The sequence below is a fragment of the Chryseobacterium sp. FW101-FHT12H09 genome (assembly GCF_058790395.1).
The window spans coordinates 884958-942628 of record NZ_JBYTCP010000001.1 but is presented as its reverse complement, the minus strand read 5'-3'; the positions used below and the strand labels follow the sequence as shown (position 1 = coordinate 942628).

Here is a 57671-nt window from a genome sequence, read left to right as displayed (position 1 = left end):
GGTGGATATCACTTTACCATTAATGAAAATTGGGGACTGGATTTATATGCAGGAATAGGAACGACACAATCATTTTATAAAGGATATTTTAAAGATAATAACACAAGATATGAACATGCCACAAAATTCAATAAAAGTGGAGAATTAATACCTACAAGAGGAGGTCTCATGTTGACCTATAAAATAAAAAAATAAAAAAATATCTTTGTTTTGAACATTATGGATAAAGGAGATGTATATATATAATATCTTTAGTGAAAATAGGATACTATAAAAACAATTCCCCTGCAATCTTTTTAATAATTATTAAAAAGATTATCTAAAATAATAGATATATTTGCACACGTTTTAAATAAAGTGTTGTAATAGAATTTTTCAATTGATAATTTAATCCTTAAAAATGGATAAACTGAACTCTAAAGAAGTCGATGTAAAAGAACTTATAAGTCCATATTTAAAAAATTGGAAATATTTTTTCGGAATGATTTTCCTGATGTTGATATTGGCAATTTATTTTATAAAATCGACTGCTCCTGTTTATAAAGCTCAAACATCTGTACTTATAAAAGATGCTAAAAAAATGTCTGTAGCATCCGGAGATATTGGGGTGTTACAAAGTATTGGTGGTCTTAGTGGTATGGGTACCAATAGCATTGAAAATGAAGTTGGTGTTTTTGAATCCAAAACAATTGTAGAAGATGTCTTGAAAGAAAATAACTTTCAAACTCCTATATATGCTAAGCAAACATTTAATAGTGTAGAACTGTATGGGAATACAAATCCTTACATAATCAATATTATTCAGGAAAAAAAAGATTCCGAATTACCTAAGAAACCAATTTCTATTAAAACTAAAGGTAATGAAATCATATTGTCTTCTAAAGAATGGAAGAATGATATAAAAACTTCTTTTAATAAAACGACGAGCTTACCTTTTGCGGTAATAATGATCAGTAAGAATCCTGATTTTAAAGCACCTAAAAAAGTTGACCTTTCAGATGTTTATTTCAACTATAGTAATTTTGAAAGTACAGTTAATGATTATCAGGAGGCTGTAAAAGTTGATTTGTTGGATAAAGATGGAACTATTATAAATCTTTCTGTAGATTTTGAAAATAAAGATAAGGCAAAAGATTTTCTTAATGGTTTAGTAAGACAGTATAATGTCTACGCCATTAGTGATAAAAATATTGAATCTAAGAGAACGAAGGATTTTATTGATAAAAGAATTCTGCTTATTTCACAAGAATTGGGTGATGTAGAAACTCAAAAGGAAGGATATAAATCAGATAATAATATTGTCGATTTACCGACAGAAGCTAAAATTAATCTTCAATTGAAAGAACAGAGTAAAGCTCAGATTCTGGAAATAGGAACTCAGTTGGAACTTAATCAAATGCTTCAAAATTCTTTAAATAAAAAGGGGACAGGAGATGTTTTACCGCTTAATATAGGATTGGACAGTGAAACTGCTGGGAAAGCAATCCAGGAATATAACACACTTGTACTTCAAAGAAATAAATACTTGGAGGAAGCCACACCAGATAACCCGCTTGTAAAAAGTGCAAACAAACAAATTGAAGAAATGAAATCTTCTTTGACACAATCTTTGCAAAAAAATCAGGCGACATTGGAATTGGCAAAAAGAAAAGTAGAAAGCCAGTTAGGGGGTTCTGAGCAGATGATTGGCAAAATTCCAAGGCAAGAAAAATTATTTAGAAGTATTGAAAGACAGCAGCAAATAAAAGAAAATCTTTATTTATTACTTTTAGAAAAAAGGGAAGAAGCTGCGATCAGTATGGAGATAACTGCTGAAAAGGCAAGAGTAATAGATAAAGCATTTATATTTAAAAAACCCGTTGCACCTAGGAAATTAGTTATATTGGGAATATTTGCTGCCTTAGGTTTACTGATACCATTTGCAATCATTTATTTAAAAGGCCTTCTGCAAAGTACTATTGTTAGAAGAGCAGACCTTACTAAACTTACTGATTTACCGGTGATTGCTGAAATTCCAAAGCTGAAAAACAAAGAAAATGCACTCGTTACTTTTAATGATGTTTCGCCTATGGCTGAGGCCTTCAGGATATTTGTAACCAATTTGAATTTTTTATTACCTCGAAGAGATGTACCACATGTTATAATGGTCACCTCATCGGTAAAAGGAGAAGGAAAGACATTTGTTTCAACCAATTTATCAATCATATTAGCCTCTTCACGTAATAAAGTCTTGGTAATTGGGGCAGATGTTAGAAATCCACAATTACAACGCTACAATCCTTCAATGAAGACGGCAAAAGGTTTGTCAGAATTCTTAAGCGGAGAGGAAATCTCTATTAATGAAATTATTCATCCAAGTAGTTATAACGAGAACTGTGACTTTATTTATTCGGGTTCTATTCCTCCAAATCCGACAGATCTTTTACAGAATGGCAAGTTAGAAGAACTTTTAGACATTGCTAAAGCGCTAAACAAATACAAATATATTGTTTTGGATACGGCTCCTCTTTTATTAGTTACGGATTCTTTCCTTATATCAGATATGAGTGATGCTATCGTATATGTAACGAGGTCTGAGGTCACAGAAAAAAGCTATATAGAGTTTTTAAATAATTCGATAGGGGACAAAAAGCTCAAAAATGTAGGAATTGTATTAAATGAGGTGAAAGAATCTAACTTTGGCTATGGGAACAAGTTTGGATACGGATATCAGGCAGAGGAGAAAAAGTGGTGGAAGAAATATTTTTAGTATCGTCTTATAAAGTAAAGCATAGTAGGAAATGAAAAAAGATATTTTACACAAAATACAATCGAATGTATAAATAATTGACCTTAATGAATTTTTCTTCAAAAAAACTTACAATTAATGCTTTATCGGCAGTTATACAGGTTGTCTTTACAGCGTTGTTGTACTTTTTTTTGTATAAGTATTTATTAGCAGCGGTTGGTGTAAAGCAATTGGGAGTATGGTCTCTTATATTGTCATTTTCTTCTATTGCTAATTTGGCTAATTTGGGTCTGACTTCTGGATTGGTGAAGTTTGTTGCAGAATATCTTTTGGAGGATGACGAAACTAAACTGGGTAAACTAATATTTACTTCAATTTTGTCAATGTTGATCTTGTTTGGCACTCTAAGTTTACTAATTTTATCTTCTGCAAAATTTTTCTTGGGATTCGTAATTGATAAAAGTTTTTTAGATGTCGCATTAGAAATACTTCCTTATTCATTAGCTTCCCTTTGTATTAATGCCGTTGGAGGAGTATTTACATCCGTTTTAGAAGGGCACCAAAAAAATTACATCCGAAATTTTATTTACATCGCATCCGGGATTATTATGTTTGTTGGCACTATATTATTAACGCCTATTTATCACCTTAAAGGTGTTGCAATTGTACAGCTTTTACAATCTGTTTTTATTTTTGTAGTTGCCTTAATATGTACAGTTAGAATAAATCCTAATAATAAAATCCGTTATTGGAAGTGGAGTTTGAAATCATTCAAAGAACTTTTTAATTATGGATACAAATTTCAACTTGTATCCATAAGCCAGCTTTTATATGAGCCTGCTACCAAACTTTTATTGAGTAAATATGGTGGTCTTGCACTTCTTGGGCATTATGAGATGGCAACTAAAGCAGTGAATCAATTTAGAGCTTTATTGACGAATGCCAATCAGGTTGTAGTTCCTGTTGTTGCTGAAAAAGCAAAGGTTGGCGGATCTTCTTTTTTACAAGATTTCTATATTAAGATGAATCGTATTTTACTTTTATTCAATTTGCCATTATCCACGATCTTAATATTAGCAACTCCTTTCATATCTTTAGCATGGCTTGGTGATTTTAATAATGATTTCATTTTTTCTATGCTGGTCTTAACTGCTTCTTCATTTATTAATATTATGTGTGGGCCTGCTTATTTTAGCTCAATGGGAGAAGGACGGTTAAATATATTAGTTATCGTTCACATTGGTATGGCTGTTATTAATATTGTTTTAGGGATGATACTCGGTACATATTTAGGCGGGTATGGAATTATTATAGCCTGGGGAATTGCCCTTTCAGTAGGATCTGTTTTGGTTATTATCAATTACAATAGCTCTCTAAAGATTGGTTTTTGGAAGGTATTTCAAAAAGAAGAAATCAAATTGTTCTTTTTGAGTATATTAATTATAGTTATTAATGTTTCGTGTAATCAATTAATTTCTGCTGAAAAAAATATTTTAAAGATAATTATAGGTATACTTTCACTTTTTTTATATTTACCTGTTGTTTTGAAAAATGAAAACGTAAGGCAATTAATTTCATTAGTAAAAAAGTAAAAAGGTATGTTGGATAAATCTTATTTGCAAAATCCCTTTTCTGAGTATTTGAAATGGCTGATTACAAAAATAAAATACCAATCTAGATATCAGTATCTTAGAGTAGGGTATATGTCTAAATTATTCAATGTTGTTTTCGGTAAATACAACTGGCTTGGAAACAATGTGATTATGATAAACTCGTCAATTGATGATTTTTCTTATATAGCTGAAGGATCTGTCATAAGTGAAACGAAGATGGGGAAATTTTGTTCTATTGGACCCAGTGTTAGAACAGGACCAGGAAAGCACCCAACTCATACATTTGTTAGTACTCATCCTTCAATTTATTCAAATCCGACCAACCTTTTAAGGAATTTTTCTAAAGAAGATAATTATAAATATAGAAAAGATATTGTCATTGGGAATGATGTCTGGATTGGGGCAAACGCAATTATATTGAATGGTATTAAGATTGGTGATGGGGCAATAATTGGAGCCAATTCTGTTATTACTGCGGATGTAGAACCATATGCAATCGTTGTTGGTACACCAGGTAAATTAATAAAATACAGATTCTCACAAGAAGAAATTGATTTTCTATTAAAATTAAAATGGTGGGATAAAAGTAATGAATGGATAGAATTGAATTCTGAAAACCTGCTTGATATAAAAAAACTAATTAATCTAAATGCAATTTCATAATGATTTACTATAATTTAATATTGTATCCATTAAACAAATTGAAATTTGGAGCTTTCGGCTATAGATCTTCTATAAAAAATGTTATCCGAATCGAAAAACCAAAAAATATATTTATCGGTGAAAAAGTTTCTATTGGAAAAAATGCATGGTTAGCAGCAAATCCTCTAACAGGACATAAGGAGTGTAAATTGAAAATAGGAAGTAACACATACATAGGAAATTCAGCTCATATTTATTGTACAAAAAGTATTGTGATTGAAAACTCTGTGCTTATAGCAGATCGGGTTTATATTTCGGATAATCAACATGGTTATAAAGATATTAGTCGACCAATAATTGATCAACCGATAGTCCAACTTTCTGATGTTGTTATAAAAGAAGGCTCTTGGATTGGAGAGAACGTCTGCATCTCCGGTGCGAGTGTGGGTAAAAATAGTATTATTGGTGCAAATTCTGTAGTTACCAAAGATGTTCCTGATTATTGTATTGCTGTTGGTGCACCTGCAAAAATTATAAAACGCTACTCATTTGAAAAACAAGCTTGGCTGAAAACAGATGCTAAAGGGAATTTTACATAAATATGAAAAAAAATATATTAATTACTGGAGGCGCCGGTTTTATAGGCTCTAACATTGCTCTCAAACTTTTGGATAGAGGATTAAATGTAACGGTTTTAGATAATCTGTCACCTCAGATCCATGGGGATAATCCAGACCTTACTTCACCACTTTACAGAAGTATCAATAATAAAGTCAATTTTATTAAGGGTTCAGTGACGTCAAAAGAGGATTGGATTAATGCGATCAAAGGACAAAATGCAATTATTCACCTGGCAGCAGAAACCGGAACAGGGCAATCAATGTATGAAATCCAAAAATATATTGAAGTTAACATCGGAGGCACAGCAATTATGCTTGATCTACTTGCGAACAGCTCTCATAATGTGAAGAAAGTTGTTGTTGCTGCCTCACGTGCTATTTATGGAGAAGGAAAGTATGAATGCAGAAACCACGGAACTGTATATCCGACAGAAAGATTAGATGAAGATATGTCTAAGGGGGATTTTTTGTGCAAATGTCCTGTATGTCATGAAGCGGTTGAGATACTTCCAACTACAGAAGACAGCAAAATACACCCTACGTCTGTGTATGGTATCACAAAGCAAAATCAGGAACAGATGGTTTTAACAGTTTGTAAATCTTTGGGAATTGCCGCAGTAGGATATAGATACCAAAATGTATATGGTCCTGGACAATCCTTATCAAATCCTTATACTGGAATATTATCTATTTTTTCTACCCGCATTAAAAATGGAAATGGCATCAATATTTTTGAAGATGGTAAAGAGACACGTGATTTCGTGTTTATAGATGATGTTGTAAATGCAACTATATTAGGGCTTGAAAAAGAAGAGGCGAATGGTCAGGTTTACAATGTTGGAACTGGTGTTGCGACAGACGTGATAACAGTAGCTGATACACTGTCAAAATTCTACAAACGTGAGATACCAATAAAAATCTCTGGAAACTATAGATTGGGAGATATAAGGCATAATTTTGCAGATATTTCCAAAATAAAATCTGAATTGGGATTTGAACCCCAATGGACTTTTGACAAAGGAATTGAAGCTTTTACTAGTTGGGTTAATGATCAGGAAATCCCGGAAGATAAATATGAATTATCTATTGAGGAGATGAAAAATAAAGGCTTGTATAAATGAGTAGAAAAATAGGTATAGTAACCGTTTTATATAATAGCGAATCTGTTCTTGAAGAGTTTTTTGAGACATTAGGTAAGCAAACATATAAAAATTTTATATTATATGTGGTCGATAACCTGTCTCCAGATGGTTCTTTAGTATTAAGTAAAAAATTAGCTGATCAATATCAATACGACACAGTAATTATTGAAAATTCTGAAAATTTTGGTGTTGCCAAAGGAAATAATATTGGAATTACCAGAGCTGTTGCGGATGGATGCGATTTACTGTTGCTTTCTAACAATGACATTGCTCTTGAAAGCGAATCCATTGAGAAATTACTATTTGGTCTTGATACGCATGATGCAGATATGGTTGTTCCTAAAATATATTTCTATGGGACTAATAAAATTTGGGCTGCAGGTGGAGGTTTTAATAAACGGAATGGTATTACAGTACAATATGGACAGGAAGAAGATGATAGGGGACAATTCAACACAGACAAGAAAGTAATTTATGCGCCTACCTGTTTTATGTTGATAAAAAAAGAAGTGTTCAGCAGTGTAGGATTAATGGATGAGAATTATTTCGTTTATTATGATGATACTGATTTTGTTTATAGAGCACTTAATAAGAATAAAAAAACATTATGGTATATATCAGACTCTGTAATACACCATAATGAATCTACTTCAACGGGTAAAATGAGTGATTTTTCAATAAGGTTTTTATGGAGAAATTTAGTTTACTTTTCTTTGAAAAATTATAACTCTTTTTACGCATCATATATCGTCATATATAATTTTTTGTATGTTCTTATTATGTTATATTTTAGGTATCCCAAAAATCAATGGCTAATAGCATTGAAAGCTTATAAAGAGGGGTTCAATTTATATTTAAATAAAAGGACTGCGAGATAAGTGATTAATTATAAAAAGAAAGAGACAGCAGCTGTTTTTACTTATCATAGCTATTGTAAATTAATATTTAAAATACAGAGTTTTATATATTTAGTTATAATTGCAGTTAAAAAATTCAAAAAGTAAAGTATAGTATCTTATGGAACCAACTTTTAGCTATATATATTCAATACCATATATTGTTCTTTTTTTGATTTACTTTGCTCTTTTTTTATGGGAAAATAAATTAAGAAAAGACGGAAGCGATATTAAAATTATCAGATACCTAGGTATGTTGGTCTTTTTTGTTTTCTTTGGGTTCAGAGGATATATTGATACAGATTTTGCAGTTTATTATCCTTTATATGAAATGTCTCCAACACTCTCGGATAGTCGGGGAGTAGCACAGTTTTTTTCAAGTGTCAACGAAGATTATCTTCTGAAAGTAGAACCTGGTTTCAAAGTAATTTTGATTCTTCTCAAGAGTATCTCATCTGATTATTTTTTACTTCAGATAGTTTCTTCCCTTATCGATGTTCTACTTCTTAATTATTTTTTCAGGAAATACTCCCCTCAATATATATTGGGGTTTATTATGTTTTTTATTTTCTCAGGATTGGTTATAGAGATTAATCTATTGAGGAATTCCAAAGCGATATTTCTTTTTATATATTCTCTGAAATATATTAAAGAAAGAAATGCAGCTAAATATTTTATATGTAATGGAATTGGACTTCTTTTTCATACATCTGCAATTTTTTATTTTCCACTGTACTTTTTTCTACATAAGAAATTTTTACCGGCTTTTGTTTGGGGAGCTTTTATATTAGGAAATATTCTGTATCTGGGACAAATAAAGTTTGTAACACCTATCGTTTTAGCTCTTGGAAAGTTATTTGGTGGATTCTATTCTATAATGGCAGAAGCTTATTCAAAAAGTAGTTTATATAGTAGCGGATATGGTATTACAATAGGATATTTGGAAAAAGTTTTGACTTTCATTATATTTTATACCTCCTACGATAAAATAGGAAATTATATAAAAGATGAGAAGTTGCTCAATATCTTTTTCAACCTTCTTTTTCTCTTCACAATGACCTACCTGTTTTTGTCGGAATACTCTGTGTTGATTGATAGAATGACTACCCTTTTTGCAGTCTCTTATTGGATATTGTATCCTTATTTCTATGCCACCTTGAGTCGTGTGTTTAAAATGACATTTACGTTTGTACTGTTATTATTTGGGATTCTGAAAATGTATAAATCCAACAACTTCATTATCAGAAACTATGAAAATATATTGTGGGATAAGCCTTCTATCAGTAGAGCATATTATATATTTAATAAACATATGGATAAAATTCTTAATCCGAAAAAATAACATTTAAAAAAACTTATTTCTACCATGAAAGTCGCTTTCTTATCCACATTTGCCCTAGATGCCAACGTTTCTTTGATCAATGCGCTTAAGAAAAAATGTGATGTTTACTTCTTCACAGAGGCTCTGTATGAGATTTATAATTTTTTAGATAAAGAAAAATTAACAAAAACGATTTCTAAAGGTACAGAGGTAGAAGAATTACTAAGATTTGGAGAACTCATTTCATTAGATAAAACATATGTTGTAAAAGGAACTCGTAATGTCAATATTTTCAAGAAACTTTATATTTCATATACAATCAATCGATACATAAAGAAGATAAATCCGGACGTAATTGTTATTGATAATTATATGCTTACGTATTTTTTTTCTACACTATTGTATCGAAAAAAGATGTTGCTCATTGTACATGATCCGTTTTTACATTCCGGAGAAAACTTTATGATTGATAAGTTTTTGAGAAAGCTTCAGTTCAAACTCATTATTAATAAGATATTATTAAACGAAAATCAAAAAGATGATTTTGTAAAACACTATCAACAGCAACCGGAGAATATTCATACTGCTTTTTTAAGCGTATATGATTATCTGAGATATTATCAAACAGATAAGACGGAATCTTCATCTCAATTTAATATATTGTTTTTCGGTAGAATATCACCATATAAAGGAATTAAATTCTTATTAGATGCTTTTGTAGAGATTATCTCCACTCAAAAATATCCTGACATAACTCTTACAGTTGCAGGCGGAGGTAATTTTGATTTCGATATTGAAATTTATAAGCAATATTCCGAAATAAATATTCTTAATGAGTATATTTATCCTGAAAATTTGGCTAATCTTATTTCCAAATCTTCCGCAGTAGTTTGTCCATATACAGATGCCACACAGAGTGGTGTTATTATGTCCGCTTATGCATTTAAGAAACCTGTTATTGCAACTAATGTAGGCGGTTTGCCGGAAATGGTTAAACATGGAAAAACAGGACTTATAATTGAACCAAAGAGTTCCAAGGCAATTGGTGATGCTATATTGGAACTATATTATAATAGGGATCTATTAGAACAGATGTCTCACAATATCGAGGAAATGTATTTTTCGGGAGAAGAAGGATGGGAAAGTTCGGCAAATAAGTTTGTGAGTGCATTTGAAAAAATAAAAAAACAATGAAAGTAAGTATATGTTTGGCTACTTATAATGGCGAAAAATTTATATTCGAACAAATTGATTCGGTTTTGAAACAAATCGGACAAAATGATGAAGTAATTGTTTCTGATGATGGATCTACTGATAATACATTAGAGATCATTAGAAATATAAATGATAGCAGAATAAAAATATTGATCAATAAGGGAGAACGCGGTTACACCCCAAATTTTCAAAATGCACTAAAGGAATCAACGGGAGATATTATTTTCATATCTGATCAGGACGATGTTTGGCTGCCCGGTAAATATACTACGCTGGTAGAAAATCTGAAAACTAACGATTTGGTGGTTACAAATTCCATGGTGACCGATGAATCTTTAAATGTTACTAATCATTCATTTTTTACAATATATAATTCAGGAACAGGTCTATTAAAAAATATAATCTGTAGCACGTATTATGGTTGCTGTATGGCTTTTAACAGAAGAGTTTTAAATTATTCTATGCCGTTTCCTAAAAATAAAGAAGTGGCTATAGATCTTTGGATAGGACTGGTTGCAGAAGTTGTGGGTAAAGTAAAGTTCATAGATAAACCTTTTCTTCTTTACAGAAGATCAGATAATACAGTTACCCAGTTAGGAAGTTTATTATCCAGAAGTGATAGACCTTTTCATATGAAAATTTATAAAAGAATGGTTACCCTATTTGCAGTGTCGAAGTTGGCAGTTGAATATAAACTGTCAAAGAAAAAAGTAAATTAGTATTGTTAATCATTCACAATAAAATATATGAAAATAATTTATGCTTATAAAATAAAGATAATTTCTATAATCATCCTTTTTATTTCTTTAATTCTTGTCAAATGTCAGAGAACTAAGGATTCTGTAATTGTAGAAGTTGATTTCAGTAAAAAAATCAGCAATGTAAAATCAATGTCTGGTTTTCTTCATTATAATAATATTAAAGCACTTCAAAATGATATTATTGCTTTGCAACCTAAGTACTGGAGAATAGGGTGGTCTTATAAATCGGTTGATGATATAGATTATTTAAGAAGTTTTGGGGTTACACCAATTTTAGTAATATCTGATATGTATGGCTATCCCGGTAAAAAAAATAATAAAGAATGGTCACATCCTTTATATACAGGTCGGTTAAAAACAGTAATAAATACGGAGTATCAAAAATTCAATAATAAAGTAATTTATGATATATGGAATGAGCCTTTTCATCAGGGTGGATTTGGAGATTTTGATACGGAAGAATATTATAAAATATTTAAAAAAGCACATGATATTATCAGGTCTTCACCTGGAGGGGATAAAGCTTTGATCACAGGACCTTCTTTTGACCGATACAATGAAAAAGAAATGGAAGGATTCTTGAAATTTTGTAATACGAATAATGTAAGGGTTGATATACTTAGCTGGCACGAGTTAAGGGACGGAGAATATTATAAGGATTTCAATAAAGATATGAAAAGGCTGAGAACTGAGATACTTCCTAGATATCCAAAAGTTGGTGTAAAGAAAATTATTCTAAATGAAATAATCAACCAATACTCACAATTTTCTCCTTCAGAAGTATTACAAGTGTTTAAATATTTGGAAGATAATAATATAGATGGTGCTTGTAAAGCATGTTGGGCAGAAAGCGATGGCGTTTTCAATTGTAATAATTCAATTAATGGATTATTAGACAAAAAAGGCAAACCTAGATCGGTATGGTGGGCTTACAAAATTTATAATCAAAGCACGAAAGGCACTAGAGTAAAAGATATAACCAATTATGATCAAACATCTGTATTTGCCTCTTATGATGATAAGGGAGAATATATTATTTTAAACAATAACAGTGGAAATAGAATTGTAAATGCAAAGGTGAAGTTGAAAAATTTGTTTAGTCTTTATAAGAAAGATAAAAATCTTGACTTAGTAGTATATGAGATTCCTAATACGCTTGAGCTGCCACTGGAAAATATGATATTTAATCAAAAGCAAAAGATTATAGTTAATAAAAATACTACAACAATTAACATCCCAAGTATGAACCCTAAAACGGTATATTATTTATCCATCTCTAAGTAATTAAAAGAATTGAGATGTAAATTATTAAACTACATCTCATCATGTATTAAATCAAAATTATTAGTTTGGAAAAGAAAATTAAGATTGTTCAGTTTGTAGAAGCTTTTGGAGGTGGGGTTTATACCTACGTAAAAGATTTAAGCAATTTTCTGGCAACACATCAGTCTGATATTAATTGTGATATTCATTTAATTTATAGTCCAAATCGTATTGAACTGGATAAGGAATTATTTCATAAGGAAATTCATCCGGATATTTATCTTTACGAACTGGATATGCAGCGTCCCATAAATTTGAAAAAAGATCATCAGGTAATTACAGAGTCGCGAAAAATATTGAAAAAAATAAAACCTGATATAATTCATCTCCATTCTGCAAAAGCAGGTGTTATAGGAAGATTGGCTTGTTTGGGATTAGTATCTAAAAAGAATATTTATTATTCACCCCACGGATTTTCCTTTGTCCAGCAAAATATTTCGAAAACTAAGATTTTCCTTTTTAAAGTTATAGAATATGTAATGCCCTTTTTATTTGGTGGAACTACAATTGCTTCTGGAAATACGGAATATGAAATGGCAAAAAAAATTGGCAAAACGAGCCTTATTAGAAACGGAGTTGATTTTGAATTGCCAGAAAAACTGTACTTTCCTGTAACGAATGAACGTTTTACTGTTGGAACGGTTGGAAGATTGACAGCACAAAAGAATCCAAAGGCTTTTAATGAGATAGCATCGAAGCTGCCAAACGTTAATTTTGTATGGATAGGAAACGGGGAGCTTATCGATGACATTACTTCTGAAAATATTACTGTTACAGGTTGGATAAGAACAAGAGAAGAATTATTGCAAAAATTAAATACACTTGATTTATATTTACAAGTGTCTTTATGGGAAGGACTTCCAATTGCCATTCTCGAAGCAATGGCGATCCGGAAACCTCTTTTAGTGAGTAATGTGATGGGAAATAAAGATACCGTTGACAATGATTATAATGGGTATGTTTATAATACAACAGACGAAGCGATAGAAAAAGTTAAACTTTTTTTTGACGAAAAAAAGAAAACTCAAATGGGAAACAATTCATTTGAAAAAGCTTTTAAAGAATATAATAAAAATAATAATTTTTTGAATTTGATAAATCTTTATAAAAGGGTAATTAAATAAAAACTATTTTTATGTGGCATTAATTTTTATATTTGTGCCTTTTCAATCGGATAGTTATAAAACAAAATGATTAAGCTTTGTAAATAAAGCTAACACAACTTATGAAAATAAAAGAAACACCACTTAGGGACTGCTATATTATAGAGCCAACTGTTTTTGAAGATGAAAGAGGATATTTTTACGAAAAATTCAATGAGAAAAAGTTTGAAGAATTAACAGGTATGAACGGACATTTCGTTCAGGATAATATCTCCAAATCAACTTATGGAGTTCTTAGAGGCTTACATTTGCAGAAAGGAGAAAAAGCTCAGGCGAAACTGGTGTCATGTTTAGATGGAAAGGTTCTCGATGTAGCTGTTGATCTAAGAGAAGATTCACCCACATTTGGAAAGTGGTTTTCAATTGAACTTACAGGCGAAAATAAATTGCAACTATATGTCCCAAGAGGTTTCGGACATGGATTTTCTGTTCTAAGCGAGACTGCTATATTTTCATACAAATGCGATAATCTCTATGACAAAGAATCAGAAGGTGGTGTTCTTTGGAATGATACCGAACTTAATATTGATTGGCAACTCCCCTTAGATGACATTTTACTTTCAGAAAAAGACAAAGTTTTACCGGAATTTTCTTTAAAATTTTTTTAATTCATTTTAAACTTTATGAGAACTAATGACTTAAGTTTCTGAGTTACATAGATATTATAAAGTAAATTTGAAAAATTGAATAACCATTGTCGAATTTATGTTAGTTTATTTTTTTAGATATTTACCCGGAATTTTTCTGATAGGAGATTATATTATTATCAATGTTCTTTTTATTTTAGGAAAACTATATTTTTTTGAATTTGATGAAAGAAGTTTTGCTCAGAATTTTAAAGTTCAATTTATTCTCCTTAATATATCTTGGTTTGTCATTACAATTATAACTAAGCCTTACAAAAGCTTAAAAATTATGGAGTCATCACTGCATTTTAATGCATTGACAAAATCTTTTGTCTTATTGGTAGGCGCTTCATTAATTTACTTAAATCTAATTTTTTCTGTAAAAATTGACTATAGAAATATAATACTTTATTTTCTATTGACTGGTTTCTTTATGACCCTCACAAGGTTTCTTTTGTTCTTATACCGAAAGAAAAACAGAGTGAAATTAGGAAGGAAATTGTACTCTTTTAATACAGTTCTTGTTGGAGAAAATAAATTATCAACATCATTATTATCAAATAAGGATCTGAGGAGATTTATGGGATTGAGAGGTGTTTATGCACCTATTGAGACAGAAACGAAAAATAGATATCTAGGTAGCATTGATAAGTTATTCGATGATCTGGAAAATACAGGTATAAACAGTATTATATTTTGTGATGACAAAATTGAAGTTGATTTATATAAAAAAATTGTAGAAGTTGCAGAGCATAAAATGATAAGGATTTATATGGTACCCGATTTCAAATACGTTAATCTCGGACCTTATTATTTTGATGTAATTCACGAGATTCCTTTTCTGAAATTAATTAGAGAACCATTATCGAATCCCAAAAAACAAATTTTAAAAAGAACATTTGATATTGGGTTTTCATTTTTTATAATTGTCTTTTTATTATCTTGGTTAATACCTATTGTTGCATTAATTATTAAATTAGAAAGCAATGATTCGGCATTTTTTTTGCAAAAAAGATCAGGACTCAATAATATACCATTCAATTGTATCAAATTTAGGAGCATGACTATCAATACAAATGCTGACCTTCAAATTGCTAAAAGAAATGATCCGAGAGTTACAAAATTTGGTGCATTTATGCGTAAAACAAGTATAGACGAATTGCCCCAATTTATTAATGTTTTTCTTGGCCAAATGTCAATAGTTGGTCCGAGACCGCATATGATGTCCCAAACAGACATGTACTCCAAGATTACAAAAAAATATATGACAAGACATATTGTAAAACCCGGAATTACTGGATGGGCACAAGTAATGGGTTCAAGAGGGGAGATATTTTCTCATAGAGATATGGAAAAACGGATAGAAAAAGATATTTGGTATATTCAGAATTGGTCCTTTTTTTTAGATATTAAAATTATCTTTCTTACTTTGTACAATATTTTGAAAGGAGACGAACAAGCTTATTGATGAGCCTAATGTGAAAAAGATCAAAACGTACCAAGTTTTAAAGAAAAAACTTTTAAATAGCATATTGAAAACCACTTTATTAAAGTGGTTTTCTTTTTTTTGATTTAAACTTTTTATTATTTCGTATCTTTGCAAACTCAAAATCAAAAAGATGCGCACAAAATCTGTAGGTAAAAAGAAAATCAATATCGTAACCCTTGGTTGCTCTAAAAATGTATACGACTCAGAAGTTTTAATGAGCCAGCTTAAGGCAAACGGAAAAGAAGTTGTACATGAAGACAGAGGAGATATTGTTGTAATCAATACCTGTGGTTTTATTGACAATGCAAAAGAGGAATCTATTAACACAATCCTTGACTATGTTGATGCCAAGAATAGAGGAGAAGTGGAAAAGGTTTTTGTTACTGGATGTCTTTCTGAAAGATATAAACCGGATCTTATCAAAGAAATTCCAGATGTAGACCAATATTTTGGAACAAGAGATTTACCTATATTGTTAAAGCACTTAGGCGCAGATTACAAGCATGAATTAGTAGGTGAAAGATTAACGACTACTCCAAAACATTACGCATATCTGAAGATATCTGAAGGCTGTGACAGGCCATGCTCTTTTTGTGCAATTCCACTAATGAGAGGAGGTCATGTTTCTACACCTATTGAAAAACTGGTTCGTGAAGCAGAAAAGCTCGCAAAAGTAGGAACGAAAGAATTAATTTTGATTGCGCAGGATCTAACGTATTACGGATTGGATATCTATAAAAGACGTGCACTTGGAGATCTTTTAAAAGAACTTGTGAAAGTGGAAGGGATAGAATGGATTCGTCTTCACTACGCATTCCCTAGTGGGTTTCCGGAAGATGTATTAGATATCATTAGAGAAGAACCTAAAGTTTGTAACTATATCGATATTCCTCTTCAGCATATCAACTCCGATTTATTAAAATCGATGAAAAGAGGAACAACTCATGAAAAAACCGATGCCCTTTTAGCGAAATTTAGAGAAAAGGTTCCTGATATGGCAATCAGAACTACTTTAATTGTTGGTTATCCAGGGGAGACCGAAGAAAGATTTCAGGAATTGAAAGATTGGGTTAAAGAACAGAGATTTGATCGATTAGGTTGTTTTACGTATTCTCACGAAGAAAATACAACTGCCCATGTTTTAGAGGATGATGTCCCTCAGGAGGTGAAAGAAGCTCGTGTAGAAGCTATCATGGAACTTCAGTCTCAAATCTCATGGGAGAAAAATCAGCAAAGGATTGGTGAGGTCTATAAATGTGTATTCGACAGGAAAGAAGGAAACTATTTCGTAGGACGAACAGAATATGATTCTCCTGACGTTGATAATACAGTTTTAGTTTCTGCAGATAACACCTATATTTCAATTGGAGAATTTGCTATGGTAAAAATTACCTCTGCGGAGGAATTTGACCTGTACGGAGATTTAATTTGATAAAAAATAAATAAAAATATTATTTTTTAGATAATGATGTTAAGTGTGTATATTTTCCATCGTATTTTTTACTGATTAGTATTTAATTAATTTTTTATTGTTAGATTATCTGTTTCACTGTTTTTTGGTTTAAATTTTTCATTCTATTCATAATCAGCTTTTTAGCTGTATTTATATGACGCTTGATTTTCCATTTTGAATGGTGGGTTTTGGATTTTTAATTATTTAGTACTAGCTTTGCCATAGCAATAATTTTTTATCAACATAGTATTTCTAATCCTAGAATATGTATATAAATAAAGATAATCCCGAATCTTTATTTTATATCATAATTGAACAGTTTGGGATTTGAAAATATATATTGTATAAAAATTATTAATGAAAAAAAATAATTAAAAATCTTAAACACTTATGAGAAAAAATTTATGGACAGCAATAATGCTTATTTCGTTTGCTATGCTGTCAAAAGCTCAGAACAAAGGGGTAGGTATTAATACAATTACTCCGGCCGCTACTTTGGATGTGGTTGCTAGTACTACGGATAAGACTATGCCCGATGCCGTTTTAGTTCCAAGAATGACAGCCCAGGAATTAGCAGCTAAAGATGCTGTATACATTGCCGCTCAAAATGGAGCATTGGTTTTTGTAACTTCAGGTGTAGGTACTACTGATAAAACAGGAAACATAACGGGTGCAGGATTTTATTATTATGATAATACCTCTTCTACCTGGAAAACGCTTGGAGGTGGTGGAACAACACCCACAGCATTTAGGTTAAATTTAGGTCAGGCAGCTTCTACTGCTTATGATTGGACAAATTCTAATTTTGATTTTTGGGAATTTACTTCAGGAACTCAATTGACGTTACCAACTCCAGCTTCTTTTAAGGATAAAACTATCTATATAAGAAACCAAGCGGGGGGATTACTTCAGTTTTCAGGAAATGATGGAATTGGTACTCCAAAGGGTTTAGCCTCTATTACCGCACAATCGGCGGTTCAAATATTTAGTAATGGTACAACTTGGTATCTGGTTGCAGGTAGAAATTAATAATTAAAAAACACAAATCAAGATGAAAAATGTTTTAGTGAATATAACGGGATGCTTCCTTTTATTTCTAAGTGCTAATAGTAACGCTCAGCTCCTTAGTAATGGAAATGTTACTGCAGGATTAAGTGGTACAAATTATTTTATGGACGCCAGTAATTTTGAAGGTTTAGCAAACAAAAGCTTTGGTAGAGGAATGGGGTTTCCAAGAACAGATCTAACGGATTTTAGATTCAATACATCAACAGCGGATAACGAAGTCGTTCTTTCTGATTTTGATGGGATGGTGGTCTTTAATAGTACTACAGGAGATACTGTGACGGGACAAGGGGTTAAAACAAAAGTAGCTCCTGGATTCTATTACTTCTCAAACCCTGGAAATCCTGGAAATATTACAAACGGTAAATGGGTGGCGATAGGGGCTAATTCAGGTCGTACTAATATTCTTACCACAGAAACTGCTACAAATACTTTAATAAATAACGAACAAGTTTATGCCATTAAAGGAACATTTACAGCTACAGGTTCTTCAACTGCTGTAAGTATCCCTTCGCCAACAGGGATGACCGGTATGTATGGAATTACCATATATAAATCTGGAACTAATACAATATATGCCAGAGAATTATATTCATATGCACTAGGAACTACAGCAGGAAATGCAGTTACAGGGTCTCCCCACATGTCGGTAGTTTATCCGGCTGGAACGTATGATTATGTGCTGGAGTATTTAAAATAAAAGCATACTTATCTTTTATAAAAACCAATGAAAATTTCATTGGTTTTTTTTAGATATTTAACTAAAAAAATGGCGAATGTGTAATTTACTGATTTACAGTGTGTTTTAGAGCTGATTCTAAATGAATTTCTAGTAGTTAGTTAATTATGTTAACTTTTAGGCCTTATTTTTAACGTTTTTTAACAGTGGTCCTTAAAACGCCTGTCAATAGAGGGTTACAGACTTGGTTAACATATAATTGGGTTTTCGTTAACAGTTTTTAACATTTCGGCTATGGACTTAATGAGATTCATAATACATTTGCCAAGTCAAAACCAATAAAATTCAACATGATGAAAAGATTCATTCTCGTAATCATAATGATGATTTCAGCCTTTGGTGTTTATTCTTTCAAGAATAATGCCACAGATGCGAAAAAAACAAGTTATGCATCGTTCTACCACGATAAGTTTAATGGTAGAAAAACCGCAAACGGAGAAATTTTTGATAATTCAAAATTCACCGCTGCAAATAGAACGCTTCCTTTTGGAACTAAAATTAGAGTTACCAATTTGAGCAATGGAAAAGAGGTTACAGTGAGGATAAATGATAGAGGACCTTTCCATTCATCAAGAGCACTAGATATTTCTAGAGCCGCGTTCGATGAAATCGGAAATACCAATCTTGGTACAATTCCGGTGGAATATGAAATTGTCGATTAAACTTATGATTTATTAAATTTTAAAAGCCAACTGATTCAGTTGGCTTTTTCTTTTTATTATACATTCAATTCCAGCAATGCCGGGCAATGATCTGAATGTACAGCCTCTTTTAAAATTACAGCTCTTGAAAGCTTATCTTTTAAGGCATATGACGTAAAATTATAATCTAATCTCCAGCCCTTATTTTTAGCCCTGGAATTCTGCCTGTAACTCCACCAAGTATAATTATCTGGCTCATTATTAAAAAACCTGAAACTATCTATTAATTCACACTCTTCAATAAAGCTGGTCATCCACTCCCTTTCCATAGGTAAGAATCCTGAAACATTTTTTAAACGAACAGGATCATGGATGTCAATGGCCTGATGACAAATATTAAAGTCTCCTGAAATAATAAGATTTGGAATTTCTTTTTTTAAATTTTTGATATAATTCAGAAAATCATGACAAAACTGCATTTTAAAACCCAGTCTTTCTATATTAGAAGCTGAAGGGACATATACAGAAATTACTGAATAACCATGAAAGTCAGCACGAATAATTCTTCCTTCGTTATCATAACTTTCAATTCCACATCCATACTCAACATGATTAGGTTTTATTTTTGAGGCTATTCCAACCCCACTATAGCCTTTTCTGACTGCCGAATGCCAGTAGCTATGATACCCTTGCTTTTGAAGGCTTTCGATATCTATCTGGTCGTTTCCAGCCTTGCTCTCTTGAATGCATATGATATCCGGATCAGCGGTTTTTAACCAACCTAGAAAATCCTTGGTAAAAGCAGCTCTGATTCCATTTACATTATATGTGATTAATTTCATAAATAAAAGTAAATTTTTGGTCAAATGTAGGGAAATTAAAAGAGCGGACTTTGAAATTTCAAAATCAAATGCAAACAAAAAGGCGGAAAAAATCAATTGATTTTTTCCGCCCCTGAACCCAGAATTAATAAACTATGAAAAAAATTACTTGGGTTCTAAAATGCTAATTGGAATAATACATTCTTCTAATGATATTCCACCGTGTTGGTAAGTTTCTTTATAATAATTTACAAAGTGATTATAATTTTTTGGATAGGCCAGGAAAGTATTGTTTTTTGCAAAAATATACTTTGAACTTAAATTTCCTTTTGGTAAAAATAGTTTCTCAGGATTTGTAATAGCCCAAACATCTCTATCGTCATACGTTAAGCTCTTACCAGTTTTATAACGGATGTTTGTAGATGTTTCTCTATCTCCAACCACTTTACTTGGCTTTTTAACGTAAACTGTTCCATGATCTGTTGTGATCACTAGTTTATAACCGCTTTCGGCAGCTAATTTTATAATTTTTAGAATTGAAGAATTCTCAAACCAGTTATAAGTCAGGGATCTGAAAGTTTTATCATCACGAATTAACTGATCCACAATATGGTTGTCAGTTTTTGCGTGAGATAAGATATCAATAAAGTTATAAACGATCACCAACAAGTCGTTGTTTTTGTGTTGATTGAAATCATCATAGATCTTCTTTTCAAAATCAGCATTCAAGACCTTTAGATATTTCATTGATTTTGAACCTAAGCCAATTCTTTTCATTTGATCTTCAAGAAAGTCACGCTCAAATTCATTTTTATTTCCATCTTCATTATCATTAAACCATTTATCAGGAAAACGTTTTTCTATCTCAGAAGGTAATAGACCTGCAAAGAAAGAGTTTCTTGCATATTGAGTTGCTGTTGGAAGAATACTGTAATAATAATCTTCAGATACTTTATTGTAGTATTTCGTAAATAATGGTTCAACTACTTTCCATTGATCATATCTAAGGTTATCTACCATAAGTAAAAGAACCTTGCTTTTTTCAACCTCAGGCTTTATCTTATCTTTGAAAAGGGTATGGCTCATAGCTGGTTTGTCACTTCCATTTAGCCATTCTTCATAATTATTTTCAATAAATTTCGCAAACTGAATATTAGCTTCTTCTTTTTGAGACTGTAGAAGATCTGCAAATTCATTGTCTGTTACTTTATCGAATTTAATTTCCCAATTTAAAATTTTCTTATAATATTCAGCCCATTCCTGATAAGACTTGAGATAAGAAAGTTCCATAGATAGGCTTCTGAACTCTTGCTGATATTGCAAAATAGTTTTTTGCTCAACCAAATTGTCTTCCTGAAGATTTTTCTTTAATGATAAAAGAATCTGATTGGGGTTTACTGGTTTTAGAATATAATCAGCAATTTGAGAACCAATTGCCTCTTCCATAATGTGTTCTTCTTCACTTTTGGTAACCATTACTATTTTTAAAGAATTATCTTTTTCTTTAATCATAGGAATTGCTTCCAGCCCAGAAATACCAGGCATATTTTCATCAATTAATGTTAATGCAAATTTCTCGGAATCTATCAACTCTAGCGCTTCATTTACATTATTTACAGGAGTTACATGATAACCCTTTTTTTCTAAAAATACAATATGAGGTTTGAGTAAATCTATTTCATCATCTATCCATAATATTTTTTCCGACATAATATTTATTTTTTACATGGTTATAGTATCAAAAGTGTGACCAATTCATTATAAAATCTGTCAAAATGAACAGATAAAAAGTTAAATTATAGTTAAATGAAAATCCATTATTTTTTTTTATGTGGATATTTCATCTAACGGCCGGTCTTTATGTATTCTAGGGCTCTTTCCAAAACTTCATCTTTTCCTTCTTTTATTCCTTTTAAAGTAGGCTTAATGATAATGTCCGGGATAATTCCAATCCTTTGGGTTTCTCTTTGATCCGGGTAATATGCACCAAGACCTGTGAAGCTGGTTTCTAAGCCTGCAATTTTAAACCTAATGACATCTCCGTTGGCTCCGGAAGTATAACTTCCGATCGTTTTTGCTTTAGGATGCTGTTTAAACATCATCGTTGTGGTCTCCGCCTGGCTCTGAGTATTCTCATCTATCAAAACTACTACATTTCCTTTATAATAATCATCATTTTTTCTTCCAATACTATTTTTTCTACTATAAAACATACCCGGATAAGTGGTTTCAGGGAAATTAAACTGATAATATATGATTGTCTCCGGAAGAAACAATAAACTTAATGGTCTGATTGTTTGCCTAGGATAATTTCTTAAGTCGAAAATAATTGATCCGGTTGTCTTTAGATTTTGATACATTTCATTTAAATCTTCTCTTTCAATAATACCCATATCAACATAACCTATTTTTTTATCCTGATCGTAAAATCTCCATTTTTCAGGTGCTGCTTTCTTTTCATAAATTATATCTTTTAAAAGATATGTTTTTACCTTGAGAGTAATATTTTGTCCCTTCCTTTCCAGTTTAACTTCTATACTATCATTGTTGGAGAAAAGAAAGAGATTCTTTACCTTTTTTATTTTCCCCCATGAGTTTGAAGCTGGAATATATTTTGAAAATCCATTGACTATTTGTGGAATGGTTTTACCATTAATGTCATAAATTATGTCTCCGGGTTCTAATAAAGATCTTTCTTTCTTATATATAGTAGAATTAATTTTGGTGACGATCAGTTTCCCTTCTGCATAAGAATATTCTACAGGTACTTTCCTTCTTCCGTATTGATTTAAACTAATTAATGGTGAAAATAAAAAAGCATGAGAATCATCAGTTTTTGTGACCAATTCTGCTAATGTTAAATGGTAATTTACATCATTATCTATACTTATAAATTTAGGAATCATTTCTTTTAAAACATCATTCCAATTTTGATCTGTTTCGTATTTATAGGGAAAGAAATATTCTACAAAATTCCAATATCTGAATAACTCCAAAAGAGCAATTTTCCTGGAGATAAATTTTGAGCCCAGTGAGTCATCATTTCTGAAAAATATTTTTCTTCCTCCTTTTCCAAAATAATAGGGCTCTCCGATATATCTGTTTTTTTCGATAAATTGAAGTTTGTCAATCACTTCCGGACTGAATATGTCTTCATTTTTCGTCCAGTCTAAATTAAAGTTCTTCACAAAATATACCTTGCTGTTATCAAATTTACAGGATGTACAACTGTCAACCTGTCCAAGATTGTCAAGCCATTGAGAAAAAAACACATTCAGTTGATTTTTATCATGAATTGTTTCAAGTTCTTCTATTTTATCAATCAATTGTTTGTCCCAGTCGAATGTACCCTTAGCAACATGAGGGTGATAATATTTTAAAAATCCCCATACTTTACAAAGGGATTCCAGCTTTTGGGTTTCGGAAACGATTTGAGCAGAAAAAGTATTTATACTTAAAAATAATAAAAGTAATGCAGAGAGTATCCTCATTCAATGGGTTCGTTTATTAAAGACTCAAAGATAAAAATCTCTACCTAATGATCTATGGTTTACAAAATTAAAGCCTAAGATTAAATTTCCCTAACTTTGTTTACTAATACTTCAGTTATCAAATGCAGAATAAGCTAAAAATTATCAACGATCCCGTTCATGGATTTATCAAAATTCCCCACGAAATTTTATTTGATATTATCGAACATCCCTATTTTCAAAGATTAAGAAGGATTTCTCAGACTGGTCTTCTCAATTTGATTTTTCCAGGAGCTACGCATACGAGGTTTCACCATGCTATCGGTGCCATGCATTTGATGTTCACTGCACTGGAAACATTAAAGCAAAAAGGAGTTAAAATATCTGACGAAGAAGAAAAAGGAGCCATGTTAGCGATCTTAATGCATGATATTGGTCATGGGCCATTTTCTCACGCTTTGGAAAGCATGCTGATGGATGATTGGCATCATGAAAATCTTTCATTATTATTAATGAATAGGTTGAATGAAATGTTTGATGGTCAGCTTTCCATAGCTATTGAAATGTTTCAGGGGCAATACCATAGAAAATTTTTCAATCAACTAATATCTTCTCAACTGGATGTTGACCGTTTGGATTATTTAAAAAGAGACAGCTTTTTTACAGGAGTTTCTGAAGGAAATATTAATACCCAACGAATCATCTCTATGATGAATGTTTGTGAAGAGGGCGAATTAGTAATAGATGCGAAAGGGATTTACTCCATTGAAAACTTTTTGACGGCAAGAATGTTTATGTATTGGCAGGTATATTACCATAAAACATCTGCTTTAGCTGAATTTATTCTGGTTAAAATTTTAGAAAGAGCAAAATATTTGGTTTCAAAAGGCATAGATTTACCGGCTACTGAAAATTTGAAATACTTTTTATATAGAGAAAAGAGTGCAGCAACAGATGAAGATGTTGAAAGATTTACACAATTGGATGATAATGATGTGATTCAAGCCATGAAATTATGGCAGAATTCTGATGATTTTATTTTGTCATATTGGTGTAAGTGCGTGATTAAGAGAGATCTTCCTAAAACAATTATTTCATCGCATCCATTTGATAAAACACTTGTTGAAGAAAAAATAAAAAACACCAATGAGTTTTTTAATATTGATAATGGTGCTGAATTAGTTCATGAGATTAAGAGAAAACTTTTGCCTTACAACACCAAAATGCAACCGATCTACTTACTACAGAAAAATGGTACGAAAATAAGGCTGGATGAGTCTGAAGATCAGCTTTTATCAGGCTTAATAGTAAATAAGACCAAAAGATATATTTTAACATTTCCAAGAGATTTATCCAAAATAAATTCTTAAAGAATATTAAAATTAACGATCGTAAAACTAAAAAATGTTTACGAATAATAGAATTTCTTATCTTTGCAGAATATGGAATTTACAGCTTCGCAAATTGCAAGTTTTATTGACGGAAAAATAATAGGTGATGAAAATGCACTTATTAGTGGCGTTTCACCAATTGAAAATGGGGAATCGGGGCATCTTTCTTTTATAGCTCAAGATCGATTTTCTCACTATTTGGATACTTCAAAGTGCTCAGTAATTATTGCTTCTGAAAAACTTATTGTAAAGGATTCTTACAATGCTACCATAATTGCCGTAAAAGATGCTTATTTGTCTTTTCAGGTTCTGATGAATTTATATCAGGAAATGCAAGGTAAAAAAGAGGGTGTTGAAGATGGCGCGTCTATTCATGATACTGCCGTTATTGCTGATAAGGTATATATTGGAGCTTTTACTTATGTTTCAGAAAAAGCCAAAATTGGTGAAGGAACACAAATTTATCCGCAAGTATACATTGGCAAGGGAGTAAAAATAGGTAAAAACTGTAAAATTGATAGCGGAGCAAGAATCTACGATTATTGTATTATAGGAGATAACTGCGTGATTCATTCTAATACTGTAGTAGGTGGTGATGGATTTGGTTTCCAACCAACACCGGAAGGATTTAAGAAAATTCCTCAGCTCGGAAATGTTATCATTGAAGATGACGTAGAAATAGGTTCAAACTGTAGTATAGACAGAGCCACTATTGGTTCTACTATCATTGGGAAAGGAACTAAAATAGATAACTTAATTCAAATAGCACACAACGTAAAGATTGGTCAGAACAATGTGATTGCAGCTCAGGCAGGAATTGCAGGGTCTACAACTATTGGCGACTGGAACCAGATTGGTGGGCAAGTAGGCGTGGTTGGTCATATTAAAATAGGCAATCAGGTCAAAATTCAGGCACAAAGTGGGGTGAATTCCAGCGTTAATGACAAAGAAACATTATATGGTTCACCAGCAATAAGCTATAATGACTACCTTAGAAATTATGTTCATTTCAGAAACTTTACTGAAATTGTAGGACGAATAAATAATCTTGAGAATACCTCAAAAGATAATACTAATGAGTGATATGCAAAAAACACTTCAGCAAGAGGTTACTCTTTCTGGAATTGGCCTTCATACTGGTAAAGAAGTAAAACTTACCATTAAACCTGCTAAAGAAAATACAGGTTTTGTTTTTGTAAGAACCGATTTAGAGGGACATCCCCAAGTCGAAGCTGATGTTAATTATGTTGTAGCAACTGAAAGAGGGACAACCTTAGAAAAATTAGGTGTAAAAATCAATACTTGTGAACATCTTCTTGCAGCTTTAGTTGGTTGTGATATAGATAACGCAATATTGGAAATGGATGCTTCTGAGCCGCCTATCATGGATGGTTCTTCAAAGTTTTTTGTTGAAGCTATCGAAAGTGTGGGTGTTGTAGAGCAAGCAGTTGTTCGAGAATATCTTGTCGTTAAAGAAGTTCTTAGTTATACAGACCCTGCAACAGGTTCTGAGATCACGATTATTCCATCAGATAATTACGAAATTACAACAATGGTAGATTTTGGGACCAAAGTATTGGGTACTCAAAATGCTACACTTAAAAATATTTCAGAATTTAAGGAGGAAATTTCATCAGCACGAACATTCAGCTTTTTGCATGAATTAGAAATGCTTTTAGATCATGGCTTAATTAAAGGAGGGGATATTTCTAATGCAATTGTATATGTCGATAAAGATTTAACCCCAGATACAACTGAAAAGTTAAAGAAGGCATTTGGGAAAGACAATGTTTCTATCAGACCAAATGGCATTCTTGATAATCTTACTTTAAATTACCCTAACGAAGCGGCAAGACATAAATTACTTGATGTGATTGGTGATTTAGCTTTAGCTGGAGTTAAAATAAAAGGTAAAGTAATTGCTAATAAGCCCGGACATTTTGTAAATACTCAATTTGCAAAAAAACTCAATCGTCAGTGGAAATTGCAAAAAAAGAAAAATGTGCCTGATTTTGATTTAACAAAAGAACCGGTTTTTGATATCAACGGAATTATGAAGTTGATGCCTCACAGACCACCATTCTTATTAATAGATAAAATTCTTGAACTTTCTGACTCTCATGTGGTAGGATTGAAGAATGTTACAATGAATGAACCTTTCTTTGTTGGACATTTTCCTAAAGAACCGGTAATGCCAGGTGTTTTACAGGTGGAAGCTTTAGCACAAACAGGTGGGATTTTAGTTTTGGCTAGTGTTCCGGATCCTGAAAATTATTCTACTTATTTCATTAAAATGGATAAAGTAAAATTTAAAAGAAAAGTAGTTCCTGGAGATACTATGATTTTCAAAATTGAGTTGATAGAGCCCATCAGACGAGGTATCGTTCATATGCAAGGATATGGATATGTAGGAGATACAGTGGCTGTCGAGGCCGAATTAATGGCTCAAGTTGCAAAAAATAAAGTTGATTAAATGGTTCATCAATTAGCAGCCGTAGATAAACGCGCAAAAATCAGCAAAAATGTAATCGTAGAACCTTTTACTACTATTGCAGGGGACGTGGAAATTGGAGAAGGAACTTGGATTGGTCCCAATGTTACCATCATGGATGGAGCAAGAATAGGCAAAAATTGTAGAATTTTTCCCGGAACGGTAATTTCTGCAATTCCGCAGGATTTAAAGTTTGATGGAGAAGATACTCAGGTAATTATCGGAGATGAAACTACAATAAGAGAGTGCGTAACAGTGAACAGGGGTACAAAAGCCCTTGGATTTACCAAAATTGGTAAAAACTGTCTCATCATGGCAACTTCTCACATTGCACACGATTGCGTTATCGGAGATCATGTTATCATCGTAAACGGTTGTGGTATTGCTGGTCATGTAGAAATAGGTGATTATACAGTAATGGGTGGCCTTAGTGCAGTTCATCAGTTTGGTAAAATTGGAAAACATGTTATGATTTCTGGTGGAACACTGGTAAGAAAGGATATTCCGCCCTATGTAAAAGTAGCAAGAGAGCCAATGGCTTATGCCGGAATTAATTCAGTGGGTCTGAGAAGAAGAGGATTTACAAACGAGAAAATTTTTGAGATCCAAAAGATATATAGAGCTATTTTCCAAATGAAAATGAATGTCTCTCAGGCAATCACTCATATTGAGAAAGAAATGCTACCAACCGCTGAAAGAGATGAAATTCTCCAGTTTATTCAAAACTCTCCTAGAGGTATTGTAAAAGGATATGGTACCGGAAAGGAGTAATTAAATAAAAATAAAAAAGATAATATAAAAATTAATGGCAACAAGTAACGATATAAGAAAAGGACTTTGCATTGAATTTAGCAATGATATTTTCAAAGTAATTGAATTTCTTCACGTAAAACCAGGTAAAGGACCGGCTTTCGTTAGAACAAAATTGAAGTCAGTGACGAATGGAAAAGTACTTGATAACACTTTTTCTGCAGGTCATAAAATTGATGAAGTAAAAGTAATTACGAGAAAATTCCAATATCTTTATGACGATGAGAATGGATTCCATTTCATGAATAATGATGATTTCTCTCAATTATACATCGATAAAGAAATGATTGAAAATTCTCAGTTTATGAAAGCTGGTGAAGAAGTAACGATCATTTTAAAAGAATCTGATGAAACTCCACTTTCTGCTGAACTTCCACAGTCTGTATTTTTAGATGTTATCGAAGCAGATCCAGGAGTGAAAGGAAATACAGCTACTAATGCTCTTAAAAATGCAATCGTTGAAACAGGAGCAAGAGTGATGGTACCACTGTTCATAGAACCAGGAGACAGAATCAAAGTAAGTACTGAAGATGGTTCTTACTTGGAAAGAGTAAAATAATAATACAATTTATATAAATTCGGTCTGCATTTGCAGTCCGAATTTTGTTTTACAAGAAAAATATTTTTTATGAGATTTCATTCTCCACAAAAACTTAAAACAATTGCTGATTTAATTTCAGCGAAATTTGTTGGTTCTGATGATTTTGAAGTGCTGGGAACTAATGAAATTCACATGGTAAAACCGGGGGAGATCGTTTTTGTTAATCATCCGAAATACTATGATAAAGCATTAAATTCTGCAGCAACAATTATTCTTATCGATAAAGAAGTGGATTGCCCGGAAGGGAAAGCTCTATTAGTTTCAGATGATCCTTTCAGGGATTTTAATCTTATCAATACCCATTTTACAAGAATATATAATTTCACCGAAGAACTTCATGATATAGAGATCGGTGAGGGGACTAAGGTTCATTCTACCGCAGTTATAGGCAACAACGTGAGAATTGGAAAGAATAGTCTTATTTTTCCAAATGTAGTTATTGGTGACAGAACGATTATTGGGGATAATGTAGTCATTCAATCAGGGACGGTTTTAGGTGGTGATGCATTCTATTACCGTAAGCTTAATGGTAATTTTGACCGCTTAATATCTGTTGGTAACGTTATCATAGAAAACAACGTTGAAATAGGAAATAACTGTACAATCGACAGAGGAGTTACAGATTCTACGATTATAGGTGAAGGTTCTGTTTTAGATAATCAAATTCAGATTGGACACGATACCATAATTGGAAAAAAATGTCTGATCGCTTCTCAGGTGGGAATTGCCGGCTGTTGTATAATTGGAGATGAGGTAACATTATGGGGACAGGTTGGAATTGCTTCTGGAAATAAGATCGAAGGTGGATCTGTGCTTTTAGGAAAGACTGGTGTAAATAGAGATCTTGAAAAAGGTACCTACATTGGTATGTTTGCAGAAGATTTCAAAACCTATTTGAAAAAAGAAGTAAAACTGAGAAATCTCAAATAAACAATTCACAAGGTTTTATTTAAAATCAAAGAAAAATAAGTAAATTTGTGAGCATTAATAAAATAGTAAATAAATTAAAAACAACAATAAAATGTCAATTTTAGTAAACAAAGATTCTAAAGTAATTGTACAAGGATTTACAGGGAACGAAGGTACTTTCCATGCTGGCCAGATGATTGAATACGGAACCAATGTAGTAGGTGGAGTTACTCCAGGAAAAGGAGGAAGCGAGCACTTAGGGAAGCCTGTATTTAATACGGTTGCTGATGCTGTTTCAAAAGCAGGAGCTAACGTAAGTATTATTTTCGTACCACCTGCATTTGCTGCTGATGCTATTATGGAAGCTGCTGAGGCTGGAATTAAAGTTATCGTATGTATTACTGAGGGAATTCCTGTAGCAGATATGGTAAAAGTAAAATCTTACATCGCTGATAGAGATTGTAGATTGATCGGACCAAACTGCCCTGGAATCATTACTTCAGAAGAAGCTAAAATTGGTATTATGCCAGGTTTCGTTTTCAAAAAAGGTAAAGTAGGTATCGTTTCTAAATCTGGAACTCTTACTTATGAAGCTGCAGATCAGGTTGTAAGAGCTGGTTTCGGTATTTCTACAGCTATTGGTATCGGTGGAGACCCAATTATTGGGACTACTACAAGAGAAGCTTTGGAATTGTTCATCAATGATCCTGAAACAGAAGCGGTAGTAATGATCGGTGAAATTGGTGGTGGACTAGAGGCTGAAGCTGCAAGATGGTATAAAGCAAGTGGTTCTACTAAACCTGTAGTTGGTTTTATTGCAGGACAAACTGCACCTAAAGGAAGAACAATGGGACATGCAGGAGCTATTGTAGGAGGTGATGAAGATACAGCGCAGGCAAAAATGGAAATCATGAGAGAAAACGGAATCAACGTTGTAGATTCTCCGGCTGATATTGGTGTTACTGTTGCAAAAGTATTAGCATAATCATAAACAAAAACAATATGAAAAAATTTTTATTAGCCTCTACTTTGGCTTTTTCTACCTTATCTTTAGCACAAGTTAACCTTAAAGCGACAAGATTTGGTATTACAGCTGGAGGCAACTATTCCCGAGTACAAAATGCACATAACCCCTCCGGAGCAAGATTTGCTGTTCAGGCGGGAGCCTTAGCCCTTATTCCAGTAGGAAAAGGTAATCAGTTTTATATCCAACCCGAAGTACTATATTATGGTGCCGGAGAAACGGGGAAGGATAAGGATGCTAAAGGTAGAGATGGTTATAACGCTGTATATGCAAATAATTACCTTAGTGTACCTGTTTATTTCAAAGGATACTTTTCAGAGGCAGAATCTGAATTTTTTGGAATGATAGGTCCAAGATTTAACTTTTTGCTAAACCAGAACGTTAAAAATGCTCCTGCAAGCAGAGCTTATTATGATCCGGATGTAAATGATCCAAAACATCCTGGGGTTAGTGGAAAAACTAACAGTTTTAATTTTGGATTAGGTATAGGCGTAGGATATAGCTATAAGAGACAATTGGAATTAGCTTTAAAGTATGATTATGGATTTTCCAATACATATCCTGATCTTGCAAAAGAACCTGATGGAACTAGTAAGGGTAAATCAGAACAAGTTCTTAGTTTAAGTCTTAGTTATATCTTTCAATAAGAATAATTCATTCAAATAAAAAAATCCCGAGATTATTCTCGGGATTTTTTGTGATGTCTAATATTTTATACTAATTTCTAATCCATCTCCAAAGCTCTTTTAAGGTAGCTTTATTACCGTACATTAAAATACCTACGCGGTAAATTTTTCCAGCTAAGAATATCATAAAAATAGTGGTCAGTACCAAAAGTGTGATGGATAACGCAATCTGCCATGCCGGAACTCCAAAAGGAATTCTTGCAATCATTGCTACTGGAGAGGTAAAAGGAATCATCGATAACCAAAATCCTAAAGGTCCATCCGGATTGTTCATTAGCGAAAAGCTCCCATACATCCCTAAAGTTAAAGGTAGTATTGCAAATAGTGTAAACTGTTGAGTTTCTGTTTCATTATCAACAGCAGATCCAATAGCCGCATAAACAGAGCTGTAAAAAATGTATCCAAGAAGAAAGAACACAATAAATACAAAAATGATCAATGGGAAATTAAGCTCCAGCAGACTATGAGAAACCTGAGTAGCAATTTGTGCTATATCCAGTTTACTAGCCATTCCTTCACTTCCTCCTGGGATATTTTTTTGAATTGATGAAAACCCTGTATTGAGAACTAATGCTCCGATTACTGACATTGTAATCCATATGATAAACTGGGTTAAAGCAACCATTGTTACGCCCAATATTTTACCCATCATAAGCTCGAATGGCTTTACTGAAGAGATAATAATTTCAACCACTCGGTTATTCTTTTCTTCTAGAACGCTTCTCATTACCCTAACTCCATAAATGATAATAAACATGAAAGTAACATACATCAGAACCATACTAAGTCCTGTTTTTACTCCGAAAGTCATATCAGAATCTTCCTTATTGTCTTCTGAAACATTAATCGTTTTTAGAGTGAAGCCTTTATCAAGATTGTCCAATTGAGTTTCAGCAATACCCAATTGCTTGATCTTTTCTTTCTTAATAACATTTGTAATATCTGAAACGATTCGCTGCTTGGTATCAAAACCAATTTTACTATTGATAACCAGTCTTGTGTTTTTTTCCAGATCATCAAAGTTATTAGCATTCAGTTCAGGTAAAATAAGGATGCCATCTAAAGTTTCATTTCCTTTTAATTTGTTAACCTTTGATTTCTCCTCAGCAGAAGGAATAAAAGTATAATTGAGTTTGGAATCCGATGGTAATTTATCTTTAAATAAACCACTCTTATCAACAACTTCAATAACACTATGTGATTCATTAGCCTTAAACATTAGCCCTATAACCGCACCAAATGCAATGATCATGACAGGAGCCAGCAACGTTAATATAATGAAGGACTTCTTCTTAACCTGTGTAAGGAATTCCCTTTTTGTAATTAAAAAAATATTGTTCATAAAATTAAGAATGATTACCTACAGCGTTAATAAAAACTTCATTCATGCTGGGGATTCGTTCATCAAATGACCTGACTTTTCCAACATGTACTAAATCTAAAAGAATATTATTTTGATCACTCTCGTTTTTCAAATCAAAAGAAATCAGTTCATTCTCATTAGAAAAATTGAAAACCTCATATTTGTTTTTGAAATTTTCAAAATTAGATTCGCTGACTTCAGAAAGGGTGATTCCAAAAATATTTTTCTTAAATTTTTCCCTTACATCGAAAACCCTACCATCAAGAATTTTTTTAGAATTGTCAATAAGGGCTACATAATCACACATCTCCTCTACGCTTTCCATTCTGTGAGTAGAAAGTATGATAGTGGTTCCGTTATTTTTGAGATCGATAATCTGATCTTTGATAAGATTCGCATTTACGGGGTCAAATCCTGAAAAAGGTTCATCAAGAATTAAGAGATGAGGTCTATGAAGAACAGTAACTACAAATTGGATCTTCTGAGCCATTCCTTTTGAAAGCTCAGAGAGTTTTTTCTTCCACCACTGATCGATATTAAGTTTTTCAAACCATTTTTTAGCCTCACCCAATGCGTCGTTTTTACTCATTCCCTTCAATTCACCGAAGTAGAGGATCTGATCCCCAACACTCATATTTTTATACAGTCCCCTTTCTTCAGGCATGTAACCGATGTTTTTAATATGACTGGGATTTAGCTTTTCTCCGTTGATAAATATATCCCCGGAATCAGCTTGAGTAATTTGATTGATGATACGGATAAATGAAGTCTTTCCCGCTCCGTTAGGTCCTAGAAGACCATAAATACTCCCTTTTGGGACATGTATGCTAAAATCATCCAATGCTGTCTTTTTTCCTGCATTGTAGGTTTTAGTAATATGTTCAGCTTTTAGCATTAAATTGTTTTTTACAATTAGTATGAAAATCTCCCGAAAGTTACGGAATAATTAAGGGAGAACTAACGTAAAAGAAAAAATCCTGATGATTATCAGGATTTAATTTTATTGTTTTACTATTTGGGTAACCTTTTGTGTGTTGTCACTTAAAATGTAACGAATTAAATATTTGCCGGGTTTCAATTTTTCAATATTTATTTCTCCCGAATTCATATTAACGGTATAAGTTGCAACCTGTGTACCCAATATAGAGTAGAATGTAACACTTTTGACTCTTAAAGAAGAATCTTTTGCCTTTACGATGAGAAAATCCTTCGCGGGATTTGGATAGGCAATAAAAACTCCATCATCTGATTTTTGTGAGATGGAACCAGGCTCTCTAAGTTGAGCTTTAACATTGCTGGAAAATCCAACAAAAGTGCCTACGAAAAGAATTAAAAGTAAAAGTTTTTTCATCAAATTATAATTTCTCAAGTATTTAAAAACAAAAATATAAAAAATCTACCACTCCTCAATATATTTTTTCATATAACTTGTAGTAAATTTGCATAAACTTATTCAAAAAGTATTCCAAAATGATACATTCAAGAAATAGAAGGCTAAGAGTTAATGAATCAATGAGAAGTTTAGTAAGAGAAAATATACTTACAACTAATGATTTCGTAATGCCAATCTTCGTAATGGAGGGTGAAAACAAGGAAGAACCAATTGCATCAATGCCGGGAATTTTCAGGCGGAGTATAGATTTAACCGTGAAGGAATGTAAAGAATTATTTTCCCTTGGTGTAAAATCGGTCAATTTGTACATGAAGGTGTCTGATCATTTGAAAGATAATACAGGAAAAGAAGCATGGAATAAAGATGGCTTAATGCAAAATACCATCAAAGCGATCAAAGATGCACTTCCTGAAATGATTGTAATGCCTGATGTTGCCTTAGATCCGTATTCAATTTATGGACATGACGGTATTATTGAAAATGGAAAGATTGTAAATGATGCCACCGTTGATGCATTAGCCAGAATGTCTGTATCTCATGCAGAAGCAGGAGCTGACATTGTTGCCCCTAGTGATATGATGGATGGCAGAGTATTGGGTATTCGTGAAGCTTTAGAGGACAACGGGTTTACAGATGTGGGGATTTTAAGTTATTCTGCAAAATATGCAAGTTCTTTCTATGGACCTTTTAGAAGTGCTTTGGATAGTGCTCCAAAAGATAATATGGAAATTCCAAAGGATAAGAAAACATATCAAATGGATTTCCACAATTCCCGCGAAGTCTTAAATGAAGTATTCAAAGATATTGATGAGGGAGCGGATATTATTATGATCAAACCGGGGCTTCCTTATCTGGATATTGTTTCTAAAGTTCGTGAAGCTATAGATCTTCCGATCGCCGTTTATAATGTAAGTGGAGAGTATGCAATGGTAAAGGCAGCTGCTCAAAATGGCTGGCTGGATAATGATAAAACAATTATAGAAAGCTTAACCTGCTTTAAAAGAGCTGGAGCAGATATGATCTTTACCTATTTTGCGAAGGAAGCAGCCATACTTTTAAATAAATAGTAATTACTTCATATAAATAAAAAACACTTCAAATCGAAGTGTTTTTTGTTTATCCAAAACATGCGTTGTAATGGGGCTTACCCGGAACAATAGGGTCTCTGCCTCCATCATCAAAAACGCAAATGTTTGAAGGGCATAAATACCAACCTGGCTGACAGTTACCATTAGCGTCAGGAAATCTGATGTTTCCACCATTGATATTTTTTAAGTCCTTTTTTGTTAATTTTTTCATGATAATATTTATTTAGATAATCTAATATAATAAAAATTTATCACATGATGTTGAAATCTTTTCCTTTAGTAAATTTTGCGGCAAAAGGAGCTTGATTACCTGAATATTTTAGAACAAAATGTTTCTTGGTATCTGTATCTAATTTTGCATCAACCTCTACGTCCTGAGTCTGAAAGCTTACATCTAAAGCAACTGAAGATTCTTTTTCCAGATAAATTTCTACACTCTCAGCATAAAATAAAGAAGTACTCAAATAATTAAACTTAATATTTTTTCTATACGTTTTGGTTTTATCCTGAGTGAAAGCAGAGTAATTTTTTAAAATCTCAATTCCTGGGGAATCAATGTTAGTGATTCTAGATTTTGTTACCCCATTTACTCTTACAGAAAAGCTCTTGGCATTTTTGATCTCTCCATTCACTCCAATATTAAATAAGGATGGCAAAGAAAGCCCATATTCAATCATACTCTCTTTTGTAAATTCGAAGTCGGGAATTAAAGCCGGATGTTTAGGGGTATTAATCAATTGATTTTTGACCGTATTTAAGCTCTCACCAGAAAATAAATATCCAATAAGATTATTACCAGTCGTTCTCCAATTTCTACCATTCCATTCGAAAATTTCACAAAGCAAAGTATCGGTGGACGAATGGGGAAGCAGATCCATATCCTGCCATTTGAAAACTTCTTTAGCATAGGGTCTTCGGTCAACAAGATTGATTCCTAAATCTAGTGCAAGCAGTTCTGTTAGTTCTTTATTATTTTCCATAAAAAATTAATTGTTGATTGGTCCTATAAATTTATCAAATAAAATCGAAAGCTATCGAGTTTATAAGCATGTTATAACCAACCTTTTTTACCATAAACATAAGTGTCATCAAATTGTTTATCACTCATAAACAAATATAAAATACCTTCAATGAAAGGAATAATAGAAGCTGCACCTAAAGTGACAATATTTAAAACAATTTGGATAATTCCTTCTTTGGTATAACCCAGGTAAAATTTATTTAAGGCCAACCATCCAACAAGTATCCCTAACAATGCTGCAGGAATTTTCTTTTCTGAACGATACGTTGCAGTCGCTTGTTGATTTTGCTCATTTTCTGTTTTTGTATAACCGTAATTTTCCATTTTAATAATTTTTATGATAAAGTGAATTGTTTTTAACATAAGTCGAGGAAAAATATGAGTAGTTACAAAATCATAACTTAAAACAAATTTATATCTTTGCGACTATGATTTTACGAGGAGAAAACTTAATCAAGGAATACGGTCCTAAAAAAGTTGTAAAAGGAGTTTCTGTACAAGTTCAACAGGGAGAAATTGTTGGCTTACTAGGTCCCAATGGGGCAGGTAAGACGACTTCATTTTATATGATCGTAGGATTGGTTAAGCCTACTTCCGGAAGGATTTTTCTCGATAAACAGGAGATAACCACTGACGCGATGTATCGTAGAGCTCAAAAAGGAATTGGGTATCTTGCTCAGGAAGCATCTGTTTTCAGGAAGCTTTCAGTAGAAGAAAACATTATGGGAGTTTTGCAGCTGACTAAACTTTCGAAACGTGAGCAGCAAATAAAATGTGATGAACTGGTTGAAGAATTTTCATTGCAGCATGTTCGTAAAAACAGAGGGGATCTTCTTTCCGGAGGTGAAAGACGTAGAACAGAAATTGCAAGATGCTTAGCAACAAGTCCTAATTTCATTCTTCTTGATGAACCTTTTGCGGGTGTTGACCCTATTGCTGTAGAAGATATACAAAAGATTGTAAGAAGTCTTGTTGATAAAAATATCGGAATTTTGATTACCGATCATAACGTTCAACAGACACTTGCCATTACAAACAAAACCTATATTATGTTTGAAGGGAGAATCTTAAAAGAAGGCCTTCCTGAAGATTTAGCTAATGATCCACAGGTAAGAGAAGCTTATCTTGGAGAGAATTTTGTTTATCAGAGTATTTTGGACAAACCTAAAAAGAAAAAATACGCATACAATATCTGGGCTGGAAATTTTGATTCAAAAACTCAGTTTCAAAGTTTTGTAGATAATAAATTCTCTCAATTTGATGATTTGAGATTAATGTATGGTTTTGAAGATATAAGTTTTGCATCATTAGCAAATTCTGAGATTGAACATATCTTTAATGATGTAGTTGATAAAAATGCTAATAACTCTTTTGTGTTCCAAAGAAAAGAAATTACATCTCAGTATTCTTTAGAAGATGCAGGTGCTGAAGCAAAAGAAGCAAGCAAATCAGAACTTCATTATCTTACAACATATCTTTTCGAGGGATAAAAGCAGATTTTATTTTGACTCTATAAATACAGTGGACTTTTTAGTTGCTGTCGAAGTACGTTCAATATTTAGCAGATAAAAGCCTGGATTTTATTTTGCCATGCAAATTTGTTTATTTTAATATATATTATTTCGCATTGTTTTGAGTAATTGCGAAATATTTTCAATACAAAATTTTATTATCATTTATGTTTTTCTTATTTTCATTAAAAGTGATATTTTGATGAACTAAAGGTCTGGTTATTGTATTTAATTATGTGAAATTGATAAAACAGATTGTCTGACTTTATTAATAATTAAAAACGCATATATGTCATTACAAGAAAAATTACAAAAACTCGCCAATGAAAGAAATGAACCATGTGTAAGCATTTCATTAAGCACACACAGAACATTTCCTGAAAACCAACAAGATGAGATCATTTTAAAAAATTTGGTAAAAGAAGCGGAAAATCGGGTTATTGATGAATATGGAAAAAGACCTGCTGCAGGAGTTTTAGAAAAACTGGAAAAGATTGCAGATAAAGTTGATCACCAATATAATCTTGATAGTTTACATATCTTCTTATCCAAGGATACGGAAGAAATTATAAAATCTACATGGACATCAAGAGGCAATGTTGCTGAGATAGATGAGAAATTTGCAGTGAGACCCCTTATTAAGGCAGCAGTACGAGCCCAGGAATACCTCATCTTATTATTAACACAGAATGGAACAAAATTATATGAAGCGTTAAATGACTCTATTATAAACGAAATTCGTGAAGAAGGATTTCCATTTCCACAGAACCCTTTTTATATCACCCATTCAGATGTAAGAAGTGACTCAAAACAGGTCGATAATCAGATAAAAGAATATTTTAACAGGGTTGATAAATCGATTGTTGAAATTAGCAAAAAATCAAATCTGAATGTTATTGTAGTCAGTACAGCGGATAATTATAGTAAACTTCTTGAAGTTGCAGATATCCCCAAGATATACATAGGCCACGATAATAAAAGTTATGTTTCTGCGGAAGAGCATCATATTGTCGAACAAGCTTATGAAATTATTAAAGCTCGACAAAAGGAAAGTCGTACACTAGCAATAGAAGAAATTAAAGAAGCTGTTCCACAGGGAACTGTTCTTACAGATCTACAGGAAATTTATCAGGCTGCATTAGATGGGAGGGGAGATTTACTGATCGTTCATCAGGATTATGAACAACCAGTAAAAATGGTAGATGATCGGACATTTGAATATGTAGATGATTCTAAAGAGCAGGGTGTAGTTGATGATATTGTATCCATAATTGCATGGGAAGTATTTTCTAAAAAAGGAAGAGTGCACTTCACCCAACAGGATGGGCTTTTGGATCTTGGAAAGATTGTATTAAAAACGAGATATTAAAAACAAATTTTCGTTAAGAAAGAAGATGAGCTGGCATAATACCAGCTTTTTTTATGTATTATTTTAAAAAAGCTTTAATTTTACTAAAGATCTTTATATCAATGGCGAAACCTTTTAATAGAACAATTACTTTATTCGGAATATATAAACAACTCATTCCGTTTATCAGACCTTATCGTTTGATGATCTATGGAACACTGTTTCTTACTTTTTTAGGAGCATTAGCTGCACAAGTCAATCCTTTGGTATTAAAATATACAGTGGATGAGGTAACCACTCTTACACATCTTCAACATCCTATGTCTGAAGGTATTCATGTTCTGGTAGTGATCTCCATCATTTTACTGGGAAAAGAATTATTAAATATCTTTATCAACTTCGGCCAGAAATTTTACGGTGAGAAAATTAGAATTAATGTAAGCTCTGTCCTGGCACAATCAGCAATTGATAAAATATTGACATACAGAGTTGCTTATTTTAATGATGAAAACCATGAATCAGGGAAACTTCAAATAAGAATAGATCGGGGAATAGAAAGTTTAACAAAGCTTGTTCAGAATTTTTTTATTGATATTTTACCTCTATTCTCGAATGCTATTATTGCACTGATTATTATGTATATGCAAAATGTTTATGTAGGAATGGTTTCCACCATTATTGTTCCTATTTACTTTTACATCAGTTCTCTTCAGGCCGGTAAATTAGGAGGAGTTCGTCGTCAATTGAGAAATCAGCGGGAGCAGAAAACTTCAGGACTTTTAAATCTGATCAATTCGATTATGGTGATTAAGAGTTTTGTACGTGAAAAGTTTGAAGGTAAAAAGCAATATGACCTGCAGATGCAATTAATGGAAAGTCAGATGTTCACAAGGAAAACCAATTTTATTTATGATGGATTGAAGACCTTTATAGAGCAGTTTGGAGTTGTTCTTATTATTTTATTGACCGTTTATCTTGTATTGGATCAGCAGATGACCATTGGTGCTATCATGCTTCATATTATGCTTTTCAATAATGTCTCGTCCCCCATTCGCCAGCTTCATCGTATTTATGATGATATGAATGATGCGATGATCTATGCTGAAGGCTATTTTGATATTCTGAATGCGGATGACGAAAAAGAACAAAACGGAACATTTGTGGAAAAAGAAATTAAAGGAACATTCGAACTTAAAAATGTAGATTTTGCCTATCCTAATGGAACTAAAGCTTTACACGATGTTTCCATGAAAATTGAAAATGGTAAAACAACAGCTTTAGTAGGATTGAGTGGTGCCGGGAAATCCACAATAATTAATCTTTTATGTAAGTTTTATCCACCCAGTTCTGGAGAAATTTTATTGGATGGTGTTAATTTGAATGATTTTGATAATACTTTTTTAAGAAATGATATAGGTTTGGTACTTCAGAGAAACCATATTTTTCAGGGAAGTATTGAAGACAATATCCGTTATGGAAATATGAATGCCGGTTTTGATGATATTCAGGCGGCTGCAAAAAAAGCTTATCTGCATGACCAGATCCTTGATCTACCGGAACAATACCGTCATGATGCAACTCAGCTTTCAGGAGGGCAACAGCAAAGAATTGCTATTGCAAGATTATTTTTAAAAAACCCACCTATTATATTTCTCGACGAGCCTACAGCAAGTTTAGATGCTATTGCAACAGAGCAAATAAAAAATTCTTTGGATGCTATTAAAGAGGGAAGAACAGTAATTATTATTTCGCATTCTTTATCTCAGATCTTAGATTCAGATAAGATTTATGTGATGAAAAAAGGAAGGGTAGTTGAAAGTGGAACTCATAGTGAGCTGGTGCAAATGAATGGTACTTATCGGGAGATCTTTGATGCTTCTGCAAGAAGCTTAAATCTTGATAAACTAATAAATACTTTTAAAGAAAACTAGATTGATCTAGGAAAAAAACGAGCTCAATGAAAAAGAAATGATTGAGCTTGTTTTTGATGATAGAATTTGATTTATTTTTTTTCCGGAACCTGATACGTACCAACTTCCGCTCCAAAAGCTATATTTACTCTGTTATAACTGTTAATTGCAATAATAGCCATGGTAAGATCCACCATTTCGGTTTCTGAAAAATGTTGACTTACTTCTGAATATATTTCATTAGATATCTCTTTCCCATTTAGAATAGTAAGGCTTTCTGCCCATAGTAATGCTACTTTTTCTTTTTCAGTGTAGAAAGAACATTCTCTCCATGCACTTACCAAGAAAATTCTTTGTTCGGTTTCTCCTTTTGCTCTGAGTTGTTTCGAGTGCATATCCAGGCAAAAAGCACAGCCGTTCATCTGTGAAACACGGAAGTATAAAAGCTCGAGAAAAGCATTATCAATTGATGAGTTTTCTACATGGTATCCCATCGTGTGAAGTGCATTTACAGCTTTGTTTCCCATAGCGAATGCGTTGATTCTTTGTGACATAATTTTAATTTTTATTGATTAATTATGTGACAAATGTAGATCGGTTTTATTTCAGATTTTTTTACAAATGATAAAAAATCATTTTTGCGCCCGGATTCTGCTTAACGATACCTGAGTGATTCCAATATAATCTGCAAGATCTCCCAGACTGATCCTTTGGATAAGTTCCGGCTTTTGTTTTAAAAAATTGTGATAACGCTTTTTACCATCATCTTCCAACATTTCACTTATCCTTCCCATCATATTAACAGGAGCCTTTGAATACAGTTTGCTGAAAAGTGTTTCAGCAGAATGATACTTTTTACATAGATCATCCACTACATTTTTTCGAATAGAATATACCTCAACAGGTTCCAGAGCAACAAACATATATTTTGAAGGTTTGCCTGTAAGAAATCCACTGAGTTCTGTGAAAAAAGAATTTTCAGAAAAGAATGTCATTATAAAGTCTTTATCCCCATTATCAAAGAATAATTTTACCAGTCCTTTTTCTAAAAAATAAAAATGTTTGCAGGTTTCATCAGATTTTAATAAAAAATCACCTTTTCTGTAATTTTTTAATTCTAAATTTGAAATCAGTTCATCAATGACAGCCCGTTCGGGATTAGAAATTTTTTCAATAGTCTGGATGAAATTAGTGTAACTCATTATTATTAAAGTGTGGTTCTTGAATATCTAAATATAAATAAAATTCTTGTTTTATAGTATTTAAAATTCTCGCACAAAAGTTTAGATTGATCAGATAAAATGAATGACCATTATCTCAAAAAGCTCGATAGAGTAACAGCAATTCTTACCCAATTACAATCCAAGCCCTTGGTAAGAGCTCAAGATTTAGCGGAAAAATTTGAGGTAAGCATAAGGACGATTTATAGAGATGTTAAAACGCTTGAAAATGCTGGAATTCCAATTTTAGGAGAGGCAGGAAGTGGATATTCTTTAATGGATGGCTACAAACTTCCACCCGTGATGTTTACTAAGGAAGAGGTTTTAAGTTTTATTACCGCCGAAAAACTAATGCAAAAATATTCACATCAGAGTTTGGGCTCGCACTATCAGACGGCCATGGAAAAGGTACGTTCGGTTTTGAAGAATTCAGATAAAAACTTAATTAAAAATATTGAAAAGCAGATTGATATTTTTAATTACCACGCTCCAACTATAGAAACGATCAAAAATATAATTCCTACTATTCTTGAAAGTATTGCAGAAAAAACTCAACTATCAATAGAATACAAAAGTATTGATTCAAAGGTTTCTAATAGAGTTATAGAGGCGGTTGGTGTATTTCTGGAATTTAATTACTGGTACATTATGGCTTTTTGTACTTTAAGAAAAGATTTTAGGCAATTTAGAGTTGATCGTATTCTGCAGGTTGCTAAAACCAGTAATCCTTTTTCACAAGAATATGGAGGTATTAATGATTACCGAAGAAATTCGAAAAACGAGGTAACTGTAGTGAAATTACTGGTAGAGAAGAAAATAATGAATCATCTTGCCAATTCTAAAAAATATTATGGATTAACAGAAGAGGTAGAAACTGAGGAAGGCATGTTATTGACTTTTGAAACCGAATGGATCAATGATGGTTTTCCACGCTGGCTAATTACATTTGCAGATTACGCTGTAATTTTAGAGCCTGAAATGCTCAAAGTGAGGCTTAAAAATTTGATTACAGATATTTCTGAAAAATATAAATAACTTTAAACTAAAGATTATGAAATTTTTATTTTCACGCTGCTTGCTTCTGTTGGCAGTTACATATTATACTCTGGCTTCGGCCTGTTCAGCATTTTTATTAAAAGGAAACGACTATTGTGTAGTAGGATTCAATGAAAATTGGAAAACAATGCCAGGAATGATCGTTGTAAACAAACGAGGTGTTACGAAAAGGAATATAAGTTGGGAAAACCTTACAACGAATCATTTGACCGGATCTAAAGAATGGAATTCCCAATATGGTTCTGTTACCTTTAATCTCCTTGGATATGATTTTCCTTGTTATGGCGTAAATGAAAAGGGACTTTTTTTAGTTGAGCTTTCTTTGGAGGAAACAACAAAGGTATTTAATCCGACACAACCCAACATGTTTTGGGCACAGTGGATACAATATCAACTGGATAATTATAAATCTGTCCAGGAAGTTGTAGATCATTTAAATAGTGGCCCCAATATAGACTGGTGGCCTAGTGCAGGAGGTAGCCATTTTTTTCTTAGTGATGCTAAAGGAAATACAGCAACAATCGCATTGCTGAATGGGAAATACAAAGTAATTGCAGGTAAAGATATGCCTATGCCACTTTTATGCAATAACCAGTATAAAAAAGATTTTGATAATATTCAAAGGTTTGATTTCTTAGGTGGAAAGGAAAAGTTCGACATTAATCAACAGAGCAAATGGGAAGATCGCTATAACAAAGCCTACTATATGCTGAATAATTATAAGTATGATAAAAAGCCTGTAGATTATGCCTGGAATATTCTCAATTCCGTATATGCGGGAGAATGGCAAACTGTAATTGATGTGAAAAATATGAATCTTTATTTCCGGTCAGATCTGAAAAAGGAAATTAAAACTATTGATATCACAAAGCTTGATTTCTCAAAACAGGCTTCAGTTAAATTTTTGGATATTCATACAGATAAACTTGGGAAAGTAAATGACGATTTCCAGACACTTACTTTGCAGATAAATAATGAATATGTAGAAAAAGGTTTTCCAATTGGTTATGACAATAAAGAGTTTGGAACTTCCGACACCTTTACTAAGCTTAAAGAAAATATTGTAAGTTTCTTTAAAAATATCCTACCTGGTTAAACAAAATTACAAAAGCTTTCAGAAATATTCTGAAAGCTTTTGCGTTGGCTTAATTTAATAATTTGATGAGAAGTTTTATAAAAAGAATTAAAATCTCTCCCAGAAGAAAGGAGGTTCAATTCCTAAAGATCTTAAATAAACATATCCTTGTCCACGGTGGTGAATTTCATTATCTATGAAATAAAGAATATTTTGAAAAACCGGAAATTCATACTGACCGAATAGATTGAAAGTCTCTTGAAAACGTTGTTCAGAAATTTGATTGAAATAATGATTGATCACTTCAGTTTCTTCGTCCCATTTTTTTAGTATTTCCTCTTTAGTTTTAGGATTAAAGCCTTCTTCATTATAAGCTTCCATATTTTTTTCGTTGATTCCCTTTAAAGCTGGTCCTGCGATGCTTATTAGCTCTACTGCTAGTTTTGCAAAAGGTCTCATTCCTGCAACAGAAAATTCAAATAATTCTTTTTCAGGAAAAGCTTCGATCACTCTTCTTGTCAGATTTCTATGCCCTTGCCAATGTTCTAATAACTGTTCAGTAGTCATGAACTGTTTTGTAGCTGTAGCTGTGGTAGTTGTCATAATATTTTTGTTTTAGTTTGTTATTGTTGATACAAAGATAAGAGCAGGTTATGACAACAGTTTGTCAGTAGGATTTTATAGATTAAAAAAAATATTTATTTTTAATTTCAAAATATCATTCAGATTTTTCCGTTTAGAAAAAAGAAGTATTGCTAAAGCGGATAATTATTTATAATTTCAAAGAAATGAAGAAGTTAATTTTAGCTGTTACAAGTGCTTTGTCGCTATTAGCTTGTAATAAAATCAGCGAAAAAATAGATCAGACTGTTCAGGAAACCACTGAAACAGTAAAACAGAAAACCCAGGCCGCTGTAGAAGAAAGAGTAAAAAAAACGGTGAACGAATCTATAAAATCGCTTACCAATTCCGAAGATGTTCAGTTTAATCAGGTCTTTCCTCATTCAGGAAAAGGATTTATATCTGCAGAAAGTGGAAAGAAGTTTGTATTTCCAAATGGAACAAAAGGCTACATTTTTAAGTATAAGGCAGATAAGGCAGACTTAATTCCGTTTTTGGAAAGTCAACCCTCTACTGATGAATCGCGTTCTGATAAAAAAGCCCGAAAAGTAGATGGGCAGAATATTGTAGATAAAATAAGTTTTATAGAAAAATTCCTTCCTGAGAATACGATTGATAAAGGCATTTTAGATGATATAAAGAATGATGAAGGTATTGAATATTATAAATTAAAACGATTTCCTAATAGCAGTACAATCATTTATAATTCTAAAAATAAGACAGTGTTGCAATATGTAGAGGTAGATAAATAATTTGAAGATGACTGGTTTTAACCAGTCATTTTTTTTATAGTAATACTGGAAAGTAATAATATCCATAAAAACAGGACTTGAAAGTATTGTAGAGATAATTTTAAAAAAGTAATTTAGTACTATGAAAATTTACACGAAAACAGGAGATAAAGGACAGACTGCTCTTTATGGTGGAACGAGAGTTTCTAAAGCCAGTGCTAGAGTAGAAAGTTATGGAAATATAGATGAGCTGAACTCTTTTATTGGCATTGCAAAAAGCCATATTGAAGATGCTGAAGTTTTACAACAATTAAAAAAAATTCAGTTTGATCTGTTTACTGTAGGTTCTGAAGCAGCAACACCTACTGATAAATTGATGCTTGCTAATGGGAAATCCCGTCTTCCACTAATTATTTCGGAATCTGAAATTGAAGAATTGGAACAATGGATGGATAATTTTGAAACGAAGCTTGAACCTCTTCAATATTTTATATTACCGGGTGGAGGTAAGTCAGCTACATTTTTACATGCTGCAAGAACTATTTGCAGGAGAGCAGAACGATCTCTGGTTTTCTTAAATGAAGCAGAAGAAGTCCGTCCTGAACTTATTAAATACCTTAACCGACTTTCAGATTACCTTTTTGTTTTGGCACGTTACGTTTCGAAATTAAATAACGAACCGGAAGAATACTGGAATCCTAATGAAAGATAAAGCACTACTTTTTATTAACGGAGAACCTCCAAAATCTTTTCCAACTTTAAATGATTACGATTTAATTGCTTGTACCGATGGTGCTTTTCATTATCTGAAACAAGGAAATTTTCCTTTGGATCAATTGGATTTTATTTCCGGTGATTTTGATTCTCACACGGGATCTGATGAAAATGTGTATCAGGAAAAATTCATTCTTACTTTAGATCAGGATAAAACGGATTTTCATAAAGCTTTAGAAATTATCCTGGAAAGGGGATTTCATTCTGTAGATGTTTTAGGGGTTAGTGGTGGTGAACAGGATCATTTCTTAGGAAATCTAACGGTAGCATATGCATTTAAAGATCAATTGAATATCAAATTTTATGATGAATTCTCAGTGTATTATTTTATTTCTAAAAATTTTAAATTGAATGGAGTGAAAAATAAAATGATCTCACTTTATCCATTCCCTTCAGTAGAAAATATAACAACAAAAGGATTAAATTGGCCTTTAACAAACGGAAGCTTAAGTATTACCTCAAGAATTGGAACCCGGAATTTTGCAATTGAAGATGAAGTTTCAGTTGAATATGAATTAGGAGATCTTCTGTTTTTTGTAGGGCGTGATGGAATAAAATACCCTGAGATCTATTAAAATAATTTTTACCATCATATCCCAAAAACTTTATAAAATATAACTGTATTCAGCAGTCTCTAAAAACTTTTGTACCTTTTGTGGTCAAATCATGTTTCTAAGATCTAAATTTTGAAAAAATTATTTAAAATATCGCTTCTAATTATTATTCTACACTGTGTTTTTTCCTGTAAAACACAAAATTTTACTTCACCTGAATATGGTAAAAATGAAGGAGCCGAAAACATCGAAATAAAAAAAGTATACAATTTCAGAACACTGGAAAATATTAAAAATTCTGAAGGAAAAACGTTAAAGGAAGGTCGGTTTTATAGAAGTGGTCATCTTAATAAGCTTAAAAAAAAATCCTTTGATAGTCTTAGAATGTTAGGAATCAAGGAAGTTATTGATCTTAGAAATGAAAAAGAAATCACGTCGAAACCTGATCAGCTTCCTGAAAATCTTATTTATAAAAAATATTCGGCCTTTGAAGATCAGGGAGATCAGCTATCGCAAGCTAGAAAATTAGTTTTAAAGGGAAAAGTAAGTGCTGAAGATGCTGATAAAAGGATGATCGATTTTTATCGTGAGTACGTAACTGAAAATCCTGAGGTCATAAAAAAGATCATTACAGAAATTTTAGATGGAGATCAACCTGTTTTGTATCACTGTACGGCTGGAAAAGATAGAACGGGAATTATTACGGCTTTAATTCTTACGATATTAAAGTTTAACAAAGCAACCATTTATAATGATTATCTATTATCTAATAATTTCAGGAAGGAGATGATCATAAAGAGACTTCGACTTGCAAACAATCTACACTTTTTATATCCAAAAATGGATTTAAAAGTATTGGAAAAATTGAGCTGGGTTGAAAAAGATTATCTGGATGCAGCATTTAATGAAATTGATAATAAATATGGCTCAATAGATGTTTATATTCATAAGGTGTTGGGTATTTCTGAGGATAAAAGAGAATCTTATCTTAAGAAGTTTACGTATTAATAAATCTTAAAAATGTAATTATTGTTTTAGATGCAGGTCTTTAGGGGAACTGACGAAAATTATAATAATTTTAACACCAAAAAATCAAACTTTTTTAGCAATTTTGCATTCTTAATTCACTTGTTAAAAAATGAAAATAAAATACTCGGAACTTATTGATCAGACATTATATTTTCCAACGGAAGAATTTAATGTTTCTGAGAACAATTTGTTGTTTCACGATATTCCTTTAATGGAAGTTGTTGAAAAGTTTGGAACACCTTTAAAGGTTAGTTACCTCCCGAAGATTTCTCAAAATATTCAAAAAGCAAAAGGCTGGTTCAAAGAGGCTTTTGAGAAAATCGAATATAAGAAAAATTACCGATACTGTTATTGTACGAAATCCAGTCATTTTAATTTTGTTATTGAAGAAGCGCTGAAGAATGATATTTCAATTGAAACGTCTTCGGCTTATGATATGGACATTGTAAGATCTCTTTACAAAAAAGGAAAAGTAGATAAGAGTATTGAAGTGATCTGTAACGGATTCAAAACAGATGATTATCTGGCGAAGATCTCCGATATGATCAATAGTGGTTTTGAAAATATTACACCTATTCTTGATAATTACAGAGAGCTTGATAAGCTTACAGAAAGTATTGACAGTACTTTTGATATTGGAATCAGAATAGCCTCGGAAGAAGAACCTAAATTCGAATTTTATACCTCAAGATTAGGTATTGGATATAAAGATATTATTCCATATTACAGTCAGAAAATTGCTGAACATCCAAATGCTAGATTGAAGATGCTTCACTTCTTCATTAATACGGGGATTAAAGACACTGCTTATTATTGGAACGAATTATATAAATGTCTTCGCGTTTATGCACGTTTGAAAAAAATTGCTCCAGAAGTTGATTCATTGAACATTGGTGGTGGTTTTCCAATTAAAACTTCTTTAAACTTCGATTATGACTATCAGTATATGGTTGAAGAAATCGTTTCGCAGATCAAAAAATTCTGTGAAGAAGAAGGAGTAGAGGAACCGAATATCTATACTGAATTTGGAAGTTTCACAGTTGGAGAAAGTGGTGCTAACCTGTATAAGATTATTTCTCAAAAACGTCAGAATGACAGAGAGAAGTGGAATATGATCGATTCATCATTTATGACCACACTTCCTGATACGTGGGCGATTTCAAGACACTTCATTATGCTTCCGTTAAATCGTTGGGAAGATACTTATGAAAGAGTTTTCCTAGGTGGTCTAACATGTGATTCAGATGATTATTATAATTCTGAACAGCATACCAATGCAATCTATTTGCCTGTTTTTAGTGATACAAAACCACTGTATATCGGTTTCTTCCATACAGGAGCTTATCAGGAAACAATTGGTGGCTATGGTGGGGTACATCACTGTTTAATGCCTCAGCCAAGACATATCCTGATCCAGAAAGACGAAAACGGGGAGTTTCAATATGAGATATTCCGTGAAAGACAGGAACCTGAAGATGTTCTTAAACTTCTGGGTTACTAGCATAAAAAATAATTAGTCCTTTTTTAATGACTAACCAATATAAAAAAGGGTTCTCAGCTGAGAACCCTTTTTTACTCAAAATAATTTGAAATCTTATCTAATTCCAATTCAGTATAATCTGAAACGATAATATTAGCTAAAGTATAATCTTGATTAAGGGAATGTTCGCTTTTATAGGCTGCGCAGAAAATATTGGCATTGTGGGCTGCTAAAATTCCATTTGTAGAATCTTCAATTACCATACAGTTTTCAATAGGTTCACTGGCCATTTCTGCTGCCAGAAGAAAAACTTCAGGATGAGGTTTTGATTCTTTTAATTCAGCACCACTTATTTTTCCATTGAAATATTTTTCAAGTTCAAATTTATCAAAAACCATATTTATAGTGATCATACTTGCAGATGATGCAACGATTAATTTGATTCCGTTTTCATAATAATGCTCAATTAATTTTCGTACTCCAGAGATCAAATCGAAATCTGCATCATTGTAGAAATAATCTTTAAAATAATCCCTTTTGATGTTGCTAAGTTCTTGATAGGTATAATTAAGTCCATAAGTTTGAATTAATATTTCACAAACTTTTTTGGTAGAATATCCGGTAAATGAAGTGTATAGGTCTTCTGATACTTCAATTTTCAGATCGTTAAACATTTTGAAATAAGCTTTTCTGTGCAATGGTTCTGTGTCTACTATAACCCCATCCATATCGAAAAGCACAGCTTTTAAGGACATATTTTGTTTTTGCAAAAATAAGGTTTAATATTTAAATAATGAAGGAAGGAGGAAGTTAGGAGTTAGATTTAAGTTTTAGCTCTTGTCTATTTGTATCTTAATCTTATTTCAAAAAATTCAGGGACCTTGCTTCCGACTTCCAACTTCTTTGTATCTTTGTTGCTCAGTATTTCAAATTTTAAATCATTTAATTTTTAAATAAAAACATGAAAACATACGCGGGAATTCCTGAAGAAAATGCATCATTAGAAAACTCAAAAGTAATGTTGGTAACAGTTCCTTATGATGGAACCTCAACGTGGGGAAAGGGAGCAGATAAAGGTCCTGAATTATTCCTTGACGCTTCTGAAAATATGGAGCTTTATGACATTGAGACAGGAACTGAACCTTATTTGGAAGGTGTTTATCTAGGTGGAGAAATTTCTGAAAATTCTACACCGGAGGCGATGACAGAAGCTGTTTATCAAAAAACAAAAGAACTGTTACAGAACGATGGTAAATTGTTTACACTTTTTGGTGGTGAGCATTCTGTTTCTATTGGTTCTATCCGTGCTGTAGGTGAAAAATATGAGAACTTAACAGTCTTACAATTAGATGCCCATACAGATTTACGCCCTGAGTTCCATGGTTCTACCTCCAATCATGCTTGTGCCGTTTTTGAAGCCAATCAGAAGCACAATCTGGTTCAGGTGGGAATCCGTTCAATGGATGTTGAAGAGTACCAATATTTGCCTGAAGGAAGAGTGTTTTTTGCTCATGAGATTGCAGTAAATGAAAACTGGATCAATGATGTATTGGAGAAGGTTTCTGGTAATGTTTATATTACGATAGATTTAGACGCTTTTGATCCTTCCATTTGTCCTTCTACGGGAACTCCGGAGCCTGGCGGTTTACAATGGTATCCGACATTAGAATTATTAAGAATGGTATTTGAAAAATGTAATGTAGTTGCTTTTGATATTGTAGAATTAATGGATTCTCCAATGGCTAAGCCTAGTGCTTTCCTGGCAGCTAAATTATACTATAAAATGTTAGCTTATTATCACATTAGCAAAGGCTAAAATTCCACAAGAATCGGATTTTTTCTGCGGAATTTTCTTTGGAAATTTGTGAGATAAAATACAAAGATATGTCTACACAAAGTCAAATAGATTATAACCGAATTGCGAAAGCGATAGCGTATATCCAAAGTAATTTTAAACTTCAGCCAAGCTTGGATGAGGTAGCAGAAAAAATACATCTGAGCCCCACTCATTTTCAGAAAATATTTACTGATTGGGCTGGGACAAGTCCGAAGAAATTCTTACAATTTATTAGTCTGGAACATGCAAAAAGTCTATTGAAAGAAGAAAAACTCAGCATATTTGATGCAGCTTATGAAACGGGATTTTCCAGTACCAGCAGGCTTCATGACCTGTTTGTAAACATAGAAGGAATGTCTCCTGCAGAATATAAAAATGGTGGAAAAAACCTTGTGATCAACTATGGCTTTTCCGAAAGTCCTTTTGGAAATGTTATCGTAGCTTCCACTGAAAAGGGAATCTGCCATCTGGCTTTTGAAAACGATAAAGAAACGGCATTAGGAAACTTGAAAACTCAGTTTCCTAATGCTTCTTTTTTTGAAAAACATGATGAGCTTCAAAAAAATGCTCTTTCAATTTTTGATAAAGATTGGAACAGATTAAACACTATAAAACTTCATCTTAAAGGTACCGACTTTCAGCTTAAGGTCTGGGAAGGGCTTCTCTCTATTCCAATGGGTAAATTATCAACGTATGGTAATCTGGCCGAAAAGATAGGGAATGCTAAAGCTTCGAGAGCAGTAGGTACGGCAATAGGGAGTAATCCCGTTGCTTTTCTTATTCCTTGTCACCGTGTGATCCAATCTTCAGGAAATATGGGAGGCTACCGTTGGGGAAGTGATCGAAAACAGATGATTATCGGTTGGGAAGGTTCACATACTTCTAATATGGCTAATTCAATCTAGAAAGCATAATATAAAATAAAAGCATGATTAAAAATAAGATCATATCTGCTTATGAAGAGATCGCTGAGAAATACAATGAGCTGATTGATCATAAGCCGCATAATGCATATTATGACAGGCCTAATACACTGGAGTTAATTCAGGATGCCAAAGGGAAGATTATCCTTGATGCAGCCTGTGGTCCGGGAAAATATGCTGAAATATTATTGTCTGAAGGTGCTATAGTAAAAGGTTTTGATATCAGTTTAAAAATGGTGGAACTTGCACAAATAAGAAATAATAACAAAGAAGATTTTTTTGTTCATGACTTGTCTTCACCCTTCGAAATGTTTAATGATGAAAGCTTTGATACTGTTATTTGTACATTAGCCCTTCATTATGTAGAAGATTGGAACCTTACGATTAAAGAATTCTACAGAGTATTGAAACCTGGCGGAAGTCTTGTTATATCGATTGAGCATCCTTTTTTTGAATACAATTACTTCAAATCAGAGAAGTATTTTGAAATTGAGCATGTGAATTGTACATGGAACGGATTTGGCGATCCCATTGAAATCAACAGTTTCAGACGACCGCTTAGCGAATGTATAACTCCTTTAACTGATAATGGATTCTATATTGATAAACTAATCGAACCTAAACCAACAAAAGAGTTTGAAAAACTTGATCCAAAACATTATAAGGAGCTTAATGAGTTTCCTGCCTTTATGTGTATCCGTGCAATAAAAAAATAAAATGATGAGTTTATTTGAAGAAATATCAGATTTTCCAATTAATATCCTTCCCAATGATGGAGTAGTCAATTATTATGGCACCGTTTTCTCTAAAGAAAAGTCGGATTTTTACTATGATTATTTATTTAATCAGATTCCATGGGAAAATGATCAGGCAGTGATATTCGGTAAGTTGATTTTAACTAAAAGAAAGGTTGCATGGTTCGGGGAAAGGGCTTTTGAATATACATATTCCAACAGAACGAAATATGCAATACCATGGACTCCTGAATTATTAGAATTAAAGCTAAGATGCGAGGAAGTTTCAGGGGAAACCTATAATTCCTGTCTGCTGAATTTGTACCATGATGGAAGTGAGGGAATGGCTTATCACAGTGATGGTGAAAAAGATTTGAAAAAACATGGTGCAATTGCTTCTGTAACATTTGGAGCAGAAAGAAAATTTTTATTTAAACATAAGGAAACCAAAGAGAAAGTAGAAATCTTCTTAGAAAATGGCAGCTTATTGGTGATGAAAGGAGCGACACAGGACAACTGGCTCCACAGACTTCCGCCTACTACGAAGGTGAAAACTCCCAGGGTTAATTTGACGTTTAGAACGATTGAAGAATGAAAAAAGGTGGCTGAGATTCTCGAAGCCACCTTTTTTTTTATTTTATAACCTCAGCTTCAATAGCGCTGTCATTGTAAATTTTAATAAAAGCCTTTGTATAATCTTCCTTAGTCGCCATATTCGGATTATCCATAAATTTCTGTGGATTTACAGAAAAGAGCGGGAACCAAGTGCTGCTGATCTGGATCTGGATCTTATGTCCTTTTTTAAAGGTATGAACAACATCCTGTAACCTAAAGTTAACGGCTGTTTTCTGATTTGGTACCAAAGCCTCTGCCTTTTCTCTTGAATTTCTAAACCTTGCAGGCATAATCTCACTTCTTACCATTTGATGATAATTGCCGTAAATAACACCATCTTTCTTCTCTGTTGGCTTAAAATCTTCCGGGTATATATCAATTACTTTTACAGCAAAGTCAGCATCTGTAGAAGTAGATGCAATGTTTAATTTAGCCATAATTTCACCGGCAAATGTCATATCTTCTGATAAAGCATCTGTTGTAAAGGTAATAACATCTGGTCTTCCTTCTGCAAACCTTTGATCTTCCGACATATAATTTCTGGGAGTAAAGCCATTAAAATCTTTCAGACTTGAAGAACTTAATACCGGGTTATTTGGATCACTGTAATATTCTGAAAATCCTTGATCTGAAACATTTTTCAGAGTTCCGTTAGTAAGATAAAAATTAATCTTTTTAGCCGCTTTTGGAGGATAGGTTGCAAACTCTTTCCATTGCTTTGCTCCGGTATCATACATCATTGCTTCTGGAAGACCTGCATCCTGTTTTGTATTTCCTTTTAGATAATGATTAAAAAACTTGGTTTCAATATTTTTCTGATAATAGGTTGCAATACTGTCTCCAAAATAGATCTCATTGTGGAAGTGTTTACCCATTTCCTGAGACCATCCACCATGAGAGAAAGGTCCCATCACAATAGTATTTTTTGCTTTTGGGCTTGTTTTTTCAATCGTTTTGTAAATGTTAAGTGGTCCGGATAAGTCTTCCGCATCAAACCATCCACCAACGGTCATTACAGCATGGTTTACATTTTTAAGATGAGGAAGTAGGCTTCTTTTCTGCCAGTATTCATCATAGTTAGGATGATTCATTATTTCGGTCATAAAGAAGTTGTCTTTGTAATACTTATCGTAACCGTCTTTTAAAGTTCCCATATCTCTGTAGAATTTTAAACCGTCTTCAGAAGTAGGCTTGATAAAAGTATCCATGTACCAGGCCTGCTTTTCAGCTTTGGTCTTCTGAACTCCAAAAACCGGGAATGTTCTGAAATAACCCAGCATAAATCTTCCGTTGTGAAGGAAATCATCATTCCAGAAATCTGAAATTGGTGCCTGAGGAGATGAAGCTACCAAGGCAGGGTGATCAGCCAGAATTCCTACAGCCGTATAAAAACCAGGATAAGAAGTTCCGAATTGTCCTACCTTTCCATTATTATTTTTTACATTTTTCAATAACCATTCTATAGTATCATAGGTATCTGTACTTTCATCTACATCTTTTTTAGTTTTTCTTTCTACCTGAGGGGTCATATTGGTAAAAGTACCTTCACTCATGTATCTTCCACGCACATCCTGATATACAAAGATATATTTGTCCTGCATCAGATATTGATTAGGACCCACTTTGGCCTTGTATTCATTCTCTCCATAAGGAGCAATACTATAGCAGGTTCTCTGCATTAAGAATGGATATTTATTTTTGTTTGTGATGTCTTTTGGGATATACACTGCTGTGAAAAGCTTAATACCATCACGCATAGGGATATAAAATTCCTGTTTTGTAAAATTGTCTTTTACAAAAGTGTCCTTTTGGTTGGTATTTTGTGCGTTTCCAAGGATGAAAAAGAAAATAAATAAAATGGAAATATGGATTTTCATAAATAAAATTTGTCGCTAATTTAAAAATAAAAACGCTTTGACCATGATAAATATTGCTTTATCAGTGTTAAATCACAAGAAATGATCAGAGTTACACAGGCTATTTTAGATTTGTAAACAAAAAAAATCCCCGAAATAAATTTCAGGGATTCAGTATTTATTATAATGAATTAAGCTTTCAAGTATCTTGAATAAGCATATCCTTCCTGTCCATCAGCAGTTTTTACTTTCCACCAATCATCAGAAGTTTGTTCAATTAAAGTTACCGAAGAACCTTTTGATGCTTTTCCTACAACAGCAGCTTCAGTAGAAGGCTCCTGTCTGATGTTAAGGTTTGAATCCTCAGTAGCAACTGTAAGTGCTGCTCCAGAAGCAAGACCTGCAACCTGTACGTCAACATTGATATCTGAAGCAGAATAAGTAGAATCAATAGTTCCTAAAGCATTCCATACTGCATCTTTTGCTGCTGTATTAGAAGCTGCTCCTGAAATATATAAAATTCCATCCTGTTCCTGAACCTGAAGATTTGAAATTCCTGCAGACTGAGCTGCTGAAATAACCCCTGAATATTTATCTTGTAATGTACTCATTTTAATTATTTTACAGTGTAATTATAGTTTACTTTTCCAGCCTTTAAAGCATCTACAGACTGCTTGATTTTTCTAGCTTGCTCTTTAGAAACATTTCCTGTAAGTGTTAATTCACCATTTACCACTTCTACTTTTACAGAAGGGAAATCTTTAACAGCATCCTGAACTTTTTTCTGAACAGCCGGATCTACAGCTGAAGTTGTTGCTACGGGAGCAGCAGTAGCTTCAGGAGCAATAGTAGACATATCCATAACATCTTTTACTCCATTTACTGCTTTAAGTTGTTTGATCATAGCATCTTTAGAAGCCTGATCCGGGAACGTTCCGCTTAAGTGTGCTACACCTTCTTTTACTTCAACAGAAGCGCTAGGGTTCGACGTTACAATTGTTGTAGCTTGTGTCTGAAGATCTGCATCAGAAACTTTCTTTTTACAAGAAATAGCTCCGAAAGATACTGCCAGAGCAAGGGCAGCCATTGCGATTGTTTTTTTCATAGTTGTATATTTAAATGTAATGTATTGATACTATAAATATAATAATAAAATTTATACCAAATGATTAAAAATTAGCTAAATGTTTCTTAATTTTTTTACAATGTTTTTAAAATCAGCGTTTTAATTTTGCCTATGTTCCAATTTAATAAGTAGTACTGAACAATTTAAAAACTATTATATTTGCGAAAGTTGAACTATTTATATGAAAGGACAAAATAAGCTGTTTATAGCAATTATTATTGCACTTATCTTGGGTGTAGGAATTGGAGGGGTTATTCATGTGCAGTACCCGGAGAGTGCAGAACCTTTTTCTAAAAATATCAAATTATTAGGAACTATTTTTATCAGACTTGTTCAGATGATTATTGCTCCGTTGGTATTTACAACGCTAGTGGTTGGTATTGCTAAAATGAGCGATATCAAAATGATCGGAAGAGTAGGAACAAAGGCTATGCTATGGTTTATTTCCGCATCTCTGATGTCTCTTTTTATTGGATTGATACTTGTAAACTGGCTAGAACCCGGACATGTGACCAAGCTGCCTATTCAGGATGCGGCTTCAGCCGAAGAACTCTTGAAAAGCAGCAAAGGATTTTCTCTTGAGGATTTTGTAAAACATGTTATTCCAAAAAGTATATTTGAAGCTTTTGCAACCAATGAGGTTCTTCAGATCGTTGTATTTTCAATTATGTTTGGGGTTGCATTAGCTAACTTGGGTGAAGAGTATGCACAGCCGGTTATTAAGTTATTTGATATTGTTGCTCATGCTATTCTTAAAATGGTAGGG

The 57671-nt window shown here is 32.7% G+C and carries 56 protein-coding genes and 2 pseudogenes (2 of these 58 cut by a window edge); 42 read left to right on the top strand and 16 right to left on the bottom strand.

The genetic code is table 11. The annotated features are described in order from the left end of the window. The 18 genes and pseudogenes from AC3WRL_RS04285 to AC3WRL_RS04200 form a co-directional block, all read left to right on the top strand. On the top strand, nucleotides 1–195 hold the end of the coding sequence (locus AC3WRL_RS04285; RefSeq protein WP_214832682.1) for a DUF3575 domain-containing protein. 435 nt of this gene lie to the left of the window's left edge; the window shows 195 of its 630 coding nt (coding positions 436–630); its start codon lies beyond the left edge, outside the window; its stop codon occupies nucleotides 193–195. 205 nt (nucleotides 196–400) lie between these two features. Continuing rightward, nucleotides 401–2749 carry a GumC family protein gene (locus AC3WRL_RS04280; protein ID WP_261511156.1) on the top strand — a complete coding sequence of 783 codons (2349 nt, stop codon included), beginning with the start codon at nucleotides 401–403 and terminating at the stop codon, nucleotides 2747–2749. Nucleotides 2750–2835: 86 nt separating this feature from the next. Then, the gene (locus AC3WRL_RS04275; protein WP_214832678.1) at nucleotides 2836–4320 is read left to right on the top strand and encodes a lipopolysaccharide biosynthesis protein; all 1485 of its coding nucleotides are present in this window, start codon (nucleotides 2836–2838) and stop codon (nucleotides 4318–4320) included. A gap of 390 nt (nucleotides 4321–4710) precedes the next feature. Beyond that, nucleotides 4711–4903, top strand: a pseudogene (locus AC3WRL_RS04270) (DapH/DapD/GlmU-related protein); the annotation flags it as partial. 100 nt (nucleotides 4904–5003) lie between these two features. Beyond that, a complete protein-coding gene (locus AC3WRL_RS04265; protein ID WP_261511158.1) occupies nucleotides 5004–5582 on the top strand; it encodes an acyltransferase in 579 nt (192 codons plus the stop codon). A 2-nt stretch (nucleotides 5583–5584) separates the two neighbouring features. Further along, nucleotides 5585–6724: an NAD-dependent epimerase/dehydratase family protein gene (locus AC3WRL_RS04260; RefSeq protein WP_261511159.1), complete on the top strand. Its 1140-nt coding sequence runs from the start codon at nucleotides 5585–5587 to the stop codon at nucleotides 6722–6724. Beyond that, nucleotides 6721–7623, top strand: coding sequence for a glycosyltransferase family 2 protein (locus tag AC3WRL_RS04255; protein WP_261511160.1), 903 nt, complete (start codon nucleotides 6721–6723; stop codon nucleotides 7621–7623). Before AC3WRL_RS04260 ends, AC3WRL_RS04255 begins: the two co-directional genes overlap by 4 nt. Before the next feature lie 139 nt (nucleotides 7624–7762). Further along, nucleotides 7763–8983, top strand: coding sequence for an EpsG family protein (locus AC3WRL_RS04250; protein ID WP_492329800.1), 1221 nt, complete (start codon nucleotides 7763–7765; stop codon nucleotides 8981–8983). A gap of 24 nt (nucleotides 8984–9007) precedes the next feature. Then, on the top strand, nucleotides 9008–10156 hold the full coding sequence (locus AC3WRL_RS04245) for a glycosyltransferase family 4 protein (protein WP_261511162.1): 1149 nt from the start codon (nucleotides 9008–9010) through the stop codon (nucleotides 10154–10156). Then, nucleotides 10153–10896 (top strand): glycosyltransferase family 2 protein, encoded by a 744-nt coding sequence (locus AC3WRL_RS04240; protein ID WP_214832667.1) that lies wholly within the window; start codon nucleotides 10153–10155, stop codon nucleotides 10894–10896. Before AC3WRL_RS04245 ends, AC3WRL_RS04240 begins: the two co-directional genes overlap by 4 nt. A 27-nt stretch (nucleotides 10897–10923) precedes the next feature. Continuing rightward, nucleotides 10924–12222, top strand: a complete 1299-nt coding sequence (locus AC3WRL_RS04235; RefSeq protein WP_492329799.1) for a GH39 family glycosyl hydrolase — start codon at nucleotides 10924–10926, stop codon at nucleotides 12220–12222. Between the two features lie 65 nt (nucleotides 12223–12287). Beyond that, nucleotides 12288–13385, top strand: coding sequence for a glycosyltransferase (locus AC3WRL_RS04230; RefSeq protein WP_214832664.1), 1098 nt, complete (start codon nucleotides 12288–12290; stop codon nucleotides 13383–13385). A gap of 101 nt (nucleotides 13386–13486) precedes the next feature. Continuing rightward, complete coding sequence (gene rfbC / locus AC3WRL_RS04225) at nucleotides 13487–14032, top strand: dTDP-4-dehydrorhamnose 3,5-epimerase (RefSeq protein ID WP_214832662.1); 546 nt, start codon at nucleotides 13487–13489, stop codon at nucleotides 14030–14032. 97 nt (nucleotides 14033–14129) lie between these two features. Then, nucleotides 14130–15518 (top strand): exopolysaccharide biosynthesis polyprenyl glycosylphosphotransferase, encoded by a 1389-nt coding sequence (locus AC3WRL_RS04220; protein WP_214832660.1) that lies wholly within the window; start codon nucleotides 14130–14132, stop codon nucleotides 15516–15518. Between the two features lie 151 nt (nucleotides 15519–15669). Further along, nucleotides 15670–16971 carry a 30S ribosomal protein S12 methylthiotransferase RimO gene (gene rimO / locus AC3WRL_RS04215; RefSeq protein ID WP_214832658.1) on the top strand — a complete coding sequence of 434 codons (1302 nt, stop codon included), beginning with the start codon at nucleotides 15670–15672 and terminating at the stop codon, nucleotides 16969–16971. Nucleotides 16972–17382: 411 nt separating this feature from the next. Further along, complete coding sequence (locus AC3WRL_RS04210; protein WP_214832656.1) at nucleotides 17383–18021, top strand: phage tail-like protein; 639 nt, start codon at nucleotides 17383–17385, stop codon at nucleotides 18019–18021. Between the two features lie 22 nt (nucleotides 18022–18043). After that, on the top strand, nucleotides 18044–18757 hold the full coding sequence (locus AC3WRL_RS04205; protein ID WP_492329798.1) for a hypothetical protein: 714 nt from the start codon (nucleotides 18044–18046) through the stop codon (nucleotides 18755–18757). Nucleotides 18758–19086: 329 nt separating this feature from the next. Then, entirely contained in the window at nucleotides 19087–19458 is a 372-nt protein-coding gene (locus AC3WRL_RS04200) for a septal ring lytic transglycosylase RlpA family protein (RefSeq protein ID WP_214832652.1), read from the top strand. 56 nt (nucleotides 19459–19514) lie between these two features. On the opposite strand, the gene AC3WRL_RS04195 is transcribed toward AC3WRL_RS04200, so the two are convergent. The 3 genes from AC3WRL_RS04195 to AC3WRL_RS04185 all read right to left on the bottom strand — a co-directional run bounded on the left by AC3WRL_RS04195 (nucleotide 19515) and on the right by AC3WRL_RS04185 (nucleotide 23749). Continuing rightward, the gene (locus tag AC3WRL_RS04195) at nucleotides 19515–20279 is read right to left on the bottom strand and encodes an exodeoxyribonuclease III (RefSeq protein ID WP_492329797.1); all 765 of its coding nucleotides are present in this window, start codon (nucleotides 20277–20279) and stop codon (nucleotides 19515–19517) included. A 144-nt stretch (nucleotides 20280–20423) separates the two neighbouring features. Further along, nucleotides 20424–21968, bottom strand: a complete 1545-nt coding sequence (porX, locus tag AC3WRL_RS04190; protein ID WP_214832649.1) for a T9SS response regulator signal transducer PorX — start codon at nucleotides 21966–21968, stop codon at nucleotides 20424–20426. Between the two features lie 134 nt (nucleotides 21969–22102). After that, the gene (locus tag AC3WRL_RS04185; protein WP_492329796.1) at nucleotides 22103–23749 is read right to left on the bottom strand and encodes a S41 family peptidase; all 1647 of its coding nucleotides are present in this window, start codon (nucleotides 23747–23749) and stop codon (nucleotides 22103–22105) included. Nucleotides 23750–23871: 122 nt separating this feature from the next. Between AC3WRL_RS04185 and AC3WRL_RS04180 the strand changes: the two genes are divergently transcribed. From AC3WRL_RS04180 to AC3WRL_RS04145, 8 genes are all read left to right on the top strand, one after another. Beyond that, nucleotides 23872–25098 (top strand): HD domain-containing protein, encoded by a 1227-nt coding sequence (locus tag AC3WRL_RS04180; RefSeq protein WP_261511167.1) that lies wholly within the window; start codon nucleotides 23872–23874, stop codon nucleotides 25096–25098. Between the two features lie 72 nt (nucleotides 25099–25170). Then, a complete protein-coding gene (gene lpxD, locus AC3WRL_RS04175; protein ID WP_214832643.1) occupies nucleotides 25171–26202 on the top strand; it encodes a UDP-3-O-(3-hydroxymyristoyl)glucosamine N-acyltransferase in 1032 nt (343 codons plus the stop codon). After that, nucleotides 26195–27592, top strand: a complete 1398-nt coding sequence (locus tag AC3WRL_RS04170; protein WP_214832641.1) for a bifunctional UDP-3-O-[3-hydroxymyristoyl] N-acetylglucosamine deacetylase/3-hydroxyacyl-ACP dehydratase — start codon at nucleotides 26195–26197, stop codon at nucleotides 27590–27592. Before lpxD ends, AC3WRL_RS04170 begins: the two co-directional genes overlap by 8 nt. Then, nucleotides 27593–28381 (top strand): acyl-ACP--UDP-N-acetylglucosamine O-acyltransferase, encoded by a 789-nt coding sequence (lpxA, locus tag AC3WRL_RS04165; protein ID WP_214832639.1) that lies wholly within the window; start codon nucleotides 27593–27595, stop codon nucleotides 28379–28381. A gap of 34 nt (nucleotides 28382–28415) precedes the next feature. Beyond that, nucleotides 28416–28979, top strand: a complete 564-nt coding sequence (gene efp, locus AC3WRL_RS04160; RefSeq protein WP_214832637.1) for an elongation factor P — start codon at nucleotides 28416–28418, stop codon at nucleotides 28977–28979. A 69-nt stretch (nucleotides 28980–29048) separates the two neighbouring features. Continuing rightward, nucleotides 29049–29951 (top strand): LpxD N-terminal domain-containing protein, encoded by a 903-nt coding sequence (locus AC3WRL_RS04155; protein WP_214832635.1) that lies wholly within the window; start codon nucleotides 29049–29051, stop codon nucleotides 29949–29951. 91 nt (nucleotides 29952–30042) lie between these two features. Then, entirely contained in the window at nucleotides 30043–30915 is an 873-nt protein-coding gene (gene sucD / locus AC3WRL_RS04150; protein ID WP_214832633.1) for a succinate--CoA ligase subunit alpha, read from the top strand. 17 nt (nucleotides 30916–30932) lie between these two features. Further along, nucleotides 30933–31601: a porin family protein gene (locus AC3WRL_RS04145; RefSeq protein WP_492329795.1), complete on the top strand. Its 669-nt coding sequence runs from the start codon at nucleotides 30933–30935 to the stop codon at nucleotides 31599–31601. A 70-nt stretch (nucleotides 31602–31671) separates the two neighbouring features. Here AC3WRL_RS04145 and AC3WRL_RS04140 read toward each other — a convergent pair whose 3' ends face one another. The 3 genes from AC3WRL_RS04140 to AC3WRL_RS04130 all read right to left on the bottom strand — a co-directional run bounded on the left by AC3WRL_RS04140 (nucleotide 31672) and on the right by AC3WRL_RS04130 (nucleotide 34354). Then, nucleotides 31672–32982: an ABC transporter permease gene (locus AC3WRL_RS04140; RefSeq protein ID WP_261511168.1), complete on the bottom strand. Its 1311-nt coding sequence runs from the start codon at nucleotides 32980–32982 to the stop codon at nucleotides 31672–31674. A 4-nt stretch (nucleotides 32983–32986) separates the two neighbouring features. Beyond that, a complete protein-coding gene (locus AC3WRL_RS04135) occupies nucleotides 32987–33898 on the bottom strand; it encodes an ABC transporter ATP-binding protein (RefSeq protein ID WP_492329794.1) in 912 nt (303 codons plus the stop codon). 105 nt (nucleotides 33899–34003) lie between these two features. After that, nucleotides 34004–34354 (bottom strand): T9SS type A sorting domain-containing protein, encoded by a 351-nt coding sequence (locus AC3WRL_RS04130; protein WP_214832625.1) that lies wholly within the window; start codon nucleotides 34352–34354, stop codon nucleotides 34004–34006. Between the two features lie 119 nt (nucleotides 34355–34473). Between AC3WRL_RS04130 and hemB the strand changes: the two genes are divergently transcribed. Next, nucleotides 34474–35463, top strand: a complete 990-nt coding sequence (hemB, locus tag AC3WRL_RS04125; RefSeq protein WP_492329793.1) for a porphobilinogen synthase — start codon at nucleotides 34474–34476, stop codon at nucleotides 35461–35463. 49 nt (nucleotides 35464–35512) lie between these two features. Here the strand turns inward: hemB and AC3WRL_RS04120 are convergent, their stop codons facing one another. The 3 genes from AC3WRL_RS04120 to AC3WRL_RS04110 form a co-directional block, all read right to left on the bottom strand. Continuing rightward, on the bottom strand, nucleotides 35513–35695 hold the full coding sequence (locus AC3WRL_RS04120) for a bacteriocin (protein ID WP_214832623.1): 183 nt from the start codon (nucleotides 35693–35695) through the stop codon (nucleotides 35513–35515). Between the two features lie 40 nt (nucleotides 35696–35735). Next, nucleotides 35736–36464, bottom strand: coding sequence for a hypothetical protein (locus AC3WRL_RS04115; RefSeq protein ID WP_214832622.1), 729 nt, complete (start codon nucleotides 36462–36464; stop codon nucleotides 35736–35738). A 71-nt stretch (nucleotides 36465–36535) separates the two neighbouring features. Then, nucleotides 36536–36829 (bottom strand): TM2 domain-containing protein, encoded by a 294-nt coding sequence (locus AC3WRL_RS04110; protein ID WP_214832620.1) that lies wholly within the window; start codon nucleotides 36827–36829, stop codon nucleotides 36536–36538. Nucleotides 36830–36933: 104 nt separating this feature from the next. On the opposite strand from AC3WRL_RS04110, the pseudogene lptB reads away from it, so the two are divergent. The 3 genes and pseudogenes from lptB to AC3WRL_RS04095 all read left to right on the top strand — a co-directional run. Then, nucleotides 36934–37659: pseudogene (gene lptB / locus AC3WRL_RS04105) on the top strand (LPS export ABC transporter ATP-binding protein); the annotation flags it as partial. 646 nt (nucleotides 37660–38305) lie between these two features. Beyond that, on the top strand, nucleotides 38306–39385 hold the full coding sequence (locus tag AC3WRL_RS04100; protein ID WP_492329792.1) for a baeRF3 domain-containing protein: 1080 nt from the start codon (nucleotides 38306–38308) through the stop codon (nucleotides 39383–39385). A gap of 182 nt (nucleotides 39386–39567) precedes the next feature. Continuing rightward, nucleotides 39568–41295, top strand: coding sequence for an ABC transporter ATP-binding protein (locus AC3WRL_RS04095; RefSeq protein WP_492329891.1), 1728 nt, complete (start codon nucleotides 39568–39570; stop codon nucleotides 41293–41295). 71 nt (nucleotides 41296–41366) lie between these two features. Here the strand turns inward: AC3WRL_RS04095 and AC3WRL_RS04090 are convergent, their stop codons facing one another. Both AC3WRL_RS04090 and AC3WRL_RS04085 read right to left on the bottom strand, forming a co-directional pair. Then, nucleotides 41367–41828, bottom strand: a complete 462-nt coding sequence (locus AC3WRL_RS04090; protein WP_492329791.1) for a carboxymuconolactone decarboxylase family protein — start codon at nucleotides 41826–41828, stop codon at nucleotides 41367–41369. A gap of 78 nt (nucleotides 41829–41906) precedes the next feature. Continuing rightward, nucleotides 41907–42476, bottom strand: coding sequence for a Crp/Fnr family transcriptional regulator (locus AC3WRL_RS04085; RefSeq protein ID WP_214832612.1), 570 nt, complete (start codon nucleotides 42474–42476; stop codon nucleotides 41907–41909). A gap of 99 nt (nucleotides 42477–42575) precedes the next feature. Between AC3WRL_RS04085 and AC3WRL_RS04080 the strand changes: the two genes are divergently transcribed. Continuing rightward, nucleotides 42576–43529, top strand: a complete 954-nt coding sequence (locus tag AC3WRL_RS04080; protein ID WP_214832610.1) for a helix-turn-helix transcriptional regulator — start codon at nucleotides 42576–42578, stop codon at nucleotides 43527–43529. Nucleotides 43530–43545: 16 nt separating this feature from the next. Beyond that, nucleotides 43546–44646, top strand: coding sequence for a linear amide C-N hydrolase (locus AC3WRL_RS04075; RefSeq protein ID WP_261511174.1), 1101 nt, complete (start codon nucleotides 43546–43548; stop codon nucleotides 44644–44646). Nucleotides 44647–44733: 87 nt separating this feature from the next. Here the strand turns inward: AC3WRL_RS04075 and AC3WRL_RS04070 are convergent, their stop codons facing one another. Then, nucleotides 44734–45228 (bottom strand): DinB family protein, encoded by a 495-nt coding sequence (locus tag AC3WRL_RS04070; RefSeq protein ID WP_492329790.1) that lies wholly within the window; start codon nucleotides 45226–45228, stop codon nucleotides 44734–44736. 185 nt (nucleotides 45229–45413) lie between these two features. Between AC3WRL_RS04070 and AC3WRL_RS04065 the strand changes: the two genes are divergently transcribed. The 5 genes from AC3WRL_RS04065 (at nucleotide 45414) to AC3WRL_RS04045 (ending at nucleotide 49835) form a co-directional block, all read left to right on the top strand. Beyond that, nucleotides 45414–45998 (top strand): hypothetical protein, encoded by a 585-nt coding sequence (locus AC3WRL_RS04065; RefSeq protein WP_214832604.1) that lies wholly within the window; start codon nucleotides 45414–45416, stop codon nucleotides 45996–45998. 121 nt (nucleotides 45999–46119) lie between these two features. Continuing rightward, the gene (locus tag AC3WRL_RS04060; protein ID WP_214832602.1) at nucleotides 46120–46689 is read left to right on the top strand and encodes a cob(I)yrinic acid a,c-diamide adenosyltransferase; all 570 of its coding nucleotides are present in this window, start codon (nucleotides 46120–46122) and stop codon (nucleotides 46687–46689) included. Further along, nucleotides 46679–47326, top strand: a complete 648-nt coding sequence (locus AC3WRL_RS04055; protein ID WP_492329789.1) for a thiamine diphosphokinase — start codon at nucleotides 46679–46681, stop codon at nucleotides 47324–47326. The genes AC3WRL_RS04060 and AC3WRL_RS04055 overlap by 11 nt, the downstream gene beginning before the upstream one ends. A gap of 111 nt (nucleotides 47327–47437) precedes the next feature. Continuing rightward, nucleotides 47438–48313: a tyrosine-protein phosphatase gene (locus tag AC3WRL_RS04050; RefSeq protein ID WP_492329788.1), complete on the top strand. Its 876-nt coding sequence runs from the start codon at nucleotides 47438–47440 to the stop codon at nucleotides 48311–48313. 130 nt (nucleotides 48314–48443) lie between these two features. Continuing rightward, nucleotides 48444–49835, top strand: coding sequence for a type III PLP-dependent enzyme domain-containing protein (locus AC3WRL_RS04045; protein WP_261511178.1), 1392 nt, complete (start codon nucleotides 48444–48446; stop codon nucleotides 49833–49835). Between the two features lie 71 nt (nucleotides 49836–49906). Here AC3WRL_RS04045 and AC3WRL_RS04040 read toward each other — a convergent pair whose 3' ends face one another. Further along, nucleotides 49907–50569 (bottom strand): HAD family hydrolase, encoded by a 663-nt coding sequence (locus tag AC3WRL_RS04040; protein ID WP_214832595.1) that lies wholly within the window; start codon nucleotides 50567–50569, stop codon nucleotides 49907–49909. A gap of 206 nt (nucleotides 50570–50775) precedes the next feature. On the opposite strand from AC3WRL_RS04040, the gene speB reads away from it, so the two are divergent. The 4 genes from speB to AC3WRL_RS04020 all read left to right on the top strand — a co-directional run bounded on the left by speB (nucleotide 50776) and on the right by AC3WRL_RS04020 (nucleotide 53903). Then, a complete protein-coding gene (gene speB / locus AC3WRL_RS04035; protein ID WP_214832593.1) occupies nucleotides 50776–51630 on the top strand; it encodes an agmatinase in 855 nt (284 codons plus the stop codon). A gap of 68 nt (nucleotides 51631–51698) precedes the next feature. Continuing rightward, nucleotides 51699–52556, top strand: coding sequence for a bifunctional helix-turn-helix domain-containing protein/methylated-DNA--[protein]-cysteine S-methyltransferase (locus tag AC3WRL_RS04030; protein ID WP_492329787.1), 858 nt, complete (start codon nucleotides 51699–51701; stop codon nucleotides 52554–52556). 23 nt (nucleotides 52557–52579) lie between these two features. Further along, the gene (locus AC3WRL_RS04025) at nucleotides 52580–53290 is read left to right on the top strand and encodes a class I SAM-dependent methyltransferase (RefSeq protein WP_492329786.1); all 711 of its coding nucleotides are present in this window, start codon (nucleotides 52580–52582) and stop codon (nucleotides 53288–53290) included. A gap of 4 nt (nucleotides 53291–53294) precedes the next feature. After that, nucleotides 53295–53903, top strand: a complete 609-nt coding sequence (locus AC3WRL_RS04020) for an alpha-ketoglutarate-dependent dioxygenase AlkB family protein (RefSeq protein ID WP_214833201.1) — start codon at nucleotides 53295–53297, stop codon at nucleotides 53901–53903. A gap of 37 nt (nucleotides 53904–53940) precedes the next feature. Here AC3WRL_RS04020 and AC3WRL_RS04015 read toward each other — a convergent pair whose 3' ends face one another. The 3 genes from AC3WRL_RS04015 to AC3WRL_RS04005 all read right to left on the bottom strand — a co-directional run bounded on the left by AC3WRL_RS04015 (nucleotide 53941) and on the right by AC3WRL_RS04005 (nucleotide 56884). Then, entirely contained in the window at nucleotides 53941–55800 is a 1860-nt protein-coding gene (locus AC3WRL_RS04015) for a CocE/NonD family hydrolase (RefSeq protein ID WP_492329785.1), read from the bottom strand. Between the two features lie 170 nt (nucleotides 55801–55970). Beyond that, complete coding sequence (locus AC3WRL_RS04010; RefSeq protein WP_214832584.1) at nucleotides 55971–56390, bottom strand: SH3 domain-containing protein; 420 nt, start codon at nucleotides 56388–56390, stop codon at nucleotides 55971–55973. A gap of 5 nt (nucleotides 56391–56395) precedes the next feature. Then, nucleotides 56396–56884: a BON domain-containing protein gene (locus AC3WRL_RS04005; protein ID WP_261511181.1), complete on the bottom strand. Its 489-nt coding sequence runs from the start codon at nucleotides 56882–56884 to the stop codon at nucleotides 56396–56398. 202 nt (nucleotides 56885–57086) lie between these two features. Between AC3WRL_RS04005 and AC3WRL_RS04000 the strand changes: the two genes are divergently transcribed. Further along, nucleotides 57087–57671 carry the beginning of a dicarboxylate/amino acid:cation symporter gene (locus tag AC3WRL_RS04000; protein WP_214832581.1) on the top strand. 666 nt of this gene lie beyond the right edge of the window, so only the first 585 of its 1251 coding nucleotides appear in the window; it begins with the start codon at nucleotides 57087–57089; the stop codon falls past the right edge of the window.

Excerpts from the sequence above, each read along its gene's own strand:
- AC3WRL_RS04135 (WP_492329794.1), bottom strand. The coding sequence starts at position 33,898 with ATGCTAAAAGCTGAACATATTACTAAAACCTACAATGCAGGAAAAAAG.
- AC3WRL_RS04120 (WP_214832623.1), bottom strand. The coding sequence starts at position 35,695 with ATGAAAAAATTAACAAAAAAGGACTTAAAAAATATCAATGGTGGAAAC.
- rfbC (WP_214832662.1), top strand. The coding sequence starts at position 13,487 with ATGAAAATAAAAGAAACACCACTTAGGGACTGCTATATTATAGAGCCA.
- AC3WRL_RS04275 (WP_214832678.1), top strand. The coding sequence starts at position 2,836 with ATGAATTTTTCTTCAAAAAAACTTACAATTAATGCTTTATCGGCAGTT.
- AC3WRL_RS04025 (WP_492329786.1), top strand. The coding sequence starts at position 52,580 with ATGATTAAAAATAAGATCATATCTGCTTATGAAGAGATCGCTGAGAAA.
- porX (WP_214832649.1), bottom strand. The coding sequence starts at position 21,968 with ATGTCGGAAAAAATATTATGGATAGATGATGAAATAGATTTACTCAAA.
- AC3WRL_RS04155 (WP_214832635.1), top strand. The coding sequence starts at position 29,049 with ATGAGATTTCATTCTCCACAAAAACTTAAAACAATTGCTGATTTAATT.
- AC3WRL_RS04060 (WP_214832602.1), top strand. The coding sequence starts at position 46,120 with ATGAAAATTTACACGAAAACAGGAGATAAAGGACAGACTGCTCTTTAT.
- AC3WRL_RS04130 (WP_214832625.1), bottom strand. The coding sequence starts at position 34,354 with ATGAAAAAACTTTTACTTTTAATTCTTTTCGTAGGCACTTTTGTTGGA.
- AC3WRL_RS04015 (WP_492329785.1), bottom strand. The coding sequence starts at position 55,800 with ATGAAAATCCATATTTCCATTTTATTTATTTTCTTTTTCATCCTTGGA.
- sucD (WP_214832633.1), top strand. The coding sequence starts at position 30,043 with ATGTCAATTTTAGTAAACAAAGATTCTAAAGTAATTGTACAAGGATTT.
- AC3WRL_RS04085 (WP_214832612.1), bottom strand. The coding sequence starts at position 42,476 with ATGAGTTACACTAATTTCATCCAGACTATTGAAAAAATTTCTAATCCC.
- AC3WRL_RS04235 (WP_492329799.1), top strand. The coding sequence starts at position 10,924 with ATGAAAATAATTTATGCTTATAAAATAAAGATAATTTCTATAATCATC.
- AC3WRL_RS04180 (WP_261511167.1), top strand. The coding sequence starts at position 23,872 with ATGCAGAATAAGCTAAAAATTATCAACGATCCCGTTCATGGATTTATC.
- AC3WRL_RS04005 (WP_261511181.1), bottom strand. The coding sequence starts at position 56,884 with ATGAAAAAAACAATCGCAATGGCTGCCCTTGCTCTGGCAGTATCTTTC.
- AC3WRL_RS04140 (WP_261511168.1), bottom strand. The coding sequence starts at position 32,982 with ATGAACAATATTTTTTTAATTACAAAAAGGGAATTCCTTACACAGGTT.
- AC3WRL_RS04205 (WP_492329798.1), top strand. The coding sequence starts at position 18,044 with ATGAAAAATGTTTTAGTGAATATAACGGGATGCTTCCTTTTATTTCTA.
- AC3WRL_RS04095 (WP_492329891.1), top strand. The coding sequence starts at position 39,568 with ATGATCTATGGAACACTGTTTCTTACTTTTTTAGGAGCATTAGCTGCA.
- AC3WRL_RS04065 (WP_214832604.1), top strand. The coding sequence starts at position 45,414 with ATGAAGAAGTTAATTTTAGCTGTTACAAGTGCTTTGTCGCTATTAGCT.
- AC3WRL_RS04010 (WP_214832584.1), bottom strand. The coding sequence starts at position 56,390 with ATGAGTACATTACAAGATAAATATTCAGGGGTTATTTCAGCAGCTCAG.
- AC3WRL_RS04210 (WP_214832656.1), top strand. The coding sequence starts at position 17,383 with ATGAGAAAAAATTTATGGACAGCAATAATGCTTATTTCGTTTGCTATG.
- AC3WRL_RS04070 (WP_492329790.1), bottom strand. The coding sequence starts at position 45,228 with ATGACAACTACCACAGCTACAGCTACAAAACAGTTCATGACTACTGAA.
- AC3WRL_RS04245 (WP_261511162.1), top strand. The coding sequence starts at position 9,008 with ATGAAAGTCGCTTTCTTATCCACATTTGCCCTAGATGCCAACGTTTCT.
- speB (WP_214832593.1), top strand. The coding sequence starts at position 50,776 with ATGAAAACATACGCGGGAATTCCTGAAGAAAATGCATCATTAGAAAAC.
- AC3WRL_RS04170 (WP_214832641.1), top strand. The coding sequence starts at position 26,195 with ATGAGTGATATGCAAAAAACACTTCAGCAAGAGGTTACTCTTTCTGGA.
- AC3WRL_RS04090 (WP_492329791.1), bottom strand. The coding sequence starts at position 41,828 with ATGTCACAAAGAATCAACGCATTCGCTATGGGAAACAAAGCTGTAAAT.
- AC3WRL_RS04185 (WP_492329796.1), bottom strand. The coding sequence starts at position 23,749 with ATGAGGATACTCTCTGCATTACTTTTATTATTTTTAAGTATAAATACT.
- lpxD (WP_214832643.1), top strand. The coding sequence starts at position 25,171 with ATGGAATTTACAGCTTCGCAAATTGCAAGTTTTATTGACGGAAAAATA.
- AC3WRL_RS04250 (WP_492329800.1), top strand. The coding sequence starts at position 7,763 with ATGGAACCAACTTTTAGCTATATATATTCAATACCATATATTGTTCTT.
- lpxA (WP_214832639.1), top strand. The coding sequence starts at position 27,593 with ATGGTTCATCAATTAGCAGCCGTAGATAAACGCGCAAAAATCAGCAAA.
- AC3WRL_RS04240 (WP_214832667.1), top strand. The coding sequence starts at position 10,153 with ATGAAAGTAAGTATATGTTTGGCTACTTATAATGGCGAAAAATTTATA.
- rimO (WP_214832658.1), top strand. The coding sequence starts at position 15,670 with ATGCGCACAAAATCTGTAGGTAAAAAGAAAATCAATATCGTAACCCTT.
- efp (WP_214832637.1), top strand. The coding sequence starts at position 28,416 with ATGGCAACAAGTAACGATATAAGAAAAGGACTTTGCATTGAATTTAGC.
- AC3WRL_RS04110 (WP_214832620.1), bottom strand. The coding sequence starts at position 36,829 with ATGGAAAATTACGGTTATACAAAAACAGAAAATGAGCAAAATCAACAA.
- AC3WRL_RS04260 (WP_261511159.1), top strand. The coding sequence starts at position 5,585 with ATGAAAAAAAATATATTAATTACTGGAGGCGCCGGTTTTATAGGCTCT.
- AC3WRL_RS04255 (WP_261511160.1), top strand. The coding sequence starts at position 6,721 with ATGAGTAGAAAAATAGGTATAGTAACCGTTTTATATAATAGCGAATCT.
- AC3WRL_RS04030 (WP_492329787.1), top strand. The coding sequence starts at position 51,699 with ATGTCTACACAAAGTCAAATAGATTATAACCGAATTGCGAAAGCGATA.
- hemB (WP_492329793.1), top strand. The coding sequence starts at position 34,474 with ATGATACATTCAAGAAATAGAAGGCTAAGAGTTAATGAATCAATGAGA.
- AC3WRL_RS04080 (WP_214832610.1), top strand. The coding sequence starts at position 42,576 with ATGAATGACCATTATCTCAAAAAGCTCGATAGAGTAACAGCAATTCTT.
- AC3WRL_RS04040 (WP_214832595.1), bottom strand. The coding sequence starts at position 50,569 with ATGTCCTTAAAAGCTGTGCTTTTCGATATGGATGGGGTTATAGTAGAC.
- AC3WRL_RS04020 (WP_214833201.1), top strand. The coding sequence starts at position 53,295 with ATGAGTTTATTTGAAGAAATATCAGATTTTCCAATTAATATCCTTCCC.
- AC3WRL_RS04280 (WP_261511156.1), top strand. The coding sequence starts at position 401 with ATGGATAAACTGAACTCTAAAGAAGTCGATGTAAAAGAACTTATAAGT.
- AC3WRL_RS04045 (WP_261511178.1), top strand. The coding sequence starts at position 48,444 with ATGAAAATAAAATACTCGGAACTTATTGATCAGACATTATATTTTCCA.
- AC3WRL_RS04115 (WP_214832622.1), bottom strand. The coding sequence starts at position 36,464 with ATGGAAAATAATAAAGAACTAACAGAACTGCTTGCACTAGATTTAGGA.
- AC3WRL_RS04075 (WP_261511174.1), top strand. The coding sequence starts at position 43,546 with ATGAAATTTTTATTTTCACGCTGCTTGCTTCTGTTGGCAGTTACATAT.
- AC3WRL_RS04220 (WP_214832660.1), top strand. The coding sequence starts at position 14,130 with ATGTTAGTTTATTTTTTTAGATATTTACCCGGAATTTTTCTGATAGGA.
- AC3WRL_RS04265 (WP_261511158.1), top strand. The coding sequence starts at position 5,004 with ATGATTTACTATAATTTAATATTGTATCCATTAAACAAATTGAAATTT.
- AC3WRL_RS04100 (WP_492329792.1), top strand. The coding sequence starts at position 38,306 with ATGTCATTACAAGAAAAATTACAAAAACTCGCCAATGAAAGAAATGAA.
- AC3WRL_RS04055 (WP_492329789.1), top strand. The coding sequence starts at position 46,679 with ATGAAAGATAAAGCACTACTTTTTATTAACGGAGAACCTCCAAAATCT.
- AC3WRL_RS04200 (WP_214832652.1), top strand. The coding sequence starts at position 19,087 with ATGATGAAAAGATTCATTCTCGTAATCATAATGATGATTTCAGCCTTT.
- AC3WRL_RS04195 (WP_492329797.1), bottom strand. The coding sequence starts at position 20,279 with ATGAAATTAATCACATATAATGTAAATGGAATCAGAGCTGCTTTTACC.
- AC3WRL_RS04145 (WP_492329795.1), top strand. The coding sequence starts at position 30,933 with ATGAAAAAATTTTTATTAGCCTCTACTTTGGCTTTTTCTACCTTATCT.